Here is a 56550-nt window from a genome sequence, read left to right as displayed (position 1 = left end):
GTGAACGGGAGGCCCGCGGCCGAGGCCTCCGCATACATCGACTCGAGCGCGGTGGCGGCCTCGCCGCGCACGGGCTGGCCGTTGGTGTTCGGGATCCCGGCCGGCGTGCGCAGGTCGCCCGGCTCCCAGTCGATCGGATTGAACGGGCGCTGCTTGTTCACGACCACGGTGATCGAGGCGGGATCGTCGGCGGTCGCGGCCGACCGCACCCGCTCGGCGGTCTTCTGCTCGGCGGCCGCGACCGCCGCATCGTGCTCGGCCCGGACCTTGTCGAGCGCGGCCACGAGCGCCGCCGCCGCGGCGGCGGCGCCGGGAAGCGGCGAGGTCGACGCGGCGTTGCTCGCGTCGGCGAGGGCCTGGAGCGCCTCGGGCGACGCCGAGGTGAGCGGCTCCGCCTGGGTCGCGGCTCCGGCGACGAGCGCGGAGCGGGCGGCGTCCGCGGCGGCGGCGAGAGTCTCTCGCTGCTGCGTCACGGTCCGGAGCGACTCCTCGGCGTTGCGCTGCGCCCGCTCGCGCGAGGCGAGCGCTGCCTCGATGGCCGCCGTCGCCTTGCGCAGGCCGTCAACGCTCTCGGGTGCGACGGCATGCGGGGGCAGCCTTGCCCCCTCGGCTCCGGTCTCACCCAGCGCGTCGCGCGCCTCGGCCCCCGAGGTCACGGCCGCGGCGAGCGCGGCCTTCGACTCCGTTCCGGCCAGCGCCTCGGGTAGCACCTCCGACAACGTGCGGGCCCCGTCCAGCTCCTCGTCGAAGTCGGCGATCGCGCCGGCGAGCTCCGTCGCGCGAGCCGCCTCTTCGGAGGGGGTCTCCCACCGCTGCAGCGCGGCCTCGTAACCGGCGCTGGCCTCGCGCCCCGCGAGGACCTGAGCGGTCCAGAAGGTCGCGACCGCGGCCAGGAGCACCGCCGCCAGTCCGAGCATCAACAAGGTGGCGCGGCGCCGCTTGGCGCGGGGGGCCGACGGCCGGCCGGCCGGCGGCCTCTCGGCAGCGACTGGGTCGGGGGGCGGGAGAGGGGGGTTCACCCGACTCATTCTAAACGTGCGCGGATGGCAGACGCCGAGACGAGGCCGTCGGCGATCCGCGTGGACGCGACGCCGCGCACGAGCCCCTCGACCGGTATCACCCGCCATTCGACCGCGAGCACCGCGGACTCCTGCGCTATGCCGACGGGTGGAGGTGCTTCCACCAGCACATCACGCTGCTCGGCGTCGACGAACTCGTCGCCGGGCCGCTGCTGGATTCGGCGCGGGAGACCTTCGAGTACTCGCCGGAAATGCTCGATCGCATCGGCCGGTCGCCGGAAGGCCTGCTGCCCATCGCCGCGAGTCTGGAACAGGCCGACCTGTTCGTGATGCCGGTCGATGACGGCGTCGTGGGAAGGCGAGTGCTCTGGCTCGCCGAGGGCGAGCTCATCGACGCCTTCGATTCGATCGGACAGTGTTTCGCGAGCATGATCGATTACACGAAGCGCCGAAGCCGCAAGATGCGGGAAGAGGCGGGCGAGGGCGGGCTCTGAGCGCAGGCGGGCGCTCCGACCGCGAGGCGGTCAGCCGAACAGCGACACCGGTTTCACGATGTCGGCGTACATCAGCAGCGCGCTCATGGCTCCGAGCACCACGACCACGGCGAAGGTGACCGGCACCATCTTCGCGGTGTCGATGGGGCCCGGGTCGGGTTTGCGGCGCAGCCGCGCGATCCCCCGCTTCGCCCCCTCGTAGAGCGCCCCGGCGATGTGGCCGCCGTCGAGCGGCATGAGCGGCACCAGGTTGAAGACGAACAGCGCCACGTTGAGCGAGCCGAGCAGCCCGAACATCATCTGCGCGCGCGCCGCGACGGGTGCCTCGTCGAGGCTCACGACCTCGCCGGCGAGGCGGCCGACGCCCACGACGCTCATGGGCCCGTTCGCGTCGCGCTCCTCGGTGCCGAATGCGGCGTTCCAGATGTCGACCATGCGTTCCGGGAGCCGCACGACGACCCCGACGACCCGCTCGACGTTCTGCCCCACGAACGCGGGCACCGCGGTGATCGGCTGCGAGACGGTCTCCGATGCCGGAGTCGCTCCGATCATGCCGACGGTCTCGGTGACCGGATCCCCGTTCGCGTCCGTCACGGGCTGCCCGCTCTCATCTACGACCGCCCGCTCGTTCGCGACCGGCGTGAGCCGCAACTCCTCCTGCGCCCCGTCGCGCTCGATCGTCACGCGCAGGGCGCGCCCCGGGGCGTCGCCCACGATGCCCCGGAACTGCTCCCAGCTCTCGATCGCGGTGCCGTCGGCCTCGATCACGCGGTCTCCGGGGCGCAACCCGGCCTCGGCGGCTGGGGCCGCCGGATCGCCGCTGCCGCAGGCGGTCGCCGTGCTCGAGGCCGACAGCAGGCACTGACTCACGCTGCCGAGGGTGGTGCTGCTCTGCGGCAGGCCGAAGCCCACGAGCACGATCCCGAAGAAGACGAACGCGAGCACGAGGTTCATGAGCGGCCCGCCGAGCATGATCACGATCTTCTTCCAGACCGGAAGCCGGTAGAAGGTGCGGTGATCCTCCCCCGCCTCGATCGTCTCGGCGCTCGCCAGCCGGGCATCGTCCACGAGTCCGCCGAGTCCGCGCCGCGGCCCCTCCTCATCGAGCGCCGATCCGCCCGGACCACCGCCGCCCGCGGCGGGCACGGGATCGCCGACGCGCTCGATCTCGGCGACCACATCGCCCCGCGAGGCCCGCTTCACGGGGCCCGCACCCTCCTCGACGACCGAGTTGAGAAAGCCCGTGGTCGACGCGCGCGGCGCCTCGCCCGGCTTCTGCGGCGGGTACATGCCGGTCATCGCCACGTAGCCGCCGAGCGGGATCGCCTTCACCCCGTACTCGGTCTCGCCTTTCTTGCGCGACCACAGCGTCTTGCCGAAACCGACCATGTACTGCGTCACCTTGACGCCGAAGAGCTTGGCCGGCACGAGGTGGCCGATCTCGTGCAGCGCGATGGACACGGCGAGACCAGCCAGGATGATCGCGATCCCGAGCAGGTAGAGCAGCACCTCAGTCACGCACTCAGGCTAGTGTGCGGCGCTGTGGAGTTTCGGGGAGCGCCCCGCCGCCGCTCGGAGACGGCTTGTCCTCGAGCACCGATCCGCCGCCGTGCACCTCGCGCTGCGCGAAGACCGGTGCTTTGCGGTGAATCGGTGCTCGAAGGTGCGGGCCGCGCGAGGGAGCACGCGAGGCACCGGATCAGCGCGCCCCGCGCGCAGAGATCACCCGTTGCGCGCGCTCCCGAGACCACCGCTCCGCCTCCGCGAGCGACTCGAGCGTGAGCTGCTCCGAAGCCGCGTGCGCCTCGAGCACCGCGCGCACCGTGTCGACGATGTCGAGGAAGCCGATCCTGCCCGCGTGGAACGCCTCCACCGCCTCCTCGTTGGCGGCGTTGTACACGGCCGGGTAGGTGCGGCGGGCGCGCCCCACCTCCTTCGCCAGGTCCACCGCGGGAAATGCCTCGGAGTCGAGCGGCTCGAAGTCCCAGCTCTTCGCCCCGCTCCAGTCGAGGGGGGCGCTCGCGTTCGCGAGGCGCTCGGGCCAGGTCAGGCCGAGCGCGATGGGCAGGCGCATGTCGGGGAGCGAGGCCTGGGCGATGGTGGATCCGTCGACGAACTCGACCATGGAGTGCACGATCGACTGCGGGTGCACGACCACCTCGATGTCGCTGTACGAGACGCCGAACAGCAGGTGCGCCTCGATGACCTCGAGCCCCTTGTTGACGAGGGTCGCGGAGTTCGTCGTGACCACGCGGCCCATCTTCCAGGTGGGGTGCGCGAGCGCCTGGGCGGGCGTCACGTCGCGCAGGGAGGCGCGGCTGCGACCGCGGAACGGGCCGCCCGAGGCGGTGAGCACGAGTCGCCGCACCTCGTCGACGCGGCCCGATCGCAGCGCCTGCGCGATCGCGGAGTGCTCCGAGTCCACGGGCACGATCTGGCCCGGGCCGGCGATGCGGGTGACGAGGTCGCCGCCCACGATCAGCGACTCCTTGTTCGCGAGCGCCAGCGTGCGCCCCGCCTCGAGGGCCGCGATCGTCGCCGCGAGGCCGATCGATCCGGTGATGCCGTTGAGCACGACGTCGGCGGGCACCTCCCGGATCAGTTTGACGGCCTCGTCGACGCCGAGCGCGGTGTGCTCGACGTTGAACTCGTCGGCCTGCTGCCGCACCCGGTCGGCCCGCCGGCCCGCCGCCAGCCCCACGACCTGGAACCTCGACGGGTTCCTGCGGATCACGTCGAGCGCCTGCTCGCCGACCGAGCCGGTGGATCCCAGAATGACGACGCGCCTCATGCCCTCCATTCTGGCGGTTCGGCGCGAGCGCCGCAGCCTCCGCCGCTCGCGCGGGAGGCCGCGGCGGGCGCGGCGGCTACTGCGCCTGCTGCGAACCGGCGGGTACGGTGCCGAGGATGTCGAACACGAAGACGAGCGTGTCGTCGTTCGTCACGTCCAAGTTGGGGTTTCCCCGCTTGAGCTGCGCCGCGGTGTTCGGGCCGTAGCCCTCGGCGGGCGGCAGGATCGCGATGATCTGCGAGCCGACCTTCTGCCCCTCGAGCGCCTTCGTGAAGCCGGGGACGACCTCATTCGTGACGAAGGGAGCGGGCTGGCCCCGGCTCCAGCTCGAATCGAACTCCTCGCCGGTGCGCCAGATCACGCCGCGGTAGTTCACGTAGACGCGGTCTCCGGGCTGCACCTTGTCGCCGTTGCCCTGGATGAGCGTCGCGATCGAGAGATCCTTGGGAGCCTCCGCGCCCTTGGGCATGGTGATCGTGGGCGAGCCGTCCTTCGCGAGTTCCACCGCCGGGAAGCCGGAGGGCGCCTTCTTCGCGGTGCCCTCGGCCTTCTTGAGCAGCTGGTCGGGCTTGAGGGTTCCCGGCTGCGCCGGCGCGTCCTTCGCGTCGGTGATCTTGCCGAACTCCATGACGATGACGATGGAGTCCTTCTCTGTGATGCCGGGGACGCCGGTCTGCTCCGGCTTGGCCTTGCCGAAGACCTCGGCGTAGGGGGCGATGACCGCCGCCTGCTCGCCCGTCGTCGCGCAGCGCAGCCCCTCGTACGCCCAGCCGGTCAGCCCGTTCTTGCTGAACGGCACGCTGGACTCCGGGAGCTCCTGCACCACCGAGCCGTCGGAGCCGCTGAACATCGTCATGGCGACGCTGACGGCCTGGCCATCCTTCGCGGTGCCGCCCTTGCCCGGCTTCAGCACCGAGCGCTCGTACTTCTTCGCCGAGACCGGGGTCTTCGAGGTCAGTTTGAGGCCGGAGCCGACGTTGCCCTTCACCTCGACGGAGTCGCTGGCCTTGCCTGCGGGGAGGCAGTCCGCTCCTGCCGAGTCCTGCGCAGGCGCGCCTCCCGCCGAGCAGGCGGTCATCAGCAGAGCGCCGGCGAGCGCGACGGGAAGAAGGACGCGGGAGAGTTTCACAGTGGATGGTTCCTTACACACGACGGGGCCGATCGGCCGATGAGGTCGTTCCGAAGTATTCCGCATCCGACTGCCCGCGACCTGAGAGCGGCCCCGGAGAGCGCTGAAGCGGGGCGCGGGATCAGCGCTTCGCGGGCGCCGGCAGGATCGCCCGGGCAGTGGCCACCGCGAGCGCCACGAGCAGAGCCATCGTGACGAGGTCGCACGCGATGTAGACGTAGTGCCACGGCGACTGCCCGGGATCCGCCCCCTGCAGCACGAGGTCGGTGCGCGCGTTGAGCGGCGGCCGCACGGCGGCCACCTTGAACGCGAACACCAGCAGCAGGCCGAACCAGATCCCGAGCCGGGCGCCGCTGATCCGCGCGGCCGCGGGCCAGAAGCTGAGAATCGTCAGGGCGAGCAGGATCGCGCCCTCCACGAGGTTCAGCGCCGCGAACACGAGGCGCCCGATCCCGAGCCCCAGGGGGATGGTGATGCCCGGCGCCTGGAACTTGAGGGGCGCCTCGATGAAGGAGATGGCGGCGATCATGCCGAACCACAGCACGGGGAGCGCCAACCGCCACAGCTCGATCCCGATCCGCCGCCGCTGGGCCGCTACCTGCTCGTTCATGCGTCGTCCTCCTCCGATCGCGCACCTGCGATTCCTCGGCCCGCCGTCGGCTTCGAGGCGCGCGCCGCGAGCGCTGCGGCGTAGAGCTCCCGGGCGGAGATCCCCGTCGCCCCGGCGACGGCGCGGGTGGCGTCCTTGAGCCGCTCGCCATCGGCCACGCGCCGCTGCACCTCGGCGAGCGCCGTCTCCGGCGACGCCTCGAGCTGCGGGGCGCCGCCGACCACCAGCACGATCTCGCCGCGCACGCCCTCCGCCGCCCACGCCGCGAGTTCGCCGAGCGTGCCCCTGCGCACCTCCTCGTGCAGCTTGGTGAGCTCGCGGCAGACGGCCGCCGGACGGTCCTCTCCGAAGATCCGCGCGAGATCGTTCAGCGCGGCGGCCAGCCGAGTCGGTGACTCGAAGAGCACGAGGGTGCGGCGCTCGGTCGACAGCTGCTCGAGGGCGCGGGATCGCTCCCCGGCCCGGCGCGGCAGGAACCCCTCGAAGGCGAAGCGGTCGGTGGGGAGGCCCGCCACGGCGAGTGCCGTGATGACGGCGCTGGGCCCCGGGATCGCACTCACCTCGACGCCGCTCTCGGCCGCGAGCTGCACCACGCGGAATCCCGGATCGGAGACGGTCGGCATGCCCGCGTCGCTCACCAGCACCACGTCCTCGTCCGCGGCGCGCTCCACGAGGGAGGCTGCGCGCTCGTGCTCGTTGTGGTCGTGCAGCGCGACGAGCTCGGGCCGGTGCTCGATGCCGAGCAGGCGCAGCAGCTGCGCCGTGCGGCGTGTGTCCTCGGCGGCCACGACCGTCGCCCGCTCCAGCGTCTCGCGCAGCCTGGGCGACGCATCCCCCAGGTTGCCGATGGGGGTCGCGGCGAGCAGGATCATGCCTCCATCGTATGCCCGGACCGGGCGCTGCGCGGACCGCCCGCGGCGCCGGTCGGGGCTTTCCTAACGTCCGGCGTGCTGGGAGTCGCGCATGGCGGCGCGGGACAGACACGACCAATGGCCCCAGTGGACGACCGGGATACGACGCCCGGCGCGACCCCCTGCCCGAAAGCCGCCGAAACGCACCGATCCCACCAACCCCACCAAGCTCGCGGAGCTGGTCCGTGTCGCCGACGCCCGGTGGGTGATCGAGGAGACCTTCCAGGCCGCCAAAGGCCAGACCGGGCTGGACCACTACCACGTCCGGCAATATACCGGCTGTTATCGGCACATCACCCTCTCAGGGAGCCGAAGCATCCCGCCGTGACCGACGCCGCGCAAGCGGCAGGACTCGACACCGGGCAGACCGTGGTCGCCGCTGCGGTCGCCTCGACCGATCCGCTCGTGATTGTCGAGGGCGCGGCGGGCGCGGGCAAGACCACCATGCTCGGCATCGCCATCGAAGTCGCGGCCACCGATGGGCGCGCGTCGAGGGTGGTTGCGCCGAGGCTGCGGGCGGCGCAGGTCGCGCACCAGGAACTCGGCGTGCCCGCAACCTCCGTCGCGGCGCTCGTCTACGCGCACGGCTGGCGCTGGAACGAGGACGGCGCATGGACACGACTCAACCCCGGCGACCTCGACCCCGACACGGGGAACATCTACACCGGCCCGCCGCGCGATGCGGTGCTTGCTCGGGGTGAGCGGGTGATCGTGGACGAGGCCGGGATACTCGACCAAGACACCGCCCACGCACTCCTGGCCGTCACCGCCGAGGAAGGGGCGACGGTCGCGCTCGTCGGCGACCGAACACAGTTGCCAGCCGTTGGTCGTGGCGGGGTGCTCGACATGGCCGCGCAGATCAGGGGCCGCACCTACGACATGACCGAATTCCACCGATTCACCGATCCCGAGTACGCGGCGCTGACGCTGGCGATGCGTGACGGGAGCACCCCGGCGAAGTGTTCGACCAGCTCGCCGCGATGAACCTCGTCACCCTGCACACCGACGAGGACGCGGCCCGCGAGCACATCACCGCCCACGCCCAGGACGGCGAAGCGATCACGGTCGCCACGAACGACGAAGCCGCCGAGCTGAACGAGCGCATCGGCACCGGGAGGGTCGAGCGCGGCGAGGTCGACGACACGGTAACCGCGACCGGCAGCGACGGGCTGAGCATCGGGGCTGGCGACCTGATCCAGACGCGCAAGAACAGCAGCGACCTCGGTGTAGCGAACCGGCAGCAATGGCTCGTGCAGCGCGTCACCGACGAGGGCACCGTCTACGCCCGCGAGGTCAGCAACGCAGGCAAGCACCTGCGCACGGTCGCGCTCCCTGCCGAGTACGTGGGAGAGCACGCGCACCTGTCGTATGCCGCGACCGCCTACGGCGTCCAGGGCGCAACCGTCGATGCCTCGCACACGATGTTGTCGGGGGCGACCAGCGCGGCAGGCGTCTACGTCGGCGCCCTCACCCGGCTACCTCCTGGCGATGAAGCTGCACGCCTCACGGGACGAACGCGACCTCGAAGACGCCGTGATCTTGTTCAGCCGGCTCGGCTACACCACCGCCCAAGAGTGCATCGAAATGCTCACCGCGACCTATCCGGCCGGTCAACTCCTGCCCCGGCACCGCTACCTCGCCGAAGAAGTCGCTACCCGCGCGCGCACCCGGTGCGACACCAGCGGGAAGCCGACACATAGACCCGATGCCGCAAAACATGGTCGGGAGCAGGGTCGAGGCGATGCCAGCCTCGATCCGTTCCGCGACCCCTGGCAGCATCGCCCCGGGTCGGACAGTGATGGGCCAACACGCGGCCTGTAAGCGGCCGGGCGGCGGAGCACCGCGCTTCCATACCGTTCGTCAGCCTGTCGCAGTAGACTGAGAACCGCAGAAACTAGCCGATCAAGACGCCACTACTTTTGCTCCCCTAAGGGGTCCCACCTTCACGGTGGGACCCCTTCAGCCTAGATCAGGTGCGCGCGGCGTACCGACTGTACACGATGCCCGAACGGAAGACGGTCGCCTCGAGCGCGCGCAGACCGTCGAAGCGGTAACCTTCGGGGAAGAGGCGGCGTCCACGACCCTGCACGACGGGATAGGCGAAGAGGCGATACTCGTCCACGAGTCCTGCTGCGATCAGCGCGTGACACAGCCGGATGCTGCCGGTGACCACGATGTCCTTGCCCGGCATCGCCTTGATGCGCCTGGCGAAGGCGATCGGATCCTCCCTGACGAGCTCGGTTCTCCGCCATGCGGCATCGGTCAGGGTGGATGTCACGACGAACTTGGCGACGCGGTCGAGATACTCGCTGACCCCGGTCGTGTCGCTGCCCCGCTGCCGGGGCCAGTAGGCGCGCATGTCGACGAACGTCCGTCGTCCCAGGATCAGCGCGTCGGCGTTGCGATCCTGACGACGCACCTCGGCGATGATGTCGGACTCGTCGACGCCGTCGGCGCCCTGCGGCTCGAACCAGTCGTCGAGCATCTCGACGGATCCGTCGAGCGTGATGTTCTGCGTCACCGCCAACGTGCGCATGGCCCCTCCGTCGCTCACGGCCGCTCGTGACCGCGTCGTGCCGGCGCGGACGTCTGCTGATGCGCCACGACTCGCCATCGGGCATCCCGGTGCGCATACACCGTCGTACAGATGTACTCGGACGGCGCGGGTTCGTTATTCCACCGTGCGCGAGCGCGGTAGGAGAGCACGGCGACGCCCTCGTCGGGGCGGATCAGTGTGACATCGGCGGAGTCCACCTGCGTCCAGTGCCGGCCGGCTGCGACCTCGCCGTGGATCGCCGCCACCGCGTCGTCCCTACCGATCCGCCCCACGTTCTCGAAGACGAGCACGGCTTCGGGAAGGAACGTCGTCGCATAGATCGCGGCATCGTTCGACCAGAGGCTGCGCTCGATCTCGGTGAGCTCGTCGAGGCGTCCACCTGCATCGGTGCCGGACGCACCGCCCTGCTCGCGTGGTCGATCGGTCATGATGAACTCCTTCCGGCTGGCTCCAGTGTGCTCCCGGGTCTGTCACCGCGCATCGACCGATCGGTGGATTCGGGGGCGCCGGACACCGCCTACCGTGTGGTCCATGTCGTCTCCGCACGAGAACAGGTCATCGATGGCCGCCCAGCCAGAGCGGTCGCTCGCGCCCGATATCGCGCGGGGGCTGATGCTCGCGCTCATCGCACTCGCGAACGTGATGATCTACCTGTACGGACGCCCGTACGGCCTGCGCCAGCACATCGTCGAGCGTGACGTCCTCGACCGCGTCACCACCTTCCTGATGGTGACCTTCGTCGACGGCAGGGCCTATCCGCTGTTCGCCGCGCTCTTCGGGTACGGGATTGTCCGGATCGCGGACCGGCTGCGATCCGAAGGCGCGAGCGAGCGGACGGTCTCGGCCGCCCTCCGGCGCCGATCGGTCATCCTGATCGGATTCGGCTTCGTGCACGCGCTGGTCGCGTTCTCCGGGGACGTGCTCGGCTGGTACGGGCTGATCGGCGTCGTCCTCGCCGCTCGCACCCGAATGAGCGATAGGGCCCTGCTGACGATGGCGGCCGGATGGCTAGTCGTGGCCTCGGCCCTGCAGGGGCTCGTCTACGCGAACCCCGAAGTGACGGACCAGCGTGGGTTCCTCTGGTCCTACGCCATCGACGATCCAGCCGAGGCGGCCGCCTGGCGACTGGTCGAATGGCTGATGACGCCGTTCGGCCTGCTCTCGGTCGTCAGCGCCGTCCTGGTCGGCATGTGGGCAGGGCGGCACAGGATCCTGGAGCGACCGTCTGCGTACCGGCGGCTGCTGCGAGTCACCGCGACGACGGGGATCCTCGCGGGCATCGTCGGTGGCGTGGGGATGGCAGCGGCGACCGTCGGCATCTGGACGCCGCCGTTCCCGGCCATCGCGCTGCTGTCATGGGCTCACATCCTCACCGGGGTCCTCGCCGGATTCGGGACCTTGGCCCTCATCGCCATCCTCGTCCCGGCACGGGAACCGGGGCCGGTGATGCGTGCGCTGCAGGCCACCGGCAGGAGATCGCTCAGCGCCTATCTCGCGCAGACCGTCGTCTTCGCCATGCTCCTTCCGGCGCACACGCTGGGCTGGGGCGCCACGCTGGGCACGGCCGGTGCCGCCGCGCTGGCACTGTGCACCTGGCTCACCACCGTCGCGGTGTCAGCGGGCTTGGAGCGGCGAGGCTTGCCGGGGCCGGCCGAGCGCCTGATGCGACGCCTGCGCCGCATCAACGGGAGCGCCGGGGTAACTAGAATGCAGCCATGAACCTCGTGGGCGCGAGCCGTCCGCATGGAGCCCCGATCGACGGATTCTGGCTCCTGATCCCGTACGCGCTCCTCGCCGTCACGCTCGTCATCACGGTGGCCGAGAAACCGTCGCCGGATTCGCTCGCCTGGATGCTTGCACTCGCCGTGGCCGCCGCCGCATGGCACTGGTGGTGGGCGATCCGGCACCCTCGCTGGCTCGGGACGAGCCTGCTGCCGATGGCCGTCTACTTCTTCGGGATGCTGGCGGCCGCGACGGCGCTCTGCGGGATCAGCTTCAGCTTCCTCCCCGTCTATCTGGCGTGCTTCGCGCTCGCGTTCGTCGCCCTGCCCGGCCCCTGGGCCTACGTCGGGATCGCCCTCACCGGAGTTCTCGCACTCGCCATCCCCTGGATGCTGAACCCCACCTTCGACAACGTCGCGGCGATCGTCGGCGGCGGCGCACTGGCGAGCGCCGCCGGCTGGTCCATCCGGGCGCTCGAGCGCAGTGCGGACCGGCTGGAGCGGGCGCTCGCGGTCAACAGGGCGCTCCAGGAGCAGCTGGTGGCCGACGCGCGTGAATCCGGACGGATCGGGGAGCGGGCGCGCCTGGCCGCCGAGCTGCACGACACCGTCGCCGCCGGCCTCACCGGGGTGCTCAGCCAACTGGAGGCCGCCGACGCCGTCTCCGACCCGGCGCATCCGGTGCGCGAGCGCATCCGGGTCGCGGCGGACGCCGCGCGTGAGACGCTCGCCGAGGCGCGCCGTGCCATCACGGCGCTCCGGCCTTCTGTGCTGACGACGCGGTCGCTTCCCGGTGCGCTCGCAGCGGTCACGTCGGGGTTCCAGCGCTCTAACGGGATGCCCGTGATCCTGCAGATCACGGGGACCGAGACGCAGGTCCCCGAGCCGATCGAGCACGTACTCGTCCGCGCGACGCAGGAGGCGCTGACCAACGCCGCACGGCATGCGGATGCGCGACTCGTCCACGTCACGCTCTCCTACCTCGAGGATGCGATCGCGCTGGACGTCTCCGACGACGGCGCAGGACTGCGGTCGCGGGCGCACCGGCCGGGCGGACAGGGGCTGAAGCTCATGCGCGAGCGCGCCGAGGGGGTGGGAGGGTCGGTCGCCGTCCACTCTGTCACGGGCCGCGGAACGACGGTGACCGTCAGCGTCCCGCTCGCGCCGGGGGTCAGCGATGACCGGTGACGGCGCGATCCGCATCCTTCTCGTGGACGATCATCCGATCGTGCGCGACGGCCTGCGCGGACAGCTCGAACCGGTGCCGGATCTGGTGGTCGTCGGCGAGGCGGCGAGCGCCGAAGAGGCGCTCGCGAACCTCCAGCGAGGGAGCATCGACGTGGTGATCACGGATCTGAGGATGCCGGGCGGCGGAGGCCTCGAGCTGCTGCGGGCGATCGCCGCACAGCACCCCGCTGTGCGCACACTCGTCCTCACCACGTACGACACCGACGCCGAGATCGCCGCCGCGCGTTCCGCGGATGCCGGCGGATACCTCCTCAAGGACGCCTCGCGCGAAGAGATCTACCGGGCCGTCCGCGTCGTCGCGCAGGGCGGTCGGGTGTACGCCCGCCCGGTCTCCGAGCAGATCCTCCGAGCGTCGGCCGCCGAGGGCCCGGTGCTCACCGCTCGGGAGGTCGAGGTCGTCAGGCTCGTCGCGAGCGGCATGACGAATCGGCAGATCGGCGCCGCGCTCTACGTCGGGGAGTCCACCGTGAAAACGCATCTACAGCACATCTTCCGCAAACTGGACGCTCCCGACCGTGCGGCCGCGGTGTCGTCGGCATATGAGCTCGGGCTGCTCTGAGTCTCCCGTTCGATGCGGGAGTCTCACCGAGACGGCGAGACAATCTCTTGCCGGATCACGACACCGCTTCGATGCTTGAAGGCGGCCGTCAGGAATGTTCGTGTCCCGCCTGCATGTTTCGCTCCCCGGATTTCTCTCCCATCAACTGCGACTGCGATCAGTGTGTGCATGCCGTGTGTGTGCGAACACGGATGGACCCCGAGTTCGAGACCAAGCTCGTCTACGTGGTCGGCCTGTATCTGAATCAGCCGGAGCAGGCGATCGTGCTGTGCATGGACGAGAAGAGTCAGCTCCAGGTGCTGGATCGCACCCAGCCGTCACTGCCGCTGAAGCGAGGACGGGCGGGCACGATGACCCACGACTACAAACGCCATGGCACCACGACGTTACTCGCGGCGCTGGAAGTGGCCACCGGGAAGGTGTTCGGTCAGTGCCTGCCCAAGCACCGTCACGAGGAGTTCCTCACCTTCCTCAAGACGATCGAGAAAAACGTGCCGCGGGAGCTGCAGATCCACCTGATCCTGAACAACTACGCCACTCACAAGCACGCCGATGTGCGCAAGTGGCTGGGCAGACACCTGCGGTTCCATCTGCACTTCACCTCGACTTCGTCGTCGTGGCTCAACCTCGTGGAACGGTGGTTCCGGGAACTGACCGACAAGGCCCTCCGACGCGGCGTGTTCCGCTCCGTCCCCGAGCTCATCGCAGCGATCGAGGACTACATGGACACCCACAACGACGACCCAAGACCCCTGGTCTGGACCGCCTCAGCAGAATCCATCCTGGAGAAGGTCGCCCGCGGCGCCGGTCGGGCGCCCTGCTAGGCTTGCTCGGCTATGCACTCCTCGAGCAGCGCCCCGGCCCGGCGCGACACCCTGATCGCCCGCACCGGGCTCCTCTACTTCCCGCTCGCCCTCGTCGCGCGCTTGCCCTTCGCCATGGGCGTCGTCGGCGTGCTCACCCTGCTGGTCTCGGTGCGCGGGTCGGTCGAGATCGCGGGGCTGGGCTCGGCGATGGTCGGCATCGCGTCGGCGATGTTCGGGCCGCTCGTCGGGGCCGCGGCCGATCGCTACGGCCAGCGTCCGACCCTGCTGGCCGCCGCCTGCGTCAACAGCGCGGCTCTCGGGCTGCTGGCCTGGGTCGCCTACAGCCCGCTCCCCTCGCCCGCGGTGTTCGCCTCGGCGTTTCTCGTGGGCGCCTCGGTGCCGCAGACCTCGCCCATGTCGCGGTCGCGCCTCGTGACGATCGTCCAGCGGGAGCTGCCCGCGGCGCGCCGGCCCCGCACCATCTCGACCGTGCTCGCCTACGAGTCGGCGGCCGACGAGATCATCTTCGTGTTCGGACCGGTGATCGTGGGCCTGCTCGCCACGACGATGGGGGCGTGGGCGCCGATCGCCGGGGCCGCGGCTCTCACGCTGGTCTTCGTGACCGCCTTCGCCCTGCACCGCACGGGCGTCGACGCCAAGTCCCCGGAGGAGCGTGCGGCGACGCTCGCGCCGGCGTCCGAGCTCGCGCGCCCCTCCCTGCTCGTCGTCGTGGTCGGCATCTTCGCCGTGGGCATGGTCTTCGGCACGACGCTCACGTCGCTCACCGCGTTCATGCAGGCGCGCGGGGCGGCCGAGTCTGCCGGGCTCTTCTACGGGGTGATGGGCGTGGGGTCGGCGATCCTCGCCATCAGCGTCGCGCTCTTCTCCCCGCGCTTCACGCTGCGCTACCGGTGGCTCGTCTTCGCGCTGTGCATCGTGGCGGGCGAGGCGATCCTCTCCTCGGCGGGCCGCGCCGGCAGCGGCGTCGGGATCGTGGCGGCGGGCCTCGCGGTCACGGGCGTCGGGATCGGGCCCCTGCTGGTGACGCTCTACGGCTTCGGCTCGGCGCGCAGCCCCGAGGGCCGCTCGGCCACCGTGATGACGATGCTCGGGTCCGGGATCATGCTCGGCCAGTCGCTCGCCGCCGCCGTCACCGGCGCGGTGGCCGAGGAACTCGGGGCGGGTGCCGCCATGGTGCTGCCCCTTTGCGCGGGGCTGGTCGTCGTGCTCGCGGGGCTGATCAACTGGCTGCTCACCCCGCGCGGCGCCCGCTGAGGCTCTGGAGGACGGCCCGGGCTTCTCACCCGCGCTCCCCCCTCGTCCCGGTTCCCTCCCCGCGCCCGCGCGGCGCCCGCTCCGGCACCCGTCCCGTCTCGGCGGGCGTACGGAATAGGGCGCCCGCAGCCCGCGTTTCAAGAGAGTGGAAGAATGGAGAACATGCCTGCTCTCGAGCTCATCCCCGCGGAGGTCGCCGAACTGCGTGCGGCCTTCCCCTACTTCGCTGCTCACGACGCCCTCGCGGCGCGAACGGGGCTGCGCGCCCCGGCGTACCTCGACGCTGCGGCGACCTCGCAGCGGCCGGCGGCCGTGCTCGACGCGGAGCGCCGCTTCCTCGAGACGGCGAACGCGGCCGTGCACCGCGGCACGAGCGGGGCCGTGGGGGCCGCGACCGAGGCCTTCGAGGGCGCCCGGGCCGCGGTCGCCCGGTTCGTCGGTGCCGACGCGCCCGAGCAGATCGTCTGGGCGGAGAACGCCACCGACGCGCTCAACACGGTGGCGCTCGGCATCGGCGAGGCGAACGCCGGGCTGGGCGTGCCGGGCAGCGAGCGCTTCGCCCTCGGCCCGGGCGACGAGATCCTCGTCACCGAGGCGGAGCACCACGCGAACCTCATCCCGTGGCAGCGGCTCGCGGCCAAGACCGGGGCGTCGTTCCGCGCCATCCCCGTCCGCGAGGACGGCACGTGGACGCTCGACGACGCGCGGGCGGCTCTGAATGAGCGCACGCGCATATTCGCCTTCGCGCATATCTCCAACGTCACCGGATACGTGGCGCCCGTCGCCGCGCTCGCGCAGCTGGCGAGCAGCGTCGGGGCGATTACTGTGCTCGACGCGTGTCAGTCCGTGCCGCACGTGCCCGTGGACTTCTCGGCGCTCGGCGTCGACTTCGCCGCCTTCTCGGGGCACAAGATGCTCGGCCCCAACGGCATCGGCGTGCTCTACGGGCGACCGGAGCTGCTCGCCGCGCTGCCGCCCTCGCGCACCGGCGGGTCGGCCATCACGCGGGTGACTCTGGAGACGGCCGAGTACATGCCGCCGCCGATGCGCTTCGAGCCGGGTACGCAGCCCGTCTCCCAGGCGGTCGGCCTCGGAGCCGCCGTCGCCTTCCTCGAGGACGTCGGCGTCGACCGCACGGCGGTCCGAGAGCACGAGCTCGTGGAGCGGCTCGTCGCGGGCATCGAGGCGACGCCGGGCGTGCGGCTGCTCGGACCGGCGGATCCCTCGCAACGGGTCGCCCTCGCGGCGGTGTCGGTCGAGGGGCTGCACGCGCACGACGTGGGGCAGTTCCTCGACGAGCAGGGCGTGCTCGTGCGCGTGGGGCACCACTGCGCGCAGCCGCTGCACCGCGCCCTCGGCATCACGTCGAGCACCCGGGCCAGCGTGCACCTCACGACCACCGAGGACGAGATCGACCGCTTCGTCGACGCCCTCCGCGGCGCGCAGCGGTACTTCGGGGTGGAGGCCGCGGCATGAGCGCACTCGACGGCCTGTACCAGGAGCTCATCCTCGACCACTCGAAGCGACCGGTGAGCAAGGGCGTCTTCGAGGCGCCCGGGGGGACGATCACGGCGTCGCATCACGAGTTCAACCCGAGCTGCGGCGACGAGATCGATCTGTCGATCGCGGTCGACCCCGCGAGCCGGCGCATCGAGCGGCTGGCCTGGGAGGGGCAGGGGTGCTCCATCTCCATCGCATCGGCCTCGATCCTCTCGCAGCTCGTGCGCGACGAGCGGATGACCGTCGACGAGGCCCGCGCCCGCATCGGCGCCTTCCGCGAGATGATCCAGGCGCGCGGCGAGGGCGAGCCCGACGAGGAGCTGCTCGGCGACGCGGTGGCGCTGCAGGGCGTCTCGAAGTTCGTGATGCGCGTGAAGTGCGCCATGCTGGGGTGGGTGGCGCTCGAGGCCGACCTCGCCCAGGTCGAGGCGCAGCGCGCATGACTCCGGATCTCGCTCCGGACAGCGGCGCAGCGGACGTGGTGGCGGCGCTCGAGGCGCTCGAGGATCCGAAGGCGCGGGCCGTCAACGAGCGGCACGGGGACGATCACGGGGTCAACCTGACGGGGCTGCGGGCGATCGCCCGGGCGCTGAAGCCGAACCAGGATCTCGCGCTCGAGCTGTGGGCGACGGGGTACACGCCCGCCCGGCTCGTCGCGCTGCTCATCTGCAGGCCCCGAGCCTTCGGCGAGGCGCAGCTCGACTCCATGCTGCGCGATGCGCGCGTCCCGAAGGTGCACGACTGGCTCGTGAACTACGCGGCGAAGAAGAGCCCGCACGCGGAGAGGCTGCGGCTCACCTGGCTCGCGGATCCCGACCCCGTGATCGCGAGCGCGGGGTGGGCGCTCACCACCGAGCGGGTCGTGAAGAGGCCCGAGGGCGTCAACCTGACGGGCCTGCTCGACGTCATCGAGGTCGGCATGCGAGACGCCCCGGATCGGCTGCAGTGGGCGATGAACTGGTGCCTCACCCAGATCGGCGTCTGCCACGAGGAGCACCGGGCCCGGGCCCTCGAGATCGGCGAGCGCCTCGAGGTGCTCAAGGACTACCCGACGTCGCCGGGCTGCACCTCGCCGTACGCGCCGATCGCGATCGCCGAGCTCGTCTCCCGGCGCGGATAGCGCCCGCTCCGCCGCCGCAGCGGTTCCGCCGCTCGGACCGAGGCGAGCGCGATCCGGGCCGCTTCTCGGATCGGGCGCGGCGACCGGGGGGCTTCCCGGACGGCGAGCGGCGGGGCGGCCTCGCGCGGGTCGGGCTACGCCCTCTCGACCAGCTTCGCGGTCGCGCTGCCGGGCTCCGCCAGGCGGTCCGCGACCTCCCGGATGAGGGCCTGCATCGCCGCGCTCGCGTGCGTCGGGGCCATGTCGGAGCGGCGGGCCACGCTGATGGTGCGGGTGAGTCCGGGGTCCGCGAGCGGCGACGCGCGCAGCTGCGGCCGGTCGACCGCGACCATGGCCGGCACGACGGCGACCCCGATGCCTCGCTCCGCGAAGCGCAGTGCGGCATCCATCTCCGCCCCCTCGACCGCCACCGCGGGCGCCAGTCCCTTCGCGCCGAACGCGGCGTCGACGGCGACGCGCAGGTCGTAGTTCTCCGGGAACAGCACCTGCGGCACCGCAGCCAGCTCGTGCAGTTCGACGCCGCGCGATCCGGTCCTCCCGCGCCTGACGCCATCATCGCCCGGTTCGACCTCTTCACGCCCGAACGGATCCGGACTCGCCGCCGACGAGACCACCACCAGCCGCTCGCTCAGGATCGGCTCGCGCTCGAGCACCGCCCGCGCCGCTCCCGACGAGACGCTCGTCACTATGAGCGCCAGGTCGAGGGAGCCGTCCATGAGCGCCGCGATGAGACTGCGCGACCCGCGCTCCAGGATCTCGATGTCGATGCCCGGATACCGCCCGCGGAACTCTGCCAGCACCTCGGCGACGAGGCTCGTGCAGAGCGTCGGCGTGGCACCCAGCCGCACGCGTCCCCGGCGCAGGCCCGCGAGCTCCGCCATCTCGCTGCGGGCGGTCTCGGCGTCCGCGAGCATGCGGCGCGCGACGGGCAGCAGCCGCTCCCCCGCGGCCGTGAGGGCCACGTTGCCGCGCGCGCGGTGGAAGAGCTCGACGCCGAGCTCGTGCTCGAGGGTGGAGATCTGCCGGCTCAGCGAGGGCTGGGCGAGGTGGAGGCGCTCGGCCGCACGGGTGAAGTGCCCGGTCTGGGCGATCTCCGCGAAGCCCCGGAGCTGTTCGAGATTCATCTTTCATAGCATAACCGCATCGTCACTATTAGAACTATTCATTGGAGTAATCGAACGCGGATCCCTAGCGTGGTCCGCATGGACACCATCGCAGCAACCACCGACACAGCGACCCGCGAGCGCCTGCTCTCCACCTCCGTCCTCGTCATCGGCACTGGGGGAGCCGGTCTCCGCGCCTCGATCGAGCTCGCCCAGCGCGGGGTGCAGGTGCTCACCGTCGGCAAGCGCCGCAAGCACGACGCGCACACCACGCTCGCGGCCGGCGGCATCAACGCCGCCCTCGGCACCGTCGACCCCGAGGACAGCTGGCAGCAGCACGCCGCCGATACGCTGCGCGAGTCGTACTTCCTCGGCGATCCCGCCATCATCGAGGTCGTCGCCAGAAACGCGGCACGCGGCATCGAGGAGCTCGAGCAATGGGGCATGCCCTTCGCGCGCGAGGCGGACGGGCGGATCAGCCAGCGCTTCTTCGGGGCCCACCGGTACCGGCGCACCTGCTACGCCGGCGACTACACGGGCCTCGAGATCCAGCGCACCCTGCTGCGCCGGGCCCGCGAGCTGAACGTCCCCATCGTCGACACCGTCTACATCACCCGCCTGCTCGCCGCCGACGGACGGATCTTCGGCGCCTACGGCTTCGACATCGTCGACGGCACCCCCGTGCTCATCCACGCCGACGCCGTGATCCTCGCGGCCGGCGGCCACAACCGCATCTGGCGCAACACGTCCTCGCGGCGGGACGAGAACACGGGCGACTCGTTCCGCCTCGCCGCGCTCGCGGGCGGCAGGATCCGCGATGCCGAACTCGTGCAGTTCCACCCCTCGGGCATCCTGGAGCCCGCCGACGCAGCCGGCACGCTCGTCTCCGAGGCCGCGCGCGGCGAGGGCGGGATCCTGCGCAACGCGCTCGGCGAGCGCTACATGGAGCGCTACGACCCCGAGCGCATGGAGCTGTCGACCCGCGACCGTGTCGCCCTCGCGAGCTACACGGAGATCAAGGAGGGCCGCGGCACCACCAACGGGGGCGTCTTCCTCGACGTGTCGCACCTGCCGCGCGAGACCATCTTCGAGAAGCTCCCGCGCGTCTACCGCACGCTCATCGACCTGCAGATGCTCGACATCACCGAGCAGCCCATCGAGATCGCCCCCACCGCGCACTACTCGATGGGCGGCGTGTGGGTGAATGCCGAGAGCCACAGCACCGGCGTCGACGGCCTCTACGCGATCGGCGAGGCGTCATCGGGGCTGCACGGGGCCAACCGGCTCGGGGGCAACTCGCTCATCGAGCTGCTCGTCTACGGCCGCATCACCGGCTCGGACGCGGCCGAATACGTGTCGGGGCTCGCGCACGTGAGCCGTTCCGCGGAGGCGGTGGGTGAGGCGCGCGCCGAGATGCAGAACCTGCTCTCGGGCAGGGGCACCGAGACTCCGCGCCTGCTGCAGCGGGCCGTGCGCGATCTCATGACCGAGCACGCGGGCGTGGTGCGCCACGAGTCGGGCCTGCGCGAGGGGCTCGAGAAGCTCGGTGCGATCGAGGATCGCGCGACCCGCCTCGGGGTGCATCCCGACATCGCGGGCTTCGACGACCTCGCCCACGCCTTCGACCTCTACGGCTCGCTGCTGGCTGCGCGGGCGACGCTCGAGTGCGCGATCGAGCGCCGCGAGACGCGGGGCTGCCACAACCGCTCCGACTTCCCCTCGCAGGACGACGCGCTGCGCGGCAGCTTCGTGTGGACCCCCGGCGGCGGCGTGACCTTCGAGCGCGTGGCCGAGGCGCCGGACTCGTTCCGCGATCTCGCCCACGACACGATCGACACCTCGGTGAGGGGCAAGCTCGTCGAGTAGAGATCCCGACGCGCGGGCTTCCCTCCGCGCGCGGGGACGCCGTTCGCGCGACCGGATCGGGCCCGAACGCCGCGAGTAGGCTTCGCTCACAACTGGACGATTTCGACGCGTCGGACGAAAAAACCGGCCCGGCCTGTTGACAACCACGATCGCGCGTTCTCCCGAGCGCAGAATCGGAGCATGAACGAAGCCAGCGCAGACCCGCCCCAGGTCCTCCGGTGCCGAAGCACCTCCGACTTCCTCGCGGCGCTCCCGCGGATCACCGGCTTCACGGCGCGGGACAGCATCATCCTGGTGTTCTTCTCCGGCAAGCGCGCGGGCCACGCGATGCGCATCGACCTCCCCGAGTCCGAGCACCCGCGCGAGTCGGTCGGACTGCTCGAGTTCGTCTGCGAGGCCGTCCTCGATTTCGGTTCTTCGCACGGGGCCGTGTCGGCTCCCGCCATCGCGATCTGCACCGAGCAGACCTTCGCCGAGGCCGACGGGCCTCCCTGGCGCCGACTGGCGCGGCGCCTCGAGCGGCGGCTGCGCCGCGAGGGGGTCGCGCCGCGCGAGCTGTGCTGCGTCGCTCCCGACGGCTGGATCAGCTACCTCGACCCGTCCGCGCCCACCGCGGGGCGACCGCTCAGCGAGATCGACGAGAGCCCCATCGCGCTGGAGGCCCGGCTGGAGGGCGTCTCGACGCCGGACATCGCGGATCTCGGCGCGATCCCCGACCCGGACCCGGCGCGGCGCGGCGCGGTGGCCGGGGCGCTGGCGGAGCAGGCCCCCTTCGACTTCCCGGGTCCGGGATCGGCACCCCCAGGCGATTCCGGGCTCGGGAAGCCCCCTGGCGCCGCGAGCGCCCGGCGCGACTCCGCCGGGCCGCGGGCGGAGCATGCCGTGCACCCTCGGTCCGCAGGGGCGTATGCGTGGATGGTCGACACCGCCGAGGTGGTTCGGGCGCTCAGAGACGAGGATCGGGCGCTCGAACCGTCCATGGCCGCCCGGCTGATCCGCTGCGCCGAGCACTCCGACCGCTGGCTGCTGCTCGCGATGGGCGTGCTCACGCGGCCGGAGTTCCCGGTGGAGCTCGCGCACGAGATGGGTCCGGCGCAGTTCGCGGGCGTGCCCGTCGACGTCGACCCCGACGCGCCGGCGCGCGCCGGCTGGTCGATCCGCCGCATTCTCGCGAGCATCTGCCCGGAGTTCACCGACCTCGATCGGATTCCGCACCTCAGGCGACGCCTGACCGCGACGCTCGGCGAGACGCCCCGGGAGCTCCGTCCCGGCCTGCTCGCCTTCAGCGCCTGGGTGTGGTGGCTGGGAGGTACGCAGTCGGTCGCGCATCGGCAGGCGCTCGAGGCACTCGAGATCGACCCCGACAACGAGGTCGCGCTCATGGTCGAGCGCCTCGTCTCGCATTCGCTGTACGCGCCGCGCGCACGTCACGAGGCGAGCGCGGCGTGACGAGGGCGCGGCGCGAGCGAGCCCCGGCGGCGCCTCGACGCGGGGGCTACGCGGCGCCGATGCCTCGCACCTCGCCGCTCAGTACGGCGATGATGCGGTCCAGGTCGTCCGCGGCGAGCGGAGCGGCGAGGGTGAAGCGCACGGCGGTCTGCGCGAGCCCCGGGGCGATCCCCAGCGCCAGCAGCGTCGGCGAGGGCTCGTCCTTCCCCGCGGCGCAGGCCGAGCCGGAGGAGACCGCGAACCCCGCCGCATCGAGCGCCACCAGCAGCGATTCCCCGCTCACGCCCGCGATCACGAACGAGGCGTGCCCGGGCAGCCGCTCGCTCGGGTGCCCGGTGAGCTCCGCGCCCGGCACCTCGGCGAGCACCCGGGAGATGAGCGCGTCGCGGCTGCCGAGCAGCGCCATGGCGCGGGTGCCGACCTCGGTGCAGGCCGCGTGCGCGGCAGCGGCGAATCCCGCGATCGCGGCGACGTTCTCGGTTCCGGATCGCGCCCCCCGCTCCTGGCCGCCGCCGTGCAGCAGCGGTTCGAGCGGCAGGTGCCGCCGCCGCAGCAGCGCACCGGCGCCCTGGGGACCCCCGAACTTGTGCGAGGCCACCGTCATCGCGTCGACCGCGGGCCCGGGCCAGGCGGCGGTCGTCGGCCCCGCTTGGGGGGCGGCCCCGACCGCCGACGAGCCGAACGACACCGGCAGCGACGCCGCAGCCTGCACGGCGTCCGTGTGCACCAGGGCGCCCGCTCGCTTCGCGACGGCCGCCAGTTCGGCGACGGGCTGCACGGTGCCGATCTCGCCGTTCGCGAGCCCGAGCGACACGAGCGTCGTATCGGTTCGCAGCGCGGCGGCGAGCGCTCCGGGAGAGACCAGACCGGTCTCGTCCACCGGCAGCAACGAGAGCTCGAACCCGAACACGCGCTCGAGGTATCGGCAGCTCTCCAGTACCGAGGGGTGCTCGATCTCCGTCGTCACCACGTGCCGGCCCCGCGGATTCGCGAGCGAGAGGCCGACGATCGCGAGGTTGTTGGCCTCCGTGCCCCCCGAAGTGAAGACGACCTCCCCCGGGCGGGCGCCGAGCGCGGCGGCCACCCGCTCGCGAGCATCCTCGACGAGGGCCCGAGCCCCGTGCCCCGCCGTGTGCACGCTCGACGCGTTCGCCGCCCCGGCGTCGAGCGCCGCGATCATCGCCGCGCGGGCCTCCGGGCGCAGCGGGGCGCTCGCGGCGGCGTCGAGATACCGCCGCGGATCCGGCCCCTTCGAGCGCTCGCCGACGCCGTCCATCGGCATCACACCGCGTCGAGGCCCAGGTCGAGGGCCCGCGCGCCGTGCGTCAGCTGACCCACCGAGATCACGTCGACACCGGTCTCGGCGATCGCCGAGACGGTCTCGAGCGTCACGCCCCCGCTCGCCTCCGCGATGGCGCGTCCGTCGATCAGGCGCACCCCGGCCGCCAGGTCCTCGAGCGAGAAGTTGTCGAGCAGCACGCCGGTGACGCCCGCCGAGAGCACGGCCTCGACCTGATCCAGGCGGTCCACCTCGACGATGATCGCGGTGGTGTGCCCGGCGCGCCCGCGCAGCTCGCGCAGCGCCGCCGTCGTGGTGTCGGCGTTGACCGCGCCGAGGGCGGCGAGGTGGTTGTCCTTCACCATGATCGCGTCGGAGAGCCCGAAGCGGTGGTTCGATCCCCCGCCCGCGCGCACGGCGTGCTTCTCGAGGGCCCGGAGGCCCGGCGTGGTCTTGCGGGTGTCGGCGATGCGCGCCCGCGTGTGCGCGACGGCCGCGACGTAGCGCGAGGTGAGCGAGGCGATGCCGGCCATGCGCTGGCTGAGGTTGAGCGCCACCCGCTCGCCCATGAGCACCCCGCGGGCCGGGCCGGAGACGCGGGCGAGCGCGTCGCCGACGGCGAAGACCGCCCCCTCGGGCACCAGCTCGGCGACCTCGATGGCCGGATCGGCCTGCCGAAACGTCTCGACGACGAGGGGGCCGCCCGCGAAGACCCCGGGCTCCCGTGCCGTGAGGCGCGTGTCGATCCTAGCGGCCGGGGGGATCGCCAACTCGACCGTGAGATCGCCCCACGGCGCGTCTTCGGCGAGCGCGGCGCGCACGACGGTCTCGACGATGGGTCTGGTCAGCACGATGACAGGCTCCTCAACTGGCCGGTGGCGGCCGAATGGGGTTCGGACTCGAGTTCGGCTTCGGGGTCGCGGACCGCCGGCAGCGCGAAGCGGTACGCGCGCCGCTGCGCCTGCGCTGGATCGGGGTCGGGGTGGTCGAATCGCTGGTGCGCGCCGCGCGACTCCGTGCGCTCGAGCGCCGCGACGCGGATCATCGCCACGAGCGCGGCGTCCTCGCGGCTCGCCGCTCTGAGCCCCGTCACCGACGGCACCTCCTCGACCGCTCCCGCCGGTGCAGCGCCTCCGGAGACGGCCGCGACGCCCGCGCCCTTCTCGAGCGCCCGGAACCCCGCGCCGCGCGGATTCCAGCGACCCGCGACCCGGCGGCCCCCGGAGGCGAATCCGGCCGCGGCGCGCCCCGCCCGCTCACCGAAGACGAGCCCTTCCAGCAGCGAGTTCGAGGCGAGCCGGTTGGCGCCGTGCACGCCGGTGGAGGCGGCCTCCCCCGCCGCGAACAGACCGGGCACGCTCGTGCGGCCCTCGAGGTCGCTCGCCACGCCGCCCATCGTGTAGTGCGCGGCGGGCGAGACGGGAACGGCCTCGCGCGTCCAATCGTAGCCGTGCGCCGCGGTGGCGGCCGAGATGCCGGGGAAGCGCCCGGCCAGCGTTCCCGCGCCCTCGGCGCGCTCGATCCGGGTCGCGTCGAGCCAGATCGCCTCCTCGCCGCGCTCGCGCAGCAGGCGACCGGTCTCCCGCGACACCACGTCGCGGGGCGCGAGCTCGGCGAGCGGGTGGCGATCCGCCATGAAGCGCGATCCGGATCCGTCGAGCAGCACCGCCCCCGCGCCGCGCACGGCCTCCGAGATCAGCGCCCCGGTGCCGTGCAGAACGGTGGGGTGGAACTGCACGAACTCCAGGTCGGCGACGAGTGCGCCGGCCCGGGCGGCGAGCACTATACCGGCCCCCCGGGACGAGACGGGGTTGGAGCTGCGCGGGTAGAGTCCCGCGTACCCCCCGGTCGCCAGCACGGTCGCCTCCGCACGGCGCGCCTCGACTCCGCCGTCGCGCCGCCGCAGCTCCGCCCCGACGACGACGCCCGCGTCGGTGATCAGCGCCGTCGCGGCGCGCTCCTCGAGCAGCAGGATGCGCCCCGCGGCCGCCTGCGCGCGCACCGCGTCCGCGAGGAACGCGTGCAGCACGGCTCCCGTGCGGTCGCCCCCGGCGTGCACGATGCGGTGCCGTCCGTGCGCGGCCTCGAGCCCGAGCGCGACGCGGCCGTCGGGGCGCCGGTCGGCGGCGAACCCCTCGGCGAGCAGACGGCGCACGATCCGCGCTCCGGCTGCGGCGAGCAGGCCCGCGGCCTCCGGATCGACGAGGCCCGCCCCCGCCGCGACCGTATCGGCGAGGTGCTGCGCGGGCGCATCGCCGGGCCCGACGGCCGCCGCGACGCCGCCCTGCGCCAGCGCGGTGCTGCCTCCCGCGCGCGCGTCCGTGCCGTCCGGGCCGCTCAGCGCTCCCGGCGTCGCGACCGTCACCTCGGCCCCCGCGCGGACCGCGGCGAGCGCGCAGGAGAGCCCCGCGACGCCCGTCCCGATGACGAGGATCACGGCCGGGCCGCGAGCATCCGCTCGAGGGCGACTCGCGAGTCGCCGGCGACCGAGGCGGCGACCCTGATGCGGTTCGGCACCGATCCCGCGACGAGCGACTCGAGCGTCCACGCGAGGTACGCCGGGTGGATGCGGTACATGGTCGAGCACGGGCACACGACGGGGTCGAGGCAGAAGATCGTGAGGTCGGGGCGCTGCTGCTGCAGCCGGTTGACGAGGTTGATCTCGGTGCCGACCGCGATGACGTCGCCCGGCGAGGCTGCCTCGATCTCCTTGCGGATGTACTCGGTGGATCCCGCGCCGTCCGCCGCCTCGACCACCGCGGCGGGGCACTCCGGGTGCACGATGACCCTCGCGCCCGGAAACTCCGCGCGCGCCCGCTCGATCTGGGCGACCGTGAACCGCTTGTGCACCGAGCAGAAGCCGTTCCACAGGATCACCCTCGCGTCGCGCAGCTGCTCCGCCGTGTTGCCGCCGAGCGGCAGGTGGGGACGCCACAGGGGCATCCGCTCCTCGGGGATGCCCATGGCCTTCGCCGTGTTGCGCCCGAGGTGCTGGTCGGGGAAGAAGACGACCCGCTGCCCGCGCTCGAAGGCCCACTCGAGCACCGTGCGTGCGTTCGACGACGTGCACACGATGCCGCCGTTGCGACCGCAGAAGGCCTTGATGGCGGCGGAGGAGTTCATGTAGGTGACCGGGATCACCCCTCGCTTCGCGCCGTGGGCTGCCGCTGCGGCGGCATCAGTCGAAGATTCGAACGCTGCGCGTTGTCGGTCTTCGCCTGCGGGCTGCGGGCCGGCTGAGGCCGGATCCGGACCGGCTTCCCCGCCCAGCACCGACATCAGCTCGCGCCAGCAGTCCTCGACCTGCTCGATGGTGGCCATGTCGGCCATTGAGCATCCGGCCGCGAGGTTGGGCAGGATCACGGCCTGCTCCGGCCCCGAGAGGATGTCGGCGGTCTCGGCCATGAAGTGCACGCCGCAGAACACGAACGCCTCGGCCTCCGGGCTGGCCTTGGCGGCCTGCGCCAGCATGAAGGAGTCGCCCACGAAGTCGGCGTGCTGCACGATCTCGTCGCGCTGGTAGAAGTGTCCGAGGATGCGCACGCGCTGCCCCAGCCGCTCCTTCGCGGCGACGATCCACTCGTGCAGCTGCTCCTCCGAGGCCTGCGTGTAGCGGGCGGGCAGCGGCCCCTGCCTGGGCGCGTCGCCCGGGATCGCGTCGCCCGCCGAGGCTCCGGGCCCGTAGCCGGGGCCCCGGTCGATGGCCCACGGGTCGTTCGCGAGCCCCGCGTCGCAGCTCGAGGCGCCGGTCGAACGCAGCGCGATGGGCCGGCGGTTCGCGGGGCCCGCCGGGCGCCCGCGCGGCGCTCGAGCGGTGGCCTCGCGCTCGGCGGCGGCCCGGATGAGTTCGTGCACGCTCGTCATGGTGTGCTCCTCGCGGCTGTGGGGTGGGAACGGTGCGGAAGGTCGGGGCGGTCGGGATCGCCGGCCGGCGGGCGGCCGCCCCGGAAGCGGTAGAGCCGGGCAGGCCGGTGCGGGGTGCCGGTCTCGACCTCCCCCGTGTCGACGAGGTTGCCCTGCGCGAGCGCCTGACGGCGGAAGTTGGCGGGGTCGACCGATTCCCCGAGCACCGCCTCGGTCACGGCCCGCAGCCTGCCGAGCGTGAACACCGGCCCGAGGAAGCGGTGGGCGACCGCGGCGTACTCCGTCTTGGAGCGCAGCCGCGCGAGGGCGTAGGACACGATCTCGGCGTGGTCGAACGCCAGCTCGGGCAGGCCGTCGGCCGAGAACCAGGCGACGTTCGCGTCGCGCTCGGCTTCTGTGGAGACCGGATCCGGGTCCAGCGCGGGGTGCGCGGGCGGGATCGCGCGCGCCGGGTCGTCCCAGCGGGGCGCGGGATCGGCGTCTCGAGCGGGGACCCCCGCGTCTTCGCCGGCGCCCGGATCGGGAACCCCCGCCAGGTCCCGCTCGCCGTAGAGCGCCCAGTAGGCGATCGTGACGAGCCGCTGCGCCTCCGCGGAGCGCTCGATCCCGCCGAACGAGTAGAGCTGCTCGAGGTACCCCGGATCCCGCAGCACGGCGTCGCGCAGGGTGCGCAGCGCGGTGTCGATCAGCGTCTCGTCCCACCGCGTGGGCCCGCCCGGAAGCGCCCACAGCCCCTGGAAGGGCGACCGGATGCGGCGCACCAGCGGAATCCACAGCGTCGTCTCCGCGCCCCTCGCCTCGGGCTCCCCGAGCGTCGCGCCGTGCGGCGGGCGCAGCGCGAACGCCACCACCGAGACGGCGACGGCGGGCGGCAGGTACCGTCGCTCGCTCGCGCTCGCGGTCTCGTACGGCATCGTCCACCGCCCCTCACTTATAGTCACTTTGACCATAAGCAAGGATACGCCTCGTCCCTGCCCTGTCAAGCTGGAATCGCGCCGCCGAAGGACACGAACGGATCACGACCCGTGACGGATCGCGCCCGGTGGGCTAAGCTCGACTCCAAGACCAGTAATGCCGAACGTAGCAACACTCCAGCACGTTTTATTCGCCGCAGCCTCCGGCAATCGCGGCACGCTACCAGTCTCCACGTCGGCGCCGTCGCCGTGGTACCCCGGCCGCACCCGCGGCCAGCAACACGAAGGAAATACAGTATGACCACCGGCACCGTGAAATGGTTCAACTCCGAAAAGGGCTTCGGCTTCATCACCCCCGACGACGGAGCATCCGACGTCTTCGCGCACTTCAGCGCGATCCAGGGCAACGGCCGTCGCGACCTCTTCGAGAATCAGCGCGTCGAGTTCGACGTCGAGCAGGGCCCCAAGGGCCTGCAGGCGAGCAACATCCGCGCGCTCTAAGTCGCACGCGACCCAACGGGGGTGCGGGGCTTCGGCCTCGCACCCCCGCACCTTTTTGTATACTCGCCACAGCCACCTCGACAGTGCTTTGAGGGTGACGCTACATTCGTTGCATCCATCAGCGACCGAAACGGTGAAGGCATGTCAGCGCAGACCTACCCGCGTCTCCTCGATCCCCTCGACCTGGGGTTCGCCGTCCTCCCGAACCGCGTGGTCATGGGCTCGATGCATCTCGGCCTCGAGGAGGTGGCGGGCGGCTTCGAGCGCCTCGCCGCGTTCTACCGCGAGCGCGCCGATGCGGCGCTCATCGTCACGGGCGGCATCGCCCCCAACGCCGAGGGCCGCCTGAAGCCTGCGGCGGCGATGCTCACGACGGCGGCCGAGGCCGAGCCGCACCGTATCGTCACGGATGCCGTGCACGAGGCGGGAGGCCGGATCGCGCTGCAGATCCTCCACGCCGGCCGCTACGGCGCCCACCCCGACATCGTCGCGCCGAGCCCGATCCAGGCGCCCATCTCGCCTCTCACCCCGCGCGAGCTCGACGACGCGGGCATCGAGCGCACGATCGACGACTACGTGCGCACCGCGGTCCTGGCCCGGGAGGCCGGCTACGACGGCGTCGAGATCATGGGCTCCGAGGGCTATCTCATCAACGAGTTCACCGCCCGGTACACGAACCACCGCGCGGACCGCTGGGGCGGCTCCTTCGAGAACCGCAGCCGCTTCCCCGTCGAGATCGTGCGCCGCGTGCGCGCGGCCGTCGGCGAGCGCTTCATCATCGTCTACCGCCTCTCCATGCTCGACCTCGTGCCCGACGGCGCGACGCAGGACGAGGTGATCGCGCTGGCGCGTCTCATCGAGGGGGCCGGCGCGACGCTGCTCAACACCGGGATCGGCTGGCACGAGGCCCGGATCCCGACCATCGCGAGCTCGGTGCCGCGCGGCGCCTTCGCCTGGGTGACGAAGCGGGTCATGGGCGAGGTGACGATCCCGCTCATCACGACGAACCGCATCAACACGCCCGGCACCGCCGAGCGCCTGCTCGCCGGCGGCTGCGCCGACCTCGTCTCGCTGGCGCGCCCCTTTCTCGCCGATCCCGAGTTCGTGCGCAAGGCCGCGGCGGGCGCCCCCGAGCGCATCAACACCTGCATCGGCTGCAACCAGGCCTGTCTCGACCACACCTTCGTCGGCAAGCTCACCTCCTGCCTCGTCAATCCGCGCGCGGGCCACGAGACGGAGCTGGTCATCTCCCCCGCCGCCGAGCGGAAGCGCGTCGCCGTCGTGGGCTCCGGTCCCGCGGGTCTCGCGGCGGCCACCACCGCCGCCTCGCGCGGCCACGAGGTGACACTCTTCGAGGCCTCGGACCGGGTGGGCGGGCAGATCAACGTGGCCATGCGCGTTCCCGGCAAGAGCGAGTTCGCCGAGACGCTGCGCTACTTCAGGACGCGCCTCGATGAGACCGGCGTGAAGCTGCGGCTGGGCCACCGCGTCACCGCGGGCGATCTCGCAGGCGGCGGCTTCGACGAGATCGTGCTCGCGACCGGCGTGCACCCGCGCCGCCCCGAGATCCCGGGTCTCGACCACCCGAGCGTGGTGAGCTATCTCGACGTGCTGCGCGATGGCGCGCCGGTCGGCGACCGCGTCGCGATCCTCGGCGCCGGCGGCATCGGCTTCGACGTCGCGGAGTTTCTCACGAGCGATGGAGACGAGGATCCCACCGACGTCGCGGGCTTCCTCGCGCACTGGGGCGTCGACCCGGCGTACGCGCGCCCGGGCGGGCTCGCGACCCCCGTCGAGGAGCGCCCCAGACGCACCGTCGCGCTGCTGCAGCGCAAGGCGAGCAAGGTCGGCGCCGGCCTCGGCAAGACCACCGGGTGGATCCACCGCACCGAGCTCGCCCGACGCGGAGTGCGCACGATGCCCGGGGTCGAGTACCGGCGCATCGACGACGAAGGCCTGCACGTGACTCTCGACGGCGAGGAGCACGCCCTCGCCGTCGATACGATCGTGCTGTGCACCGGGCAGGATCCGGCGCGCGAACTGCACGACGAGCTGGCCGGGCTCGGGATCGCGGCGCACCTCATCGGCGGAGCGGACGTCGCCGCCGAGCTCGACGCGAAGCGCGCCATCGATCAGGGCACGCGGCTCGCGGCGGCGCTGTGAGGTGGTGGCGCTTCCGCGCGCCACCTTCCCGGCTATCCTGCGCGAGCCTCCCCTACGTCATCCCGCGCGAGCGGCCTACACGTCATCTTGCGCGAGCTTGCGAGTCGCAGGATCCGATCGGACTGGATTCTGCGACTGCGCTCGTTCCTCACTCCGCGCAGAATGACGGCGAGGGAGTGCCGGCGATCCGTCTGCCCGCGCGGCGAGATGCACCCAACGGTCGAAGAACGCTCCCCAGACCGCTTGCAGGTATCGATCCTTAGACGCGACGAGCTCAAGCACCTGGTCCGCGGAGAGCCCCGCTCGGCGCAACGAGTCCGGGGAGTCCCGTACCCACCGGCTCAACCCCTCGCTCAGCAGCTCCGGGTGGAACTGCACGCCCCACGCGTGCGTCCCGAGGCGGAAAGCCTGGTGCTCGCAGGCCTCGCTCCCTCCGAGCCGCACGGCCCCGTCGGGGAGCTCGATCACCTCGTCGAAGTGCCACTCGACAGCGCGCACCCGCTCCGGCAGCCCGCCGAACAGCGGATCGCCCTTCGCTTCGGGGTCGAGCACGATGTCGGTCAGACCGACTTCGGGGCGCACCCGCGCCGGAGCAACGGTTCCTCCGGCCACCACCGCGAGCACTTGGGCGCCAAGGCATACGCCGAGATAGGGGGCTTCCCTGTCGATGGCATCGGCGACCAGGGAACGCACTCGCGGAAGCCATGGCGCCGCATCGTCGTCTGTCGGCTGCGGGGCTCCGCCCAGCACGATCAGCGCATCGAACCCGTCGAGAGATGCCGGCACCGCTCGGCGGGTGGCGGCCCCGACCGTCTCGACCGCGAGATCGACGGACGCCAGGCGGGCGGCGAACTGGCCGATCCCGGCGTCGGCCTCGTGCTGCACGACGAGCAGGCGGTTCACGAGGCCTCCCCCGCGGTCGACACCCGCGATCGGTCCGGGGTCTCGACCGAAGCGGTGTCGTCCGGGGTCCGCGCCAGGAGGGCGGTGAGGGTCTCGGGGGCGCGGATGGTCTCGAATGCGATCCCTCCCTCCGCGGAACGCGCTCCGTAGATCCCGGGCTCGAGGAGCGAGTTGTAGCGGAATCCGGTCGAGGCGTAGTAGGCGCCGGTGTCGAGAAGCGTCACGATGTCGCCCGGGTCGAGGCGGGGCAACTCGCGTTCCCTGGCCACGAGATCTCCGGCGAAGCAGCAGGGACCGGCGACGTCGTGCACCTCGGCCGGCGCGATCTTCGGCGAACCGTCGGCATTCCTCGCCTCGACTCGGATCGGCCACGCCTCCGGCATGAAGGTCGTGCGCATCGCCACTTGGGCCCCGGCGTGCGTGATGGCGATTCTGCGCCCGCCGGCTTCCTTCGTGTACTCGACGTACGCGGCGATGAAGCCGAATTTGGCGAGCACGCTGCGCCCGAACTCGGTGACGAGGTCGTAGTCGCCGCTGAAAAGTCGAGGAGCGCCTTGTCGCAGTGCGGCGGCATAGCCCGCCCAGTTGGTGCGCGGCTCCTCCCCCGCAAAGTCGACCGCGAGACCGCCGCCGATGTCGATGGAGACCACTCGGCGCTCCCCGGCTCGCTCATCGATCTCCTCGGCCAGATCGATGACGGCGTTGAGCCCTTCTACGACGAGCTCGATCGGGAAGCCCTGAGAGCCGATGTGCGCGTGCAGGCGGCTGAGCCAGGGGCGCTCGAGGTAGGCATCGACCAACTGCGCGCGGTTGCCGGAGTCTCGCAGCGGGATGCCGAACTTAGAGTGCTCGCCGGCCGTGCTCATCGCGGCGATCGCTCCGACGCCGGCCTGAGGATTGACCCTGATGCCGATCACCGATGCGCTCTCGGGCGTCAGCTCCTCGCGGATGCGCGTGATCCGGTCGAGTTCCTGGAAGTTGTCGGCGTTCACCGCGGCGCCGAGCGAGAGCGCCCATTCGAGCTCGTGCACCGACTTCGCCGGCGAATCGAACACGATTCTCTCGGGAGCCACTCCGGCTCGGAGCGCCTGCGCCAGCTCGCCCTCACTCGCGACCTCGCACCCCATGCCCAGCGAATGCAGGTAGCGCAGCATCGGGATCTCGCTGTGCGCCTTCACCGCGAAGGCGTGCTGCGCACCGGCCCCATCGGGAAGGGACTCGGCGAACGCCCGTTGCAGGGCGGCGACGTTCTCCGCGATCCCGTCCAGGTCCATGAAGGCGGCGAGCGGCGCGTCAGCGGCATCGAGAAGGCGATGCTCGAGCGCGGCCGAGATGATCTGCCGGCGACGCTCGGCCGGAACCGTCTCGCTCACCCTCTGGCCACCGCGAGCCACCGCCGCGCCACGTCGCTCCAGGTCCGGTCGAGCCATTCCTCGTCCTCCCTCATCCGCGCAACGACATTCTCCGCCGTGAGCCCCGCTCGGGCAAGCTCGCGCCTCGAGTGCTCGGGCCCGGCCCACCCCGCGGCGATCTCCGCGTCGGCCTCGAGATGGAACTGCACTCCCCACGCGTTCCGTCCGACGCGGAAGGCCTGGTTGGCGCAGGCCCCGCTCCGGGCGAGCGAGACGCTGCCCGGCGGCAGCCGGGTGACCTCCAGGAAGTGCCACTGCATCGCGCGCAACGGCCCCGCGGTCGTTTCGAGACCGCCGAGCAGCGGGTCCCCCTCGGCCGCCGGGGTGAGCTCGAATCCGCAGAGGCCCACCTCGGGATGCTCGGCATCGCCGACCGCGCCGCCCGCGACGACGCCCAGCACCTGAGCGCCGAGACAGATCCCGAGGTACGGAACTTCGCCGTCGAGCGCCTCGCGCACGAGGGAGCGGGTGCGCGGCATCCAGGGGGCCCGATCGTCGTCCTCGGGTCCCGGAGACCCGCCGAGCACGACCAGCGCATCGTAGCCCGCCAGGTTCTCCGGCAGCTCGGTCCCGGTCTCGGGTCCGACGATGTCGAGCTGCGCGCCGGCCTCCGAGAGTGCTCGGCCGACCCGCTGGATGCCTGTGTCTGCCTCGTGCTCGACGACGAGCACCCGCGTCGCGCTCACAGGCGGCCTGCCGCGATGATCTGGCTGAGGAACTCACGCGTGCGCTCCGCGCGCGGCGCGCCGAAGATCTGCTCAGGCGGCCCCTGCTCGAGCACACGCCCCTCGTGCAGGAACGCGATCGAGTCGGCCACGTCGCGCGCGAAGTTCATCTCGTGCGTCGCCATGAGGATCGTGAGCCCGTCCGCCGCGAGATCCTTCACGATGTTCAGCACTTCGGCGACGAGTTCGGGATCGAGCGCCGAGGTGATCTCGTCGAGCAGCAGCACGTCGGTGTTCATCGCGACGGCGCGCACGATCGCCACGCGCTGCTGCTGGCCTCCCGACAGCTGATCGGGGTAGGAGTCGGCCTTCGCCTCGAGACCGACGCGGGCGAGCAGCTTGCGCGCGAACTCCTCCGCTTCCCTGGCGCTGACGCCGAGCACCCGACGCGGGCCGAGCGTGACGTTGTCGAGCACGGTCATGTGGGGGAACAGGTTGAAGCTCTGGAACACGATCCCGATGCGCGTGCGCAGGCGATCCAGGTCGACTCCCTCGCCCGAGACGCACTCGTCGTCGAGCCGGATCTCGCCTTCCTGGATCTCCTCCAGGCCGTTGATGGTGCGCAGCAGGGTCGACTTGCCGCAGCCGGAGGCTCCGATGAGGCAGACCACCTGGTGCTGCTCGATGTGCAGGTCGATGCCGCGCAGCACCTCGTGGTCGCCGTACGACTTGCGCAGTCCGTTGAGTTCGAGGAATGCCATGGGCTCAGCCCCTTGTCTTGGCGCGGTTGTCGCGCTCGATCAGCCGGTCGACGAACCGGGTCTGCGGGATGGTGATGATGATGAAGAGGATCGCGACGACCGTCACCGAGGACAGGTTGAAGTAGTTGCTCGAGAGGATCTTCGCCTGCGTGAACGCGTCCACCATGCCGATGATCGTGACGAGCGCCGTGTCCTTCTGCAGGCCGATGAAGTCGTTGAGCAACGGCGGCAGCACCCGGCGCACGGCCTGAGGCACGACAACGAAGCGCATCGTCTTGCCGTAGCTGAGGCCGAGCGAGCGAGCCGCGGCGACCTGGGACCAGTGGATGCTGTCGATGCCGGAGCGGTAGACCTCGGCGACGTACGCGCCGTAGGTCAGCGTCAGCGCGAGCACCGACGACCAGAACGGCCCGAGCTCGCTGAAGAAGGGAATGCCCGCCAGCGGAAGGCCGAACCCGACCAGGTAAATGACGATGATCGACGGAACCGCGCGGAACGCATCGATGTACGCCGTCGCGAGCCACCGGATCGGCCGACCTGCGCGACCCGGGAGGATCCTGGCGAGGGCGATGACCATCGCCCAGACCAGCACGAGGATCTCCGCGAGAACGGCGATCTGCACGTTCTGCCAGAAGCCGATCGCGATGTCCTTCAGGCTCTGCAGCATGAAGGGGACGTCGAAGAACGTGGTCTGCACGGCGTGGTCATTCGCCGCGAGGAACTGCGCGAACACGGTGAGCAGCAGGATCGGCAGCGCGAAACCCGCGGCGATCCAGCCGGACTGGCGCGCACGGTGCCTCGCCGCGCGGGCACCGGTGTCGTCCCCCGCGCGCTTGGCCGCGGCGGCGCGCGTGCGCGCCTGCAGTCCCTGCACGAGCGGGTAACCGGAGACCAGCGCGAGGGCGACGAGGATCCAGAGCACCGCCGCGATCCCGACCTGCCAACCCGGGGAAGCCGCCTGGGGCAGCGAGATAGCGGTGAGCGCGGTGGCCGCGACCGCCAGCGCCCAGACAAGTCCACCGACCAGGAGCGCGGTGCCGGAGGTGTCGCGTTCGGACGTGATGCGCTCGCGAATGCGCACCGGCTGCGTCGCCGAGCTGAGCGACATCAGAGGCTCCAGACCGGGATCTCGGTCGGGTCGACGCCGTACGCCTTGCTCAGGTACTTCGACGCGAGCTCGTCGATCGTGCCGTCCTGCTTCATCTGCGCGATGATCTCGCTCACGACCGCGGTGTTCGGCGAGTCCTTCGGCAGCAGCACGCCCATGTTCTGACCGCTGTCGTACTGGCCGATCACCTCGATGGCGCCGTTCGAAGCCGAGGTCGAGCCGAGCGCCACGCTGAGGTCCTGCACGGCGGCGTCGATCTGCCCCGCGGCCACAGCGGCATCGAGCTCGGGATCGCCGGGGAAGACCGAGACCTGCTGCGAGGGCTTGAGCGTCTGCTCCACGAAGAGCTGCTCGGTCGTGCCCTGCTTCACTCCGATCTTCGCGTCGCGCAGCGAGTCGGCGTCGATGTCGGAGCCCTTCTTCACCACGACGCCCACGGTGGATGAGTAGTAGGGCTCCGAGAAGTCGAAGATCTTCGCCCGCTCGTCGGTGATGGTGATCTGATTGAGGGTGAGGTCCATGTCGCCGGCCTTGCCCGCGATGAGCCCGTCGAACGAGGCGTTCTGCAGATCGATCTTGTCGATACCCGAGCGATAGGCGATGTTCGCGAGGATGCAGAAGTCCACGCCGTCCTTGATCGAGTTGACGGTGTCGCCGTTGTACCAGCCCTTGCTCGGCAGATCCGCCTTCACCGTGAGCTGCCCCTCGGTGAGCGTCTTGAGGGTGAACTCGCCCTTCTTCCCCGACACGTCGCAGTCGCCGTACGACTTCGTGGCGGCGTCGGCGCCGCTCGACGAGTTGGAGCCCGCGCTGCAGCCGGTGAGCAGGAGACCGGCCGAGGCCGCCAGTGCCAGTCCGGCAAGAATTTGCTTCTTCATTGAATACCTTTCTCAGAGATGTCCATATCTAAACCGGTTTAGGTATGGGCCGATAGTATGTGGCTCATCGAAGAACTGTCAACCTCGACCTTCACCGTTGGGAGGAATCGGATGCCGGGCGCTTCAGGGAAGATCACGATCCGCGAGGTCGCCGCCGCCGCGGGCGTCTCCACCGCGACGGTGTCCCTGGTCTACAACAACAAGGGGGAAGTCGCGCAGGCCACGCGCGAGCGGGTGCTCGCCGTCGGCGAGGAACTCGGCTACCGGCCCGGCTGGATCAGCAAAGTATTCCGCTCCGGTCGCACCAACGTGATCGGGGTCGCGGTGCAGCACGGCGCGACCGATATCTGGGAGCACACCTACCTCCCCTACTACCGCGGCATCATCGCCGGCGCCGCGATGGAGGCGCTCGAGCACGGCTACACCATCACCGCCATGCTCGTCGGTCCCGACGGCTCCTTCGTCGACAGGTTCTCCCTCGACGGCGTGATCATGGTGGACCCTCGGCCGGACGACCCGTTCGTCAAGCAGGCGCTCTCCCACGGCGTCGCCGTGATCGCCGAGGGAGGGTACTCCGGCGAGGTGCCGCCGGGCCCGCTGCGGTCCGTGCGCGCCCAGGTCGAACTCGGCGTTCCCCGCGTGCTCGACGAGTTCCGGCTCAGGGGCTCCCGCAACCCTGCCTTCCTCCGCGGGCCCACCAACGATCTGTACACCGACCTGTCGTTGTCCTCGTACACCGAGTGGTGCGAATCGCACGCCGTCGAGCCGTTCGAGTATCGCCTGCACGAAGGGCAGCACCCCATCGACGGAGCCCGCGACCTCCTCTCCGGCTCGCACGGCGACTACGACTCCGTCTACTGCTTGAACAGCACCTACGGCCGGGCCATCGCCACGGCGGCCGCAGAACTCGGCATCGACATCCCCGGAGACCTCGCCGTCGCCGTCGCCGCGGAGGAGCACGAGGCCGCAGCCGACCCCAGGCTCATCTATCTCGTCCTCGACCCCGTCGAATCCGGGGCGCAGAGCGCTCGGACGCTCATCCGACTGCTCGAGGGCGGCTCGCCGGACGACGTGCTGATGCCGATGCGGGTGCTCACCGGCGGCAGCACCGGTCAGGAGCGCCGGCGATCCCGCGCTACCGATCCTTCGACGGCGGGATCGCGAACACCCTCAGGAAGAACTGGCACAGCGGGCCGATGAGCAGCGCGAACGCCAGCGTGCCCGGTCCGACCGTGCCCCCGAGCAGCCAGCCGATGGTGACGACGGTCACCTCGAGCGCGGTGCGCACGATCCAGACGGGCCGCCCGGTCACCACGTGCAGCCCGGTCATGAGGCCGTCGCGGGGGCCGGGGCCGAAACCTGCGCCGATGTAGAGGCCGGTGGCCGCTCCCACGGCCACGATCCCGAGCCCCAGGAGCGGAATGCGCAGCCACAGCGCGTCGAGCTCGGGCAGGAAGAGAAAACTGAGGTCGGCGAAGGGGCCGACGAGCAGCGCGTTGACCAGGCTGCCGAGGCCCGGCCGCTGCCGCAGCGGGATCCAGAGCAGCAGCACCGCGACGCTCGTGATCACCGTGACCGCGCCGAAGCTCAGCGGCACGTGATTGATGATGCCCTGCGTGAGCACGTCCCACGGCGCCGAGCCGAGCCGGCTGCGCACCACCAGCGCGATGCCGAGCCCGTACAGGTACAGGCCGACCACGAGCTGCAGGCTGCGCCTGCCGAGCCGCTCCGGCATCCGCATCGCTCCTCCTCATCCGGGCAACCGCTCCAGCCTATGGCCTTCCGGGGGCGCAGGGCACGGTGGGCGCAGGCCTGGGGCCTTCGCACCGGGCACCGGGTCGCGCCGAACGGCTCGCGCGCACGATCCGGATCCGCCGCTCGATCCCGCTGCTCAGCCGAGCAGCTCCCGGGCGATCCCGATCGCCTCCCCGAGCACGTCCTCCAGACGGTGACGACCCGCGCCGCGGTCGGCCCAGCGCCACACCGCCGAGAGGAGCGCCGCTGCGTAGCCGGCCGCGAGAATCTCGGCGCGGATCGGATCGCAGCCGCCGCGCACCAGTCGGTCGGCGATCGCGGCCGCGATGCGCGCCTGGCGAGAGGCCCTCCCCGCGGCCAGCTCCTCCTCGACCCCCATCGTGCGCGCGTCGACGATCGCGAGCGCCAGGGCGTCCGGATGCTCGCCCGACGCGAAGCCCCCGAGCGCCTCGGCGAGCTCGACGTCGGCGGCGGCGAGTGCCGCGAGCAGTGCGTCGATGCGCCGGTCGAGCACGTACCAGAGGATCTCGGACTTGCCCGCGAAGTAGTTGAAGAAGCTCGACCGGCTGACCCCGGCGCGGCGGGTGATCTCCGTGACCGACGTCGCCTCGTAGCCCCGCTCGAGAAACAGCTCGCAGGCCGCGTCCGCGAGCACCTCGCGCGACGAGGCGTGCGGTCTGCCGCGTGAGGAGGACATGGCTCCACCCTATCGACCGAGGCGGCTCGCGCGACCGGCGCGACCGGCGGCGTCGCACCCGGCGCCGGCGCGGTTCCGGGTCAGTGGTTGCGCAGCCTGTCGATGAGCTCGCGCTTGCGGAGCTTCGAGTAGCCCGTGATGCCGAGTTCCTTCGCTCGCTCGCGCAGTTCCTTCACCGTGCGGTCCTCGTAGTCCTCCGCCTCTCCGCCGCGGCGCCCCACCCTCGAGCGCCCCTCCTTCGCAGCCGCGTTCGAGATGCGGGCGGCCTTCTCCTCCGAGGCTCCGTCCTCGCGCAGTCGATCGTAGAGCTCGGGATCCTTCAACTGCGGCGTCTGCTTCCTGGGCATCGTGGGTCGCTCCTGACGTGCTCCGCGCAAAGCGCATGGTCGGTTGTCGCCTTCGACGATAGGACGCCCGGCGCCGCGAGGACGAGGCCCTCGACAGCTCGGCCGCGAGCGGCTACTCTGCGTCGGCGGCGATCGCGCTCGAAGCTCCGCCCGGAAGCGGCCGGTGCGCGATATGCCACAGACCTCGCGAGCCCGCAAGGCCCTGCCGCCGAGTGTTCGGGCGGTCATACGATCACGACATGAAAATGGTCTTCGCGTGGTGGTCGGCGGTGGTCGTCGTGGGGCTCGCCGCCATGTTCGTCATCGTCTTCACGGGGAGGTGAGCGCGTGAGAATCAAGGATCACGCCCTCTCGATCTGCTTCGCCGCCGCCTTTGTGATCGCGCTGGCGGGGCAATCGGTCGCGGGGCTCGCTCAGTACAACGAGGATCAGCTCACGCTCGGGGGCCGCACGAGCACCTGGATCGATTTCGTCACGTCATCGGACTTCGTGGTCGATGTCGCCGAGAACTGGCAGTCGGAGTATCTGCAGTTCTTCCTGTTCATCCTGGCGACCGTCTGGTTCGTGCAGCGCGGCTCCCCCGAGTCGAAGAAGCCCGGGGACGAGGGGACGGGGAGCGAGGAGCAGCAGCTGCTCGGGGCGCACGCCCGGCCCGATTCCCCGGCCTGGGCCCGACGCACGGGCTGGCGGCGCTGGGTGTACAGCAACTCGCTGCTCCTCATGATGGGCACCGTCTTCGTGCTGTCCTGGCTGTTGCAGGCGGTCGCCGGCGTCACCGTCTTCAACAAGGATCAAGCGCTGAACGGCCAGCCGGAGGTGTCGTTCGCGGGCTACCTGGCGTCGGCCGATTTCTGGAACCGGACGCTGCAGAACTGGCAGTCGGAACTGCTGGCCGTCGGCAGCATGGTGGCGTTCTCAATCTACCTGCGGCAGCGCGGGTCGGCGGAGTCGAAGCCGGTGGGCATGCCGCACGACCGCACCGCCGTCGAGTCGGAGTGATCACGAAGGAGGAAATCACGGTGGGATCACCATTTGACACGAGCACCGGCGACTTCGAGGTGGAGGCGCTCACGTCGCTCTACCAGCTCGAGGGGGCGCTGCGTCGATACCCGCACCTGCACGTGCGCTACTCGGAGGGGCCGGTCGCCGACTCGCGCGCCCGCAGCGTCGACGCCGAGAGCGGGCTCGAGCTCCCGGGCCTCCCGGCGAACCCGCTGCAGCCCGAGGACTGGTGGCATCGACCGGCGGCCGACTGGCTCGCGCGCCAGCTCTGCAGGTGCGGGCGTCTGCGCAAGCCGGATCCGGATCGCTTCGCCTGGGTGCTCACCGGCGTCGTCGTGGGCCGGGGGCCCGACGGCGAGCCGCTGCTGCGAGATGTCGTGCCCGTGGCGCGCCTCTCGGAGTCTCTGCTCGAGGAGGCCGAGGAGCGCTACCGGACGCACTTCGACGCTAGCCGGGGCCTGGAGGCCTGAGTCGCGGCTCGCGGGTTCCTCCGCCGCGGGTCAGCGCGGTTCGAGGTCGTCGATCGCCGGGCCCTCGAGCCGGGAGCCGTCCGCGGTGAAGCGGGATCCGTGGAGGGGACAGTCCCAGCTGCGCTCGGCGGTGTTCCACGCGAGGATGCCGCCCAGGTGCGGGCAGACGCCGGAGACGCGGCAGATCCTGCCGTCGACGCGAGCCACCCCGACCGGCTTCGTGCCGTCCCGTGCGATCATCCCCTCCCCTTCCGCGGGTTCTGCGGCGCCGACCGAGACGCTCGTCTCCGCTCCGATCCATCCGCCGACCAGGCGCCCCGTCACGGCGATGTTCGCGCTCAGGGCGTCGCGAACGCCGAAGAGGCTCAGGTGGTGTTCCCGCAGCGTGCGCGCCCAGTCGAGACGCCCGCCCAGGAGATCGGCCGCGATCGTGAGCGCAGCGGCGATCGCGTTGGTCATACCCCACTTCTGAAAGCCCGTGGCGGTGAAGACGCGGTCGCCGTCGCCGGGCAGCGGCCCGGCGTACGGCACGCGCGTGTGGCTGCGATAGTCCTGCGCCGCCCACCACAGGGCGCGCCTCGCACCCGGGAAACGCGCTGCCGTCCACTCGTCGAGCTCGTCGAGCACCGCCCCGATGTCGGCGGCGCGGCCGGTGACGTGGGATCCTCCGCCCACCAGCAGCAGGGGCTCTCCGTCAGCCCCCCGGGCCGTGCGGAGCGAGCGACCCGGCGCGTCGACCGAGAGATACATCCCCTCGGGCAGCCGCTCCCGCGGTACCCGGTAGGCGCAGACGAACGACCTCGACGGTTCGAGTCGCGCGAAGAACAGGCCGCGATCGAGGATGGGCGTCCCCGTCGCCAGCACGCACGTGTCCGCCGAGACGCTCCCCCGATCGGTCCGCACCAGCACGCCGCCATCGACGCTCTCGACGTCGCGCACCCGGCACCGCTCGACCAGGCGCCCGCCCCGCTCGTTCAGCTCCCCCGCGAGCGCGGCGAGCACCGCCATCGGGTGCAGCTGGGCCTGGTCGCGGAGCACGAGCGCGCCCGCCGTTTCGAACGGAAGCCCGGCGTCGGCCAGGCGCTCCACCGGGATGCCCGCGACGCGGGAGGCCTCGAACTCCCGCTCGAGCAGGTCCAGGTGCTCCGCGGAGTCCACGTAGGTGTAGGCGGGCAGTCGCTCCGCTGCCGCTCCAGCGCCTCGCGCACGCAGCTCGCGCAGCAGCCACGCCTGCCCCTCGCGGTTCGCCTCCGCATAGGCTCGCAGCGCCTCGTCTCCCGCGTGCTCCCGAAGCTGCGACAGCACGGTTCCCTGCAGCAGGCTCGACTTGCCCGTGGTGTTGCCCGTGGTCACCGCGCCCGCTGTGCGCGCCTCGAGCACCGTCACCCGCAGCCCGGCGCGTGAGAGGAGCACCGCTGCCGCCAGGCCCGTGAGACCCGCGCCCACCACGATCGCGTCGGGGCGCGATGAGGGGTCGAAGGGCACCGATCGCATCGCTGGGCCCGTGAGCTGCCAGAGAGAGGTCATGGGAGCGACGCTACGGCGCTCCCCCGCGGATCGCGAGCCCCTTGACAAGCGCGGCGGGCGCCGACCCGGCCGATATCGGCGAGCGGGGCGCTCAACCGCGGACGGGCCCCCTCCGCAGCAGCGAGAGGGCGCACTGCTCCTCGACGCTGAAGAAGCGCCGCGGGCGCTTGCGCGCTCGCTCCCGCCGCAGGCGCTCGACCGCCCTCGGATCCTCGAAGGCCTCGAGCACCCGGGGGTCGATGTACGAGGACCTGGTGACCGCGGCGGTGTTGCCGAGCGTCTCGGCCGCCTCCCGGACCGCCTCCCTCGCCGCGGCGGCGGCGCTCCTCGGCTCTGCGAGCTCCTCCGCCTCGACCTCGAGCAGTCGCCGCACCGCGATCAGGGTGCCGCCCCAGGTGCGGAAGTCCTTCGCCGAGAACTCCGACCCCATGTGCCGCTTCACGTACGCGTTGACGTGCCTCGCGCTGAGCCGGCGGTCGACGTCGTCCTCGTCGAAGAAGCGGAAGACCTCGGGCCCGGGCAGCTCGGTCAGCCGCCGGAGCAGCCGGGCGACGCGCCGATCCCGCACCCGCCTGCGCTGGCGCTTGCCGCTCTTCCCGACGAAGTCGAACTCCACGGAGTCTCCCGACGGGTGCACGTGCTGCTCGCGCAGCGTCGTGATGCCGTAGCTGCGGTAGCGCTTCGCGTACTCGGCGTTGCCGATGCGGAAGAACTCGCGGTCGATGAGCCGGATCACGCACGCCGTCACCCGATCGCGGCTCAGCCTCCGCCGTCGCAGATCCCGGTCCACCCGCGCGCGCAGGCGCGGCAGCGCCTCGGCGAAGCGCACGAGCCGGTCGAACTTCCGGCGCTCCATCCGGCGCCGGTAGGCGGGGCTGTAGATGGACTGCGTGCGGCCGGCCGCGTCGACGCCGCGCGCGAGCACCTTCGCCGCGGGCGAGCGCGCGATCTCCACGTCGGTCCACGCGGGCGGGATCGCGAGCGCGTTCAGGCGCTCGATCTCGCTCCGGGCCCGGATCCGGCGTCCGTTCAGCCGATAGACGAAGCCGCCGTCGGCGACCTCGCGCGTGATCGGCGGCCTGCGCGTTCCGCTCGCCATCCTCGCTCCGCCCTCCCGCGCCTCGACCGTTTCGCGTCTCACACGCCGGCGGGGGCTCCCGCTTCGGCCCCCTCGCGGTAGAGCGCCATCAGGCCCGGGACGCCGGCCTCGCGGAACCGGCCCAGCTGCCTGCGGGCGGGGTCGCCGTCGACGCGCAGGCGATCGACCAGCCGCTCCACCCGGGCGAGGTCGCCGAATCGGCGCAGCTCGGGCTCGACCGAGCGCACCATCCGCTCGATCAGCTCGAACGCGGGGCGGGCCGCTCCCGTGAGCGGATCGATGAGGTCGGAGTCGACGCCGTTGCGCGCCGCCATCCAGATCGCGCCGTTCACGAGCCCCGCGCCGTAGCGGGGCCGCACCTCCCCGCCCTCCGCCTCGAGCAGCGCGCGCTCGACCAGCGCGCGCACGAGCACGGCGAACCCCACGGCGTCGGCCGCTTCGAGCTGCGCGTCCGCGATGCGCAGCTCGAGCGTCGGGAAGTTCTGGGAGAGCCTCGCCACCCAGGTGACGATCCCGGGATCGATCAGCACACCGCTCTCGATCAGCTGAGATACGGCGGCCGTGTACTCGTCGCCGTCCTCGAAGCCGGCCGGATACCCGGCGACGGGCCACGACATGTTCATGATGTGGCGCCAGCTGGCGAAGCCGGTCGGCTCCCCGCACCAGAGCGGGGAGTTCGCGGTCATCGCCATGAGCGTCGGCGCCCATCGCGCGAGACGGGCCAGCGCTTCGACGCCCGCGTCGGGCGAGGGGATTCCCACGTGCACGTGGGTGCCCGTCACGTACTGCTTGGCGGCGGCGCCGCGAATCTCGGCGTCGATCGCCCGGTAGCGCGGTTTCGGGGTGACCGTTCCCGCCTCGTCGCCCCCGACCGGCGGCACGCCGCTTCCGGCGAGCACGACGCCGAGGCCCGAGGCGGCGCGCGACACGACCGAGCGGAAGCCGACGAGTGCGGCCTCGGCCTCCTCCGCGTCGCGGCACACCGGCGTGGCGGTCTCCAGCTGGCTCGAGAAGAACTCCCGCTCGGCCCGATCCGCCAGCTGCGGCACGGCGCGGATCAACTCGGCGGCGCGGTCGCTCGGCAGCCCCGTCGCCGAATCCAGCAGCAGGTACTCCTCCTCCACGCCGAAGGTGCGCGGCTCGCCCCGCCCCACCGCTACTCCCCGGGCTCCCGGTCGCCCTCGCGCGCCCGCCTCGCCGGCGACGACGCGGCGTCCTCCCCGAGCTCCTCGTTCTGCTCCCACAGCTCGGCCATGATCCCTCGTCCTTTCGTCCGGGCCCGACTCGGCGGGCCATGCTCGAACCTCTCCACGAGCGTACGGGCACGCGCGACGGGTGTCAGCGGGGTTGATTTCCGAGCGCCGCACAGGGTAGCGCGGGCCGCGCTCTACTCCGAGCCGATCACGATCCCCGTGCGCAGCTCCGCCAGCAGCGCCAGCACGGCCGCCGCCGTCTCGGCGTCGGGCACGCGCTCGCTCGCGGCGGTCTCGCCCGCCCCCACCTTGATCCCCAGGTCGTCGGGGCCCAGCGTCGCGAAGACGTCCTCGTCCGTCACGTCGTCGCCGAGAAACAGCACCGGGCCGGGCGGCAGTGCGTCGCGGATGCGCCGCAGCACCGATCCCTTGTCCGAGGCGCGCACGGAGAACTCGCGCACCTCCTTGCCCTCGCGCACGTGCATGCCCTCGGCGGTCCCCAGCACGACGGCCGCCGCCAGCAGCTCGTCGGCCTGCTGCCGATCCGGCACCTCGCGCGCGTGCACCGCGATCCCGAACGGCTTGCGCTCGAGGCGCACGCCCGCCTCGCCGCCCAGCATCCGCTCGAATCGACGGGTCAGCCGTCCGAGCCGCTGCGCCTCGTCCTCACTGAGCTCGCCCTCCGCCGGCCCGCCCCCGGCGCCGTCCGCGCCGCGGTCCAGGCCCACCAGCTCGGAGCCGTGCGAGCCCGACACGATCCAGCCGTCGCTGCGCAGCCCCGTCTCGGCGAGGCCCGCCAGCGAGCGCCCGGTGAGCAGCGCGACCCCCGTGCCCGGAGACGCGCTGAGCACGTCGAGCGCCTGCGCGGCGCGGGGCAGGATCCTCGCGTCCTGCGGTCGCGAGACGATGGGCGCGAGCGTGCCGTCGAAATCGGTGGCCACGATGAGCGAGGGACGCGCGGCTAGCCGGCGCACGCGGTCGTCGATGCTGCGCGGCACGAAGGCCGCGCCGACCTGGATCGGCTCGGTCCATTCGCCGCTCGGCCCCACCCGGCGCGACTCCGCCACCGCCTGCACGGCCCCCAGGTACCCGGCCGCCCAGTGCGCCACGTCGTTGTCGTACACGGCCCGGCGCAGGGACCGCATGCGCCGTCGCTGCTCCTCGCCGGGCATGTGGGCGGCGCGAACGATCGCCGCCTTCAGCCCCTCGATGTCGTGCGGGTTGACGAGCAGGGCGTCGCGCAACTCGTCCGCGGCACCGGCGAACTCGCTCAGCACCAGCACGCCCCGCTCGTCGGCGCGGCAGGCCGCGTACTCCTTGGCCACCAGATTCATGCCGTCGCGCAGCGGAGTGACCAGCAGCACGTCGGCAGCCAGGTACAGCGCCACCATCTCGTCCCTGGTGTACGCGCGGTGCAGGTAGACCAGCGGCGCCCGACCGATCGCGCCGTGCTCGCCGTTGATGCGCCCCACCGTCACCTCGACCTCGTCGCGCAACTGCCGATACGCCTCGACCCGCTCGCGGCTGGGCGTCGCGACCTGCACGAAGACGATGTCCGACGCGTCGATCTCGCCGTCGGCCAGCAGCTCGCTGTAGGCCTTCAGGCGGTGGCGGATCCCCTTCGTGTAGTCGAGCCGATCGACCCCGAGCATGAGCGTCCTCGGGTTGCCGAGCTCCTCGCGGATCTCTTGCGCCCTGCGGAGCACCTCCGGGCGCTCGGCCACCGCGGCGAACGCCTCCACGTCGATCGAGATGGGAAACTCCTGCGCCAGCACCGTGCGCGAGGAGCGATCGGCGGTCGCCGGTACGACGATCGTGTTGCCCAGCGCCGGCACGCGCGTGAAGCGCTCGGCGGTCGTGCGGAACGCCACGGCGTCCGTGACCTGCTGGAACCCGATCACGTCGGCGCCCAGCAGGCCCTCCACGATGCGCTTGCGCCACGGCAGCTGTGCGAAGAGCCGGCTCGGCGGGAACGGGATGTGCAGGAAGAAGGCGATGGTGAGGTCGGGGCGCAGCTCGCGCAGCATCGCCGGTACCAGCTGCAGCTGGTAGTCGTGCACCCATACGATCGCGTCGTCGGCCGCCTCCTGCGCCACGCGCTCGGCGAAGCGCCGGTTGACCTGCTGGTAGCGATCCCACCACTCGCGGTGGTACTGGGGCTGGGCGATGACGTCGTGGTACAGCGGCCACAGCGTGCCGTTGGAGAACCCCTCGTAGTACAGCTCGACGTCCTCGCCGCTCAGCTCGACCGGCGCCAGCCGCATCGAGCCGATCTCGAAGGGGTCGATGCGTTCGTCGGCGTTGCCGGCCCAGCCCACCCAGACGCAGCCCAGCTGCTCGACGATCGGCTCGACCGCGGTGACGAGGCCGCCCGGCGAGGTGCGCCACGCGGTGCTCCCGTCGTCGGCGACCACCCGGTCCACCGGCAGCCGGTTCGAGACCATGACGAGCTCGCGCCCACCGGTCATGTCCTGCATATCGGTCATGGCAACCTCCAGCGCTCTCATCTGCAGTCTACCGACGGGAGCGGGGAGCGTGCTGGCCCGCGGAGGCGGTCAGGCCTCCGCTGCGTCGCGCAGCGACGCGCTCGCCCAGTCGCGCGGTGAGCACCCGACGTGCTGGGCGAACGCTCGCGAGAACGAGGAGGCGCTGCCGTATCCCACCTCGGTCGCGACCGCGGAGACTGCGGTGCCCGCTCGGAGCAGCCTGCGGGCGAGGGTGAGTCGCCACTGCGTCAGATACTCGCCCGGTGCGAGCCCCACGACCTCCCGGAAGTGAGCGGCGAAGGCGCTGCGCGACATCCGCGCCTCGCGCGCCATCGTCTGCAGCGTCCAGTCCCGCTCGGGCTCCTCGTGCAACGCGACGAGCGCCGGCGTCAGACGAGCATCCGCGAGACCGGTGAGCAGTCCCGCGGGCACGCCGAGCTGCTCCACGTGATCGAGAATCCAGCGGAGGAGCTGGATGAGGACGACCTCGAACAGCCGATCCGCCACGAGCCGACGGCCGCACCGCACGTCGTCGACCTCGTCGAACAGCAGCTGCAGCACGGGTTCGAGGCCGGTGACCTCTTCGAGGGGGATGACGACCACCGATGGCAGGGTCCGCAGCAGCGGATGCGTCTCCCCGTCGTCGAAGTCGAGCGCCGCGCAGGTGAAATCGGAGCCGTCGATCGGAGCGTTGCGGAACGCGTGCTCCCGCGGGCGGGGGTAGAACAGCAGGGTCGGCCGGGTGATGTCGATGGCGGTCAGGGCGCCGTCATCCTCGCGGTGGGTCGCGGTCATCTCGCCGCGGCGCAGGATGTGGAGGAAGCCTCGCCCGGGCTGGAGCGGGAATCTGGTCGTGCCGCACATGGTTCCCGTGAAGAACAGGCTGGTGCGCACCCGAAACCGCTGCAGCAGCGGCGTGAGGCGATCGCTGGAGGTCACACTCCCATACTAGGACGATCCGACATGAAATACGGCTGATATGACATGTATCATCCGGACATCGCTGCGAGAGTGATGAGTGCAAGCCCGCCTCACGCGCGGGAAGGTCTCAATAGTTCGAGGAGTAATCATGGCTCATGTCACCCTTATCGACCGCGAATCCGCCACCGGCGAGGTGCAGGAACAGCTCGGTCAGATCCAAGCCGCCTTCGGCGTCGTACCCGCCATGTTCAAGGCCGTCGCCAACTCTCCGGCAGCGCTGAAGAGCATGTGGGGATCGTTCGGTGCGTTCTCGAACGGCGCCCTCGGCGCCGCACTCGGCGAGCAGATCGCCGTCGCCGTCGCGAACCGCAACTCCTGCGAGTACTGCCTGGCCGCCCATACGGCACTCGGCAGGAAGGCCGGCCTGACCGGCGACGATCTCGCCGCCGCCCAGGTCGGCGAGTCCGACGATCCGCAGACCGCCGCGCTGCTCGAGTTCGCCCTGAAGGTCGTCGACAACCGCGGGCAGGTCTCGGCCGCCGACGTCGACGCCGTGCGCGCGCAGGGGTGGAGCGACGAGCAGATCGTCGAGACGATCGCCCAGGTCGCCCTCAACGTCTTCACGAACTACGTGAACATCGCCCTCGGGGTGCCCGTCGACTTCCCGACGGTCGCGCTGCGCCGCGCGAACTGATCTGCACCGACGCGGCAGGGGCCCGCGCACGAGGCGAGCGGTGCGCGCCGGCCCTCGATGTCCGGGCGGGCGCGCACCGACCCCGCGGTCGAGCGCCCGCCCGTGGCCGCGCCCCGCATCGTTAGAGCAGCAGCAGCGTCGCGAATCCCATGGCGACGGCCACGCACCCGAGCACGAGGAGCAGGGTGCGCTGCACGGCCCGGTACGCCGAGGGGACGCGCGCCAGCCGCGTCGCGAGTTCGACGCGCGCCGGGGAGGCCATCATCGCCGCAGCACCGGCGGAGTTGTGCGCGCCCATGGCGAGAGGAATGTCCGCCCCGAGCACCCGCGCGACCTCGGCCTGCGCGCCCGCGGCGAGCGCGTTGGCCCCGGAGTTGGAGCCCGTGATGAACCCGACGAGCACGGCGAACAGCGGGAGCAGGAACAGGTAGCTCGCACCGAGCCGAGCGAGCTGATCCGCGAGCACCTCTGACATGCCGCTCAGGCCCATCAGCGCCCCGAGCACTATGAACAGCGTCGTCGAGGGCGCGACGCTCCCCCAGGTCGGAAGCGCGGCTCGGAGGGCGGGGCGCAGGTGCCGCGGGTGGACCGCCAGCAGCAGCCCGCTTGCCGTGAACAGCCAGAACGCGGGCGATCCGACGATCGCCTCGGCTGCGGAGCCCTCGGCGTTCGCGGCCCTGAACAGCACCGTGGCAGCCAGCATCCCGCCGAGAACGACGGCGTAGGGAGCGCCGGCGCGCACGACCGCGCGCGTAACTCGGATGCGGTGGCCGCGAACGGCCCGCGCCGTCAGGTGGAGCAGGAGCGTCAGCAGCCCCCCGATCGCCCCCGCCGGTGCGGTTCCGATCAGGACGTTCGTGGCGAGCACCGCGAGCCAGAGCGTCAGCGCGGACCCCGCCGCCGCGAGCAGGCAGGCGACGCGCCGGCCCGGTTCGGCGACGAGCAGCGCGGCGGCGGCACCCACCGCTCCCACCACCGCCAGGTTGAAGAGCGCCGTGGTCACGCCGAGGTCGTCGAAGTCGACGCCGGTGAGCTGCGACGCGATGAGGGTGCCCGGCCCCATCGATCCCCAGGGAACCGCGCACAGGCCGAGGAGCCCGATGACCGCCGCCCTCCTGCCGCTCAGCCCGAGTCCGAGGAGGAGCGGAACGGCGAGGGCGGCGCCGATGCCGTACCCGGTGAGGGACTCGGTGAGCGGTGTGAAGCCGTGCACGATGGCGAGCACCGGCACGATCCCCGTGCCCAGCGAGCGCGTGACCCACCGGGCGATCTCCTCCTGGTTCCCTGTGGAGCGACCGGCCTCGGCGAACAGGATCCCGCCGCCGAGCACGAGCACCACCTCGAGCACCACCGGCCCCCAGTCGAGACCGGCCTCCGCGACGGCGCTTCGACCGACGGGGAAGACGAAGAAGACGAGCGGCACCGCGACGACGAGGCCGGCCACGGCCGCCGTGCGAGACGAGCGGCCGAGGAGGAGCGCGACGATCACCGCGAGGAGCGGTGCCGCCGTGAGCGCGGCGCGCACTGATCAGCTGCCCTCTTGCGGTGCCGGTTCGCGGCGGTATCGTTCGCTCCGCTTGCACCGATTCACGGACTGGCTCCCTGCGTGTGTCGTGTGGGCTCTGAGGAGAGGTGGGGGCAGGAATCGAACCTGCATGCGCGGCTTTGCGAGCCGCGACCTGGCCATTCGGTCACCCCACCGGGGGCCGCCCCGCGGCGGCCTGTACGGCGCCTCCCGAATCAGTCGGGGAGCGCCTCGGCGATCACCTCCAGCGCGTAGTCGATCTGCGCGTCGGTGACGGCGAGCGAGGGAAGGAACCGGACGACGTTGCCGTAGCTTCCGGCCGTGAGGAGGAGGACGCCGCGGCGTGCGGCGTGCGCCGCGATATCGGCGGCGAGGCCCGCGAGCGGGGCGGCGGTGCTCGGCTCGACGAGCTCGAACGCGATCATCGCGCCGTGGCCGCGGATATCGCCGATGGCGGCGTGATCCCGAGCCAGCTCCCGGAGACCTCGCGTGAGGGCTTCCTCGATGCGCGCGGCCTCGGCGAACGGGCCGCCGGTCTCGAGAAGATCGAGCACGGCGTGCGCGGCGGCGATGGAGACCGGGTTGCCGCCGAAGGTGCCTCCGAGGCCCCCGGGAAGCGCGCTGTCCATGATCTCTGCGCGACCCGTGATCCCGGCGAGCGGCAGACCGTCGGCGATGCCCTTGGCGGTGAGCACCAGATCGGGGACCAGTCCGAAGAGCTCGCTGGCGAACCAGGTCCCGGTTCGCCCGAGACCCGCCTGGATCTCGTCGGCGATGAAGACCACCCCGTTCGCCGTCGCCCACTCCTGAAGCGCGGGCAGGTAGCCCTCTGCGGGAACCACGAACCCGCCCTCGCCCTGGATGGGCTCCGCGATGACCGCGGCGATGTCGGACGCGCCGATGCGCTGCTCGAGGTACTCGATGGTGCGGGCGGCCGCCTGCGGACCCGTGAGGCCGTCGCGCAGCGGGTAGGAGTTGGGAACCCGCTGCACATCGGGCGCGAACGGCCCGAAACCGGTGCCGTACGGAGCTGCGCGGTGGTTCATCGCCATCGTCAGGTTCGTGCGTCCGTGGAACGCGTGGTCCAGCGCCGCGACCACTCGGCGCCCCGTGTGGGCGCGGGCGATCTTCACGGCGTTCTCCACCGCCTCGGCGCCGGAGTTCACGAAGAAGGTCTTCTTCGCGTGAGCGCCCGGCGTGTGCTGGGCGAGGCGCTCGGCGAGGCGCACGTAGTTCTCGTAGGGGGTGACCGTGAAGAGCGTGTGGCTCACCCGGTCGAGCTGCTCCTTCGCCGCGGCGACGACGGCGGGCTGCGTGTGGCCGAGGGTGGTCACTCCGATGCCGGACCCGAGGTCGAGCAGGCGGTTGCCGTCGACGTCGGTGAGCCACGCCCCGTCGGCGTGGTCGACATAGATCGGCAGCGCGCAGCCGACGCCGCGCGGCACGGCCCGCTCTCGGCGGGCGTGGATCTCCCGGCTCTTCGGCCCGGGGATCTCGGTGACGAGTTCGGGGCGCTGCAGCACGCCGGGGTCTGCCGTGGTGAGAGTCATGATGCTTCCCTTCTATCGATGTGCGGCGATGAGCGTTCGAGACGGTCAGGAGCTCGTTCGCCCCCCGCAGGGCGGGGGCTCGCCGCGGACGTGCGGTTCGCAGCGGCGAGGTCGAGCACGAGCTCCGACATCTCCTCGTCCGAGAGCGTGTGGGCGGTGAGCCTCAGGCTTCGCCTGTGCCCGTCCCGGATCGCGAAGAGGGCCCCCTCTCGGGCGATCCAGCCTCGGCGCATGAGGCGTACGAGCATCTCGGAGGCGTCGAAGTCGGTCTCGACCCAGATGTTCAGACCGTCTCGGCTGTCGGAGTCGAATCCGGCCTCCCCGAGACGCTCGATGAACGCCGCGTTGCGCTGTGCGTAGTGATCGCCCGCCGCGCGGATCCGCTCTCGGATCGCCGGATCGAGGAGCATCGCGTGGGTGAGCCGCTGCAGCAGGTGGCTGACCCAGGTGACACCGCCGCTGATGCGGGTCGCGAGTCGATCCGCAGTCTCCGTATCGCTCGCGACCATGGCGATCCGCATATCCGGGCCCAGCGCCTTGGACATGGAGCGCACCAGCGCCCAGCGCGCGCGCCCCTCCGCGATGATCGTCTCGTACGGGGCCCGAGCGAGAAGGGCGAAGTGGTCGTCCTCCACGACGAGCAGCTGCGGGTAGTCGGCGAGCACGGCGCGCAGGCGCTCCGCGCGCTCCGGCGTGAGGCTCGCGCCGGTGGGGTTGTGGGCTCGGGGCGTGCAGATGATCGCGCGCACCCCGCTCTCGAGGGCGCTCCGCAGACTCCCCGGGAGCATGCCCTCGGCGTCCATCTCGACGGGAACGGGCCGGTACCCGTTCTGCCGGATCGTACTGATGCTCGTGAGGAAGCACGGATCCTCCACCGCCACCGCGTCGCCCGGCGCGAGGGCCTGAGCCAGCAGGCGCTCGATCGCGTCCACGGCGCCGGCGGTCACGGTGAGCCGGAACGGTCGGGCCTGATCGCCCGAGATCCACTCTGTCGCCCACTCGGCGAGACCCGGATCCACGGTCGCCTCGCCGTAGAGGCGAGGCGCGGCCGGCGCGAGCGAGACGGCCGCCGGGTCGGGCAGGAGCCTCGGATCCGGATTCCCGCTGCCGACGTCCCTGAGCACGGAATCCCGCGCGAATCCCTCCTCGGCGAGTCCCGCGTAGGCATCGACGATGACCGTACCGGCCCGCCCCCGCGTCTCTGCCAGCTTCGCCCGCACCAGGAGGCCGTACGCGGTCGACACGGTGTTGCGGTTCACCCCGAGCAGTTCGGCCAGCGCCCGCATCGGGGGCAGCGAGTCACCCGGACGGAGCATTCCGCGATCGATCAGGGAGCGCACACTCGCCACGATTCCGCCGACAGTGCTCCCCGAGATCTCCACCCGGGCCGCGCGATCGACAGTGCGATCAGTCATGCCCGTCTCCTCTCTCGCGGCTCATACGCCAGCCCTATCGGGCCGACATCGACCATGTTACGCTTTGTCCTATGACAAATCAAACCGAGGGCGAACTCCCCGTCCACGACTTTCCGACCGCGAACTCGATCGACGCCTTCGTGCGCAACATCGCGCGGGTGCGGAGCAACATCGCGCGAGCCGCCGAGCGCGCCGGCCGCTCCGCCGACGAGATCCGGCTGCTCCCGGTCAGCAAGACCGTTCCGGAGGAGCGCATCCGCCTCGCGGTGCGGGCCGGGTGCCGCGAGCTGGGCGAGAACAAAGTGCAGGAGGCCAAGCGCAAGTCGGAGAACCTCGCCGACCTGCGGGTCGCCTGGTCGGTGATCGGGCATCTGCAGACCAACAAGGCCCGCGACGTCGCGTCGTTCGCGAGCGAGTTCCAGGCGCTCGACAGCCTACGCGCGGCCGCCGCACTCGATCGCAGGCTGCAGGCCGCCGGGCGCTCGCTCGACGTCTCCGTGCAGGTCAACACCTCGGCCGAGCCGCAGAAGTACGGGCTCGCACCCGACGAGCTCGAGGGGTTTCTGCGGCAGATGCCCCACTACTCGTCGCTACGGGTCCGGGGGTTGATGACGCTCGCGATCTTCACGAGCGATGTTCCCCGCGTGCGCACCTGCTTCGCGCTGCTGCGCACCCTGCGGGATCGCCTGCGCGACACCGATCCGACGCTCGTGGGCGACGGCGGGCTGTCGATGGGCATGTCCGGCGACTACGAGGTCGCCGTCGAGGAGGGGGCGACCTGCGTGCGCGTCGGCCAGGCCATCTTCGGGGCTCGCGAGGTGCCCGACAGCCACTACTGGCCCGACGCGTTCGAGGCCGGATCGCCAGCCGGGGCCGACGCCGACGCCCCTCGGAGGGCTGCACAGTGAGCCGGAACGGCACGAGCTCCCCCGCCCGGACCGCGTATGCGCTGCAGCACGTGGCGTTCGAGGACCTCGGGCTGCTGGAGCCGCTGCTCGCCGAGCGCGGATACGGAGTGCGCTCCTTCGGAGCGGGTACGGCGAACCGTGTTCCGGAGGATGCCGGCGCGGACGATCTGCTCGTCGTTCTCGGCGGTCCGATCGGCGTGTCCGAGGAGGACCTCTACCCTTTTCTGCACGACGAGAAGCTGCTGGTGCGGCGCTGGATCGCCGAAGGCCGGCCGATCCTGGGGATCTGCCTCGGGGCGCAGCTCATCGCCGAGGCGCTCGGCGCGGAGGTGAACGCGACGGGGCGCAAAGAGATCGGGTTCGCACCGCTCGCGCTGACGCCGGAGGGCCGCTCGAGCGTGCTCGCGCCGCTCTCCGGCTCGGGGCCTGAGGCCGTGCACGTGCTCCACTGGCACGGAGACCAGTTCGGGATCCCCCGGGGCGCCGTTCGACTCGCGGAGACTCCGGGGTTTCCGAACCAGGCCTTCTCCGCGGGCGACCGGGTCCTCGCGCTCCAGTTCCACATCGAGGCCGATGCGGAGCGCATCGAGCACTGGCTCGTGGGCCACGCCGTCGAGCTCGCGGCCGCGGGAGTCCTCCCCGGCACGATCCGGGATGACGCGCGACGCCGCGGCCCGGCACTCGCGATCGCCGCCCGCGCGGTCCTGGGCGAGTGGCTCGACCGCCTCTCCGCGTAGCCCGGGACTGTGCGTCTCCCTCTCCCGGGGCCGGCGCGACGGAGCGCACCCTCGAGGTTCAAGGGCATCGATGAGCAGATTGTGAAGGATGAGAACGCGGTCGTCGGGCAAACGCCGGGCGAACGGAACCGGTTCGTGAAACTCACCGGTGCGGACAAGGCCACGATCGTTGAGGAGGTCGAGTACGACCCGGACGAGCAGATCGTGCTCGCGCATGTGCGGCCCTCGGGCAAGCTCAAGCCCCGCTGCGGAGGGTGCAGCAGGCACTCGGGACGCTACGATTCGGGCGAGGGACGGCGAAGGTGGCGGAGCCTGGATCTGGGCACCATCTCCCTGTATCTGGAAGCGGGAGCCCCGCGGGTGCGATGCCCGGAGCACGGGGCCACCGTCGCGCAGGTGCCGTGGGCGCGGCACGGCGCCGGACACGCCCAGTTCTTTGACCAGCAGGTCGCGTGGCTGGCGACGATCGCCTCGCGCTCGGCCGCGACCGAGCTGATGCGCATCGCGTGGCGGACCGTCGGAGCGATCATCACGAGAGTCTGGGACGACACCGGCCGGCTGGTCTGGGCGGCACCGGGTAGGGACAAGCAGACGCTACGGAAGTTCTTCGACCAGCTCGAAGCCTCTGCCGCCGGCAGGTGCGCCCAGATCACGCACGTCACCGCGGACGGGGCCGACTGGATCGGCGACGTCGTGGTCGAGCGATGCCCGAATGCGGTGCGGTGCGGTGCGCTGCGCCGATCCGTTCCACGTCGTCAAGTGGGCCACCGACCCGCTCGACGAGGTCCGCCGCCAGGCATGGAACGACGCCCGCCGGCAGGCGCGCAACGAGCCTGCGCGACGCGCCGGCCGACCCCGCAGCGACGCACCGGCCAGACCTGGCACCGAGCGGACGCGCGGGCTGAAGAACTCCAGGTACGCGCTCTGGAAGAACCCCGAAGACCTCACCGAGAAACAATCGGCGAAGCTCGCGTGGATCGCGCAGACCGACCCGCGACTACACCGCGCCTACCTCCTCAAAAAAGGACTTCGCGTCGTGTTCAAGCTCCCCCACGAGCAGGCAGTCACCGCGCTGGACCGGTGGATCTCCTGGGCGCGACGATGTCGCATCCCCGCGTTCGTGAAACTCCAACGCAGCATCGTGAAACACCGCGACCGGATCCTCGCCGCGATCGAGCACGGCCTCTCCAACGGACGCATCGAGTCCCTGAACACGAAAATCCGCCTCCTCACCCGAGTCGCGTTCGGATTCCGCTCCACCGACTCCCTCATCGCCCTCGCCATGCTCACCCTCGGCGGCCACCGACCAGAACTCCCCGGACGAGCATGACCCACAGATCAGTCAGGAGCGCCCGAAAAAGTCGCGGAAACCGTTAGGCTTGGGACTGTCTGATTAACGGTGTGTGAGGGTCCGGCCTGATCCGAAAGGAGATGGCCGTGGCTGACACGACCGAACTGTTGGACAACGAGATGATCGATCCTGTGACGGGAGAGATCATCGATCAGAAGGACCTCGCCGAGCGATTGCTCGCGCAGGCGAAGGAGCAGGGCGTGAGCCTGGTCGGCCCGGGCGGGTTGCTGAACCAGCTCACGAAGAACGTCCTCGAGACGGCGCTGA

At 71.6% G+C, this 56550-nt stretch carries 52 protein-coding genes, 1 tRNA gene and 3 pseudogenes (1 of these 56 only partly in view); 23 read left to right on the top strand and 33 right to left on the bottom strand.

Features of this window, described 5'->3' with window-relative positions:
• On the bottom strand, positions 1–1019 hold the 5' portion of the coding sequence (locus D1J51_RS18360) for a M15 family metallopeptidase (RefSeq protein WP_240423026.1). The gene continues 391 nt to the left of window position 1, outside the view; 1019 of the gene's 1410 nt are visible here — the first part of the coding sequence; the start codon lies at positions 1017–1019; its stop codon lies off the left edge, out of view.
• A gap of 5 nt (positions 1020–1024) precedes the next feature.
• On the bottom strand, positions 1025–1183 hold the full coding sequence (locus tag D1J51_RS17870) for a hypothetical protein (protein WP_162903710.1): 159 nt from the start codon (positions 1181–1183) through the stop codon (positions 1025–1027).
• Between the two features lie 87 nt (positions 1184–1270).
• On the opposite strand from D1J51_RS17870, the gene D1J51_RS07400 reads away from it, so the two are divergent.
• Positions 1271–1513: a hypothetical protein gene (locus tag D1J51_RS07400; protein WP_119074549.1), complete on the top strand. Its 243-nt coding sequence runs from the start codon at positions 1271–1273 to the stop codon at positions 1511–1513.
• Positions 1514–1543: 30 nt separating this feature from the next.
• On the opposite strand, the gene D1J51_RS07395 is transcribed toward D1J51_RS07400, so the two are convergent.
• The 5 genes from D1J51_RS07395 to rsmI form a co-directional block, all read right to left on the bottom strand.
• On the bottom strand, positions 1544–3031 hold the full coding sequence (locus D1J51_RS07395) for a M50 family metallopeptidase (protein WP_205547800.1): 1488 nt from the start codon (positions 3029–3031) through the stop codon (positions 1544–1546).
• Positions 3032–3212: 181 nt separating this feature from the next.
• Positions 3213–4304 carry a 1-deoxy-D-xylulose-5-phosphate reductoisomerase gene (gene dxr / locus D1J51_RS07390; RefSeq protein WP_119074547.1) on the bottom strand — a complete coding sequence of 364 codons (1092 nt, stop codon included), beginning with the start codon at positions 4302–4304 and terminating at the stop codon, positions 3213–3215.
• 76 nt (positions 4305–4380) lie between these two features.
• Positions 4381–5433: an FKBP-type peptidyl-prolyl cis-trans isomerase gene (locus D1J51_RS07385; protein ID WP_119074546.1), complete on the bottom strand. Its 1053-nt coding sequence runs from the start codon at positions 5431–5433 to the stop codon at positions 4381–4383.
• A 121-nt stretch (positions 5434–5554) separates the two neighbouring features.
• Entirely contained in the window at positions 5555–6043 is a 489-nt protein-coding gene (locus D1J51_RS07380) for a hypothetical protein (protein WP_119074545.1), read from the bottom strand.
• The gene (gene rsmI / locus D1J51_RS07375; protein WP_119074544.1) at positions 6040–6915 is read right to left on the bottom strand and encodes a 16S rRNA (cytidine(1402)-2'-O)-methyltransferase; all 876 of its coding nucleotides are present in this window, start codon (positions 6913–6915) and stop codon (positions 6040–6042) included. The genes D1J51_RS07380 and rsmI overlap by 4 nt, the downstream gene beginning before the upstream one ends.
• Before the next feature lie 363 nt (positions 6916–7278).
• On the opposite strand from rsmI, the gene D1J51_RS18350 reads away from it, so the two are divergent.
• Together D1J51_RS18350 and D1J51_RS18345 are read left to right on the top strand one after the other, a co-directional pair.
• Positions 7279–7938 carry an AAA family ATPase gene (locus D1J51_RS18350; protein WP_240423024.1) on the top strand — a complete coding sequence of 220 codons (660 nt, stop codon included), beginning with the start codon at positions 7279–7281 and terminating at the stop codon, positions 7936–7938.
• A complete protein-coding gene (locus D1J51_RS18345; protein ID WP_240423022.1) occupies positions 7914–8654 on the top strand; it encodes a hypothetical protein in 741 nt (246 codons plus the stop codon). Before D1J51_RS18350 ends, D1J51_RS18345 begins: the two co-directional genes overlap by 25 nt.
• A gap of 269 nt (positions 8655–8923) precedes the next feature.
• Here the strand turns inward: D1J51_RS18345 and D1J51_RS07360 are convergent, their stop codons facing one another.
• Complete coding sequence (locus D1J51_RS07360; protein ID WP_119074542.1) at positions 8924–9490, bottom strand: dihydrofolate reductase family protein; 567 nt, start codon at positions 9488–9490, stop codon at positions 8924–8926.
• Between the two features lie 14 nt (positions 9491–9504).
• A complete protein-coding gene (locus D1J51_RS07355; RefSeq protein WP_119074541.1) occupies positions 9505–9939 on the bottom strand; it encodes a nuclear transport factor 2 family protein in 435 nt (144 codons plus the stop codon).
• Positions 9940–10072: 133 nt separating this feature from the next.
• Here D1J51_RS07355 and D1J51_RS07350 point away from each other — a divergent pair, with 133 nt between their 5' ends.
• The 8 genes and pseudogenes from D1J51_RS07350 to D1J51_RS07315 all read left to right on the top strand — a co-directional run bounded on the left by D1J51_RS07350 (position 10073) and on the right by D1J51_RS07315 (position 17740).
• Complete coding sequence (locus D1J51_RS07350; protein ID WP_205547798.1) at positions 10073–11230, top strand: DUF418 domain-containing protein; 1158 nt, start codon at positions 10073–10075, stop codon at positions 11228–11230.
• Positions 11227–12420 (top strand): sensor histidine kinase, encoded by a 1194-nt coding sequence (locus D1J51_RS07345; protein ID WP_119074539.1) that lies wholly within the window; start codon positions 11227–11229, stop codon positions 12418–12420. Before D1J51_RS07350 ends, D1J51_RS07345 begins: the two co-directional genes overlap by 4 nt.
• Complete coding sequence (locus D1J51_RS07340) at positions 12410–13039, top strand: response regulator (RefSeq protein ID WP_119074538.1); 630 nt, start codon at positions 12410–12412, stop codon at positions 13037–13039. The genes D1J51_RS07345 and D1J51_RS07340 overlap by 11 nt, the downstream gene beginning before the upstream one ends.
• A gap of 194 nt (positions 13040–13233) precedes the next feature.
• Positions 13234–13863, top strand: a pseudogene (locus D1J51_RS07335) (IS630 family transposase); the annotation flags it as partial.
• A gap of 12 nt (positions 13864–13875) precedes the next feature.
• Complete coding sequence (locus D1J51_RS07330; protein ID WP_119074537.1) at positions 13876–15120, top strand: MFS transporter; 1245 nt, start codon at positions 13876–13878, stop codon at positions 15118–15120.
• Between the two features lie 153 nt (positions 15121–15273).
• Complete coding sequence (locus tag D1J51_RS07325; protein ID WP_119074536.1) at positions 15274–16596, top strand: aminotransferase class V-fold PLP-dependent enzyme; 1323 nt, start codon at positions 15274–15276, stop codon at positions 16594–16596.
• Positions 16593–17063 (top strand): Fe-S cluster assembly sulfur transfer protein SufU, encoded by a 471-nt coding sequence (gene sufU, locus D1J51_RS07320; protein WP_119074535.1) that lies wholly within the window; start codon positions 16593–16595, stop codon positions 17061–17063. The genes D1J51_RS07325 and sufU overlap by 4 nt, the downstream gene beginning before the upstream one ends.
• Positions 17060–17740, top strand: coding sequence for a DNA alkylation repair protein (locus tag D1J51_RS07315; protein WP_119074534.1), 681 nt, complete (start codon positions 17060–17062; stop codon positions 17738–17740). The genes sufU and D1J51_RS07315 overlap by 4 nt, the downstream gene beginning before the upstream one ends.
• A gap of 134 nt (positions 17741–17874) precedes the next feature.
• On the opposite strand, the gene D1J51_RS07310 is transcribed toward D1J51_RS07315, so the two are convergent.
• Positions 17875–18864: a LysR family transcriptional regulator gene (locus D1J51_RS07310; RefSeq protein ID WP_119074533.1), complete on the bottom strand. Its 990-nt coding sequence runs from the start codon at positions 18862–18864 to the stop codon at positions 17875–17877.
• A gap of 78 nt (positions 18865–18942) precedes the next feature.
• On the opposite strand from D1J51_RS07310, the gene D1J51_RS07305 reads away from it, so the two are divergent.
• A complete protein-coding gene (locus D1J51_RS07305; protein ID WP_119074532.1) occupies positions 18943–20709 on the top strand; it encodes an FAD-binding protein in 1767 nt (588 codons plus the stop codon).
• Positions 20710–20889: 180 nt separating this feature from the next.
• Positions 20890–22158: a DUF4192 family protein gene (locus tag D1J51_RS07300; RefSeq protein ID WP_119074531.1), complete on the top strand. Its 1269-nt coding sequence runs from the start codon at positions 20890–20892 to the stop codon at positions 22156–22158.
• A gap of 46 nt (positions 22159–22204) precedes the next feature.
• Here the strand turns inward: D1J51_RS07300 and D1J51_RS07295 are convergent, their stop codons facing one another.
• From D1J51_RS07295 to D1J51_RS07275, 5 genes are read right to left on the bottom strand one after another with little or no spacing between them, the layout of a single operon-like run.
• Positions 22205–23440, bottom strand: coding sequence for a cysteine desulfurase family protein (locus D1J51_RS07295; RefSeq protein ID WP_240423020.1), 1236 nt, complete (start codon positions 23438–23440; stop codon positions 22205–22207).
• Positions 23440–24288 carry a carboxylating nicotinate-nucleotide diphosphorylase gene (nadC, locus tag D1J51_RS07290; protein WP_119074530.1) on the bottom strand — a complete coding sequence of 283 codons (849 nt, stop codon included), beginning with the start codon at positions 24286–24288 and terminating at the stop codon, positions 23440–23442. The genes D1J51_RS07295 and nadC overlap by 1 nt, the downstream gene beginning before the upstream one ends.
• A complete protein-coding gene (locus tag D1J51_RS07285) occupies positions 24282–25874 on the bottom strand; it encodes an L-aspartate oxidase (RefSeq protein WP_119074529.1) in 1593 nt (530 codons plus the stop codon). The genes nadC and D1J51_RS07285 overlap by 7 nt, the downstream gene beginning before the upstream one ends.
• Positions 25871–27301, bottom strand: coding sequence for a quinolinate synthase NadA (gene nadA, locus D1J51_RS07280; RefSeq protein ID WP_119074528.1), 1431 nt, complete (start codon positions 27299–27301; stop codon positions 25871–25873). Before nadA ends, D1J51_RS07285 begins: the two co-directional genes overlap by 4 nt.
• Positions 27298–28215 carry an NUDIX hydrolase gene (locus D1J51_RS07275; protein ID WP_119074527.1) on the bottom strand — a complete coding sequence of 306 codons (918 nt, stop codon included), beginning with the start codon at positions 28213–28215 and terminating at the stop codon, positions 27298–27300. Before D1J51_RS07275 ends, nadA begins: the two co-directional genes overlap by 4 nt.
• Positions 28216–28512: 297 nt before the next feature.
• Here D1J51_RS07275 and D1J51_RS07270 point away from each other — a divergent pair, with 297 nt between their 5' ends.
• Both D1J51_RS07270 and D1J51_RS07265 read left to right on the top strand, forming a co-directional pair.
• Complete coding sequence (locus D1J51_RS07270) at positions 28513–28716, top strand: cold-shock protein (protein ID WP_119074526.1); 204 nt, start codon at positions 28513–28515, stop codon at positions 28714–28716.
• 141 nt (positions 28717–28857) lie between these two features.
• A complete protein-coding gene (locus D1J51_RS07265; protein ID WP_119074525.1) occupies positions 28858–30879 on the top strand; it encodes an NADPH-dependent 2,4-dienoyl-CoA reductase in 2022 nt (673 codons plus the stop codon).
• A gap of 75 nt (positions 30880–30954) precedes the next feature.
• Here the strand turns inward: D1J51_RS07265 and D1J51_RS07260 are convergent, their stop codons facing one another.
• The 6 genes from D1J51_RS07260 to D1J51_RS07235 are packed head-to-tail and all read right to left on the bottom strand — an operon-like array spanning position 30955 to position 36606.
• Entirely contained in the window at positions 30955–31782 is an 828-nt protein-coding gene (locus tag D1J51_RS07260; RefSeq protein ID WP_162903709.1) for a type 1 glutamine amidotransferase, read from the bottom strand.
• Positions 31779–33155, bottom strand: a complete 1377-nt coding sequence (locus D1J51_RS07255) for a type III PLP-dependent enzyme domain-containing protein (protein WP_205547795.1) — start codon at positions 33153–33155, stop codon at positions 31779–31781. Before D1J51_RS07255 ends, D1J51_RS07260 begins: the two co-directional genes overlap by 4 nt.
• Positions 33152–33880, bottom strand: coding sequence for a type 1 glutamine amidotransferase (locus tag D1J51_RS07250; protein ID WP_119074522.1), 729 nt, complete (start codon positions 33878–33880; stop codon positions 33152–33154). The genes D1J51_RS07255 and D1J51_RS07250 overlap by 4 nt, the downstream gene beginning before the upstream one ends.
• The gene (locus D1J51_RS07245) at positions 33877–34620 is read right to left on the bottom strand and encodes an amino acid ABC transporter ATP-binding protein (protein ID WP_119074521.1); all 744 of its coding nucleotides are present in this window, start codon (positions 34618–34620) and stop codon (positions 33877–33879) included. The genes D1J51_RS07250 and D1J51_RS07245 overlap by 4 nt, the downstream gene beginning before the upstream one ends.
• A 4-nt stretch (positions 34621–34624) precedes the next feature.
• Complete coding sequence (locus D1J51_RS07240; protein WP_119074520.1) at positions 34625–35728, bottom strand: amino acid ABC transporter permease; 1104 nt, start codon at positions 35726–35728, stop codon at positions 34625–34627.
• Positions 35728–36606 (bottom strand): ABC transporter substrate-binding protein, encoded by an 879-nt coding sequence (locus tag D1J51_RS07235; RefSeq protein ID WP_119074519.1) that lies wholly within the window; start codon positions 36604–36606, stop codon positions 35728–35730. Before D1J51_RS07235 ends, D1J51_RS07240 begins: the two co-directional genes overlap by 1 nt.
• Before the next feature lie 111 nt (positions 36607–36717).
• Between D1J51_RS07235 and D1J51_RS07230 the strand changes: the two genes are divergently transcribed.
• On the top strand, positions 36718–37806 hold the full coding sequence (locus D1J51_RS07230) for a LacI family DNA-binding transcriptional regulator (RefSeq protein ID WP_162903708.1): 1089 nt from the start codon (positions 36718–36720) through the stop codon (positions 37804–37806).
• Here the strand turns inward: D1J51_RS07230 and D1J51_RS07225 are convergent.
• From D1J51_RS07225 to D1J51_RS07215, 3 genes are all read right to left on the bottom strand, one after another.
• On the bottom strand, positions 37742–38341 hold the full coding sequence (locus D1J51_RS07225; RefSeq protein WP_119074650.1) for a membrane protein YczE: 600 nt from the start codon (positions 38339–38341) through the stop codon (positions 37742–37744). The two genes, D1J51_RS07230 and D1J51_RS07225, sit on opposite strands and share 65 nt — an antisense overlap.
• A gap of 156 nt (positions 38342–38497) precedes the next feature.
• Complete coding sequence (locus tag D1J51_RS07220; RefSeq protein ID WP_119074517.1) at positions 38498–39058, bottom strand: TetR/AcrR family transcriptional regulator; 561 nt, start codon at positions 39056–39058, stop codon at positions 38498–38500.
• Between the two features lie 80 nt (positions 39059–39138).
• On the bottom strand, positions 39139–39405 hold the full coding sequence (locus D1J51_RS07215; protein ID WP_119074516.1) for a DUF7218 family protein: 267 nt from the start codon (positions 39403–39405) through the stop codon (positions 39139–39141).
• 327 nt (positions 39406–39732) lie between these two features.
• Between D1J51_RS07215 and D1J51_RS07210 the strand changes: the two genes are divergently transcribed.
• A complete protein-coding gene (locus tag D1J51_RS07210) occupies positions 39733–40404 on the top strand; it encodes a DUF6766 family protein (RefSeq protein WP_119074515.1) in 672 nt (223 codons plus the stop codon).
• Positions 40405–40424: 20 nt separating this feature from the next.
• Positions 40425–40877 (top strand): DUF6098 family protein, encoded by a 453-nt coding sequence (locus tag D1J51_RS07205; RefSeq protein ID WP_119074649.1) that lies wholly within the window; start codon positions 40425–40427, stop codon positions 40875–40877.
• Between the two features lie 30 nt (positions 40878–40907).
• Here D1J51_RS07205 and D1J51_RS07200 read toward each other — a convergent pair whose 3' ends face one another.
• The 5 genes from D1J51_RS07200 to D1J51_RS07180 form a co-directional block, all read right to left on the bottom strand.
• Complete coding sequence (locus D1J51_RS07200; RefSeq protein WP_119074514.1) at positions 40908–42404, bottom strand: FAD-dependent oxidoreductase; 1497 nt, start codon at positions 42402–42404, stop codon at positions 40908–40910.
• Positions 42405–42495: 91 nt separating this feature from the next.
• Positions 42496–43503 (bottom strand): DNA topoisomerase IB, encoded by a 1008-nt coding sequence (locus D1J51_RS07195; protein ID WP_119074513.1) that lies wholly within the window; start codon positions 43501–43503, stop codon positions 42496–42498.
• A 38-nt stretch (positions 43504–43541) separates the two neighbouring features.
• Positions 43542–44657 carry a carboxylate-amine ligase gene (locus D1J51_RS07190; protein ID WP_119074512.1) on the bottom strand — a complete coding sequence of 372 codons (1116 nt, stop codon included), beginning with the start codon at positions 44655–44657 and terminating at the stop codon, positions 43542–43544.
• A 233-nt stretch (positions 44658–44890) separates the two neighbouring features.
• Positions 44891–47182: a bifunctional alpha,alpha-trehalose-phosphate synthase (UDP-forming)/trehalose-phosphatase gene (locus tag D1J51_RS07185; protein ID WP_205547793.1), complete on the bottom strand. Its 2292-nt coding sequence runs from the start codon at positions 47180–47182 to the stop codon at positions 44891–44893.
• A 69-nt stretch (positions 47183–47251) separates the two neighbouring features.
• Positions 47252–48121, bottom strand: a complete 870-nt coding sequence (locus tag D1J51_RS07180) for an AraC family transcriptional regulator (protein WP_119074511.1) — start codon at positions 48119–48121, stop codon at positions 47252–47254.
• A 130-nt stretch (positions 48122–48251) separates the two neighbouring features.
• Here D1J51_RS07180 and D1J51_RS07175 point away from each other — a divergent pair, with 130 nt between their 5' ends.
• Positions 48252–48797, top strand: a complete 546-nt coding sequence (locus tag D1J51_RS07175; protein WP_119074510.1) for a carboxymuconolactone decarboxylase family protein — start codon at positions 48252–48254, stop codon at positions 48795–48797.
• Positions 48798–48918: 121 nt separating this feature from the next.
• On the opposite strand, the gene D1J51_RS07170 is transcribed toward D1J51_RS07175, so the two are convergent.
• The 4 genes from D1J51_RS07170 to D1J51_RS07155 form a co-directional block, all read right to left on the bottom strand.
• Positions 48919–50322: an L-lactate permease gene (locus D1J51_RS07170; protein ID WP_119074509.1), complete on the bottom strand. Its 1404-nt coding sequence runs from the start codon at positions 50320–50322 to the stop codon at positions 48919–48921.
• A gap of 105 nt (positions 50323–50427) precedes the next feature.
• A tRNA-Cys gene (locus D1J51_RS07165) sits at positions 50428–50498 on the bottom strand.
• Between the two features lie 39 nt (positions 50499–50537).
• Positions 50538–51872, bottom strand: coding sequence for a 4-aminobutyrate--2-oxoglutarate transaminase (gabT, locus tag D1J51_RS07160; RefSeq protein ID WP_119074508.1), 1335 nt, complete (start codon positions 51870–51872; stop codon positions 50538–50540).
• A complete protein-coding gene (locus D1J51_RS07155) occupies positions 51869–53287 on the bottom strand; it encodes an aminotransferase class I/II-fold pyridoxal phosphate-dependent enzyme (RefSeq protein WP_119074507.1) in 1419 nt (472 codons plus the stop codon). The genes gabT and D1J51_RS07155 overlap by 4 nt, the downstream gene beginning before the upstream one ends.
• Positions 53288–53358: 71 nt before the next feature.
• On the opposite strand from D1J51_RS07155, the gene D1J51_RS07150 reads away from it, so the two are divergent.
• The 4 genes and pseudogenes from D1J51_RS07150 to D1J51_RS07135 form a co-directional block, all read left to right on the top strand.
• Positions 53359–54195, top strand: a complete 837-nt coding sequence (locus tag D1J51_RS07150; RefSeq protein WP_119074506.1) for a YggS family pyridoxal phosphate-dependent enzyme — start codon at positions 53359–53361, stop codon at positions 54193–54195.
• Entirely contained in the window at positions 54192–54932 is a 741-nt protein-coding gene (locus tag D1J51_RS07145) for a glutamine amidotransferase (RefSeq protein ID WP_119074505.1), read from the top strand. The genes D1J51_RS07150 and D1J51_RS07145 overlap by 4 nt, the downstream gene beginning before the upstream one ends.
• A gap of 135 nt (positions 54933–55067) precedes the next feature.
• Positions 55068–56329, top strand: a pseudogene (locus tag D1J51_RS07140) (transposase).
• A 34-nt stretch (positions 56330–56363) separates the two neighbouring features.
• A pseudogene (locus D1J51_RS07135) lies at positions 56364–56550 on the top strand (IS256 family transposase); the annotation flags it as partial.

It is taken from the genome of Leucobacter sp. wl10 (assembly GCF_003569785.1).
In the GTDB taxonomy this organism is placed as follows: domain Bacteria; phylum Actinomycetota; class Actinomycetes; order Actinomycetales; family Microbacteriaceae; genus Leucobacter.
The sequence above is the reverse complement of the archived record's forward strand: the minus strand, read 5'-3'. Positions and strand labels throughout refer to the sequence as shown.

Coding starts and splice junctions, on each gene's coding strand:
- D1J51_RS07275 (WP_119074527.1), bottom strand. CDS start 28,215: ATGCCGTACGAGACCGCGAGCGCGAGCGAGCGACGGTACCTGCCGCCC.
- D1J51_RS07155 (WP_119074507.1), bottom strand. CDS start 53,287: ATGACTGATCGCACTGTCGATCGCGCGGCCCGGGTGGAGATCTCGGGG.
- D1J51_RS07185 (WP_205547793.1), bottom strand. CDS start 47,182: ATGACCGATATGCAGGACATGACCGGTGGGCGCGAGCTCGTCATGGTC.
- sufU (WP_119074535.1), top strand. CDS start 16,593: ATGAGCGCACTCGACGGCCTGTACCAGGAGCTCATCCTCGACCACTCG.
- D1J51_RS07355 (WP_119074541.1), bottom strand. CDS start 9,939: ATGACCGATCGACCACGCGAGCAGGGCGGTGCGTCCGGCACCGATGCA.
- D1J51_RS07310 (WP_119074533.1), bottom strand. CDS start 18,864: ATGAATCTCGAACAGCTCCGGGGCTTCGCGGAGATCGCCCAGACCGGG.
- D1J51_RS07235 (WP_119074519.1), bottom strand. CDS start 36,606: ATGAAGAAGCAAATTCTTGCCGGACTGGCACTGGCGGCCTCGGCCGGT.
- D1J51_RS07400 (WP_119074549.1), top strand. CDS start 1,271: ATGCTCGATCGCATCGGCCGGTCGCCGGAAGGCCTGCTGCCCATCGCC.
- gabT (WP_119074508.1), bottom strand. CDS start 51,872: ATGACTCTCACCACGGCAGACCCCGGCGTGCTGCAGCGCCCCGAACTC.
- D1J51_RS07300 (WP_119074531.1), top strand. CDS start 20,890: ATGAACGAAGCCAGCGCAGACCCGCCCCAGGTCCTCCGGTGCCGAAGC.
- D1J51_RS07200 (WP_119074514.1), bottom strand. CDS start 42,404: ATGACCTCTCTCTGGCAGCTCACGGGCCCAGCGATGCGATCGGTGCCC.
- D1J51_RS07270 (WP_119074526.1), top strand. CDS start 28,513: ATGACCACCGGCACCGTGAAATGGTTCAACTCCGAAAAGGGCTTCGGC.
- D1J51_RS07315 (WP_119074534.1), top strand. CDS start 17,060: ATGACTCCGGATCTCGCTCCGGACAGCGGCGCAGCGGACGTGGTGGCG.
- D1J51_RS07345 (WP_119074539.1), top strand. CDS start 11,227: ATGAACCTCGTGGGCGCGAGCCGTCCGCATGGAGCCCCGATCGACGGA.
- D1J51_RS07265 (WP_119074525.1), top strand. CDS start 28,858: ATGTCAGCGCAGACCTACCCGCGTCTCCTCGATCCCCTCGACCTGGGG.
- D1J51_RS07240 (WP_119074520.1), bottom strand. CDS start 35,728: ATGTCGCTCAGCTCGGCGACGCAGCCGGTGCGCATTCGCGAGCGCATC.
- D1J51_RS07150 (WP_119074506.1), top strand. CDS start 53,359: ATGACAAATCAAACCGAGGGCGAACTCCCCGTCCACGACTTTCCGACC.
- D1J51_RS07230 (WP_162903708.1), top strand. CDS start 36,718: ATGCCGGGCGCTTCAGGGAAGATCACGATCCGCGAGGTCGCCGCCGCC.
- D1J51_RS07195 (WP_119074513.1), bottom strand. CDS start 43,503: ATGGCGAGCGGAACGCGCAGGCCGCCGATCACGCGCGAGGTCGCCGAC.
- rsmI (WP_119074544.1), bottom strand. CDS start 6,915: ATGATCCTGCTCGCCGCGACCCCCATCGGCAACCTGGGGGATGCGTCG.
- D1J51_RS07215 (WP_119074516.1), bottom strand. CDS start 39,405: ATGCCCAGGAAGCAGACGCCGCAGTTGAAGGATCCCGAGCTCTACGAT.
- D1J51_RS07340 (WP_119074538.1), top strand. CDS start 12,410: ATGACCGGTGACGGCGCGATCCGCATCCTTCTCGTGGACGATCATCCG.
- D1J51_RS07295 (WP_240423020.1), bottom strand. CDS start 23,440: ATGCCGATGGACGGCGTCGGCGAGCGCTCGAAGGGGCCGGATCCGCGG.
- D1J51_RS07225 (WP_119074650.1), bottom strand. CDS start 38,341: ATGCCGGAGCGGCTCGGCAGGCGCAGCCTGCAGCTCGTGGTCGGCCTG.
- dxr (WP_119074547.1), bottom strand. CDS start 4,304: ATGAGGCGCGTCGTCATTCTGGGATCCACCGGCTCGGTCGGCGAGCAG.
- D1J51_RS07245 (WP_119074521.1), bottom strand. CDS start 34,620: ATGGCATTCCTCGAACTCAACGGACTGCGCAAGTCGTACGGCGACCAC.
- D1J51_RS07305 (WP_119074532.1), top strand. CDS start 18,943: ATGGACACCATCGCAGCAACCACCGACACAGCGACCCGCGAGCGCCTG.
- D1J51_RS07175 (WP_119074510.1), top strand. CDS start 48,252: ATGGCTCATGTCACCCTTATCGACCGCGAATCCGCCACCGGCGAGGTG.
- D1J51_RS07325 (WP_119074536.1), top strand. CDS start 15,274: ATGGAGAACATGCCTGCTCTCGAGCTCATCCCCGCGGAGGTCGCCGAA.
- nadA (WP_119074528.1), bottom strand. CDS start 27,301: ATGACGAGCGTGCACGAACTCATCCGGGCCGCCGCCGAGCGCGAGGCC.
- D1J51_RS07220 (WP_119074517.1), bottom strand. CDS start 39,058: ATGTCCTCCTCACGCGGCAGACCGCACGCCTCGTCGCGCGAGGTGCTC.
- D1J51_RS07350 (WP_205547798.1), top strand. CDS start 10,073: ATGGCCGCCCAGCCAGAGCGGTCGCTCGCGCCCGATATCGCGCGGGGG.
- D1J51_RS07330 (WP_119074537.1), top strand. CDS start 13,876: ATGCACTCCTCGAGCAGCGCCCCGGCCCGGCGCGACACCCTGATCGCC.
- D1J51_RS07360 (WP_119074542.1), bottom strand. CDS start 9,490: ATGCGCACGTTGGCGGTGACGCAGAACATCACGCTCGACGGATCCGTC.
- D1J51_RS07380 (WP_119074545.1), bottom strand. CDS start 6,043: ATGAACGAGCAGGTAGCGGCCCAGCGGCGGCGGATCGGGATCGAGCTG.